Annotated in this window: 43 protein-coding genes (2 of these 43 running past the window's edge); 25 read left to right on the top strand and 18 right to left on the bottom strand. The window is 63.4% G+C overall.

Annotated features, from left to right (window positions below; all coding sequences use genetic code 11):
• Positions 1–56, top strand: partial view of a hypothetical protein gene (locus JJ896_02450; GenBank protein ID MBO6778491.1) — the end only. 943 nt of this gene lie to the left of the window's left edge; only the last 56 of its 999 coding nucleotides appear in the window; its start codon lies off the left edge, out of view; the stop codon is at positions 54–56.
• 29 nt (positions 57–85) lie between these two features.
• Here JJ896_02450 and JJ896_02445 read toward each other — a convergent pair whose 3' ends face one another.
• The 8 genes from JJ896_02445 to JJ896_02410 all read right to left on the bottom strand — a co-directional run bounded on the left by JJ896_02445 (position 86) and on the right by JJ896_02410 (position 12,206).
• Entirely contained in the window at positions 86–3,748 is a 3,663-nt protein-coding gene (locus JJ896_02445; protein ID MBO6778490.1) for a multifunctional oxoglutarate decarboxylase/oxoglutarate dehydrogenase thiamine pyrophosphate-binding subunit/dihydrolipoyllysine-residue succinyltransferase subunit, read from the bottom strand.
• Positions 3,749–3,869: 121 nt separating this feature from the next.
• Positions 3,870–4,856 carry an NAD-dependent epimerase/dehydratase family protein gene (locus JJ896_02440; GenBank protein ID MBO6778489.1) on the bottom strand — a complete coding sequence of 329 codons (987 nt, stop codon included), beginning with the start codon at positions 4,854–4,856 and terminating at the stop codon, positions 3,870–3,872.
• Entirely contained in the window at positions 4,849–6,249 is a 1,401-nt protein-coding gene (rlmD, locus tag JJ896_02435; GenBank protein MBO6778488.1) for a 23S rRNA (uracil(1939)-C(5))-methyltransferase RlmD, read from the bottom strand. The genes JJ896_02440 and rlmD overlap by 8 nt, the downstream gene beginning before the upstream one ends.
• Before the next feature lie 39 nt (positions 6,250–6,288).
• Positions 6,289–6,900 (bottom strand): cyclic nucleotide-binding domain-containing protein, encoded by a 612-nt coding sequence (locus JJ896_02430; GenBank protein ID MBO6778487.1) that lies wholly within the window; start codon positions 6,898–6,900, stop codon positions 6,289–6,291.
• A 2-nt stretch (positions 6,901–6,902) separates the two neighbouring features.
• Positions 6,903–9,344, bottom strand: coding sequence for a BamA/TamA family outer membrane protein (locus JJ896_02425; protein ID MBO6778486.1), 2,442 nt, complete (start codon positions 9,342–9,344; stop codon positions 6,903–6,905).
• Positions 9,316–9,534 (bottom strand): DUF2795 domain-containing protein, encoded by a 219-nt coding sequence (locus JJ896_02420; protein ID MBO6778485.1) that lies wholly within the window; start codon positions 9,532–9,534, stop codon positions 9,316–9,318. The genes JJ896_02425 and JJ896_02420 overlap by 29 nt, the downstream gene beginning before the upstream one ends.
• Positions 9,535–9,692: 158 nt before the next feature.
• Complete coding sequence (locus JJ896_02415; protein MBO6778484.1) at positions 9,693–10,670, bottom strand: M23 family metallopeptidase; 978 nt, start codon at positions 10,668–10,670, stop codon at positions 9,693–9,695.
• A gap of 396 nt (positions 10,671–11,066) precedes the next feature.
• Entirely contained in the window at positions 11,067–12,206 is a 1,140-nt protein-coding gene (locus JJ896_02410; GenBank protein ID MBO6778483.1) for a serine/threonine-protein phosphatase, read from the bottom strand.
• 93 nt (positions 12,207–12,299) lie between these two features.
• Here JJ896_02410 and JJ896_02405 point away from each other — a divergent pair, with 93 nt between their 5' ends.
• The 3 genes from JJ896_02405 to JJ896_02395 are packed head-to-tail and all read left to right on the top strand — an operon-like array spanning position 12,300 to position 14,792.
• Entirely contained in the window at positions 12,300–13,721 is a 1,422-nt protein-coding gene (locus tag JJ896_02405; protein MBO6778482.1) for a hypothetical protein, read from the top strand.
• The gene (locus tag JJ896_02400) at positions 13,718–13,933 is read left to right on the top strand and encodes a hypothetical protein (GenBank protein ID MBO6778481.1); all 216 of its coding nucleotides are present in this window, start codon (positions 13,718–13,720) and stop codon (positions 13,931–13,933) included. The genes JJ896_02405 and JJ896_02400 overlap by 4 nt, the downstream gene beginning before the upstream one ends.
• A gap of 40 nt (positions 13,934–13,973) precedes the next feature.
• Positions 13,974–14,792 (top strand): phenylalanine 4-monooxygenase, encoded by an 819-nt coding sequence (locus JJ896_02395; protein ID MBO6778480.1) that lies wholly within the window; start codon positions 13,974–13,976, stop codon positions 14,790–14,792.
• 33 nt (positions 14,793–14,825) lie between these two features.
• Here the strand turns inward: JJ896_02395 and glgP are convergent, their stop codons facing one another.
• Positions 14,826–16,862, bottom strand: a complete 2,037-nt coding sequence (glgP, locus tag JJ896_02390; protein MBO6778479.1) for an alpha-glucan family phosphorylase — start codon at positions 16,860–16,862, stop codon at positions 14,826–14,828.
• Positions 16,863–17,006: 144 nt separating this feature from the next.
• Here glgP and prmC point away from each other — a divergent pair, with 144 nt between their 5' ends.
• Genes prmC through JJ896_02370 form a run of 4 tightly spaced genes read left to right on the top strand, consistent with a single transcriptional unit; the run spans position 17,007 to position 20,601 of the window.
• On the top strand, positions 17,007–17,879 hold the full coding sequence (prmC, locus tag JJ896_02385) for a peptide chain release factor N(5)-glutamine methyltransferase (protein MBO6778478.1): 873 nt from the start codon (positions 17,007–17,009) through the stop codon (positions 17,877–17,879).
• A 5-nt stretch (positions 17,880–17,884) separates the two neighbouring features.
• Complete coding sequence (locus tag JJ896_02380) at positions 17,885–19,012, top strand: NAD-dependent epimerase/dehydratase family protein (GenBank protein ID MBO6778477.1); 1,128 nt, start codon at positions 17,885–17,887, stop codon at positions 19,010–19,012.
• A gap of 49 nt (positions 19,013–19,061) precedes the next feature.
• Positions 19,062–19,703 (top strand): hypothetical protein, encoded by a 642-nt coding sequence (locus JJ896_02375; protein ID MBO6778476.1) that lies wholly within the window; start codon positions 19,062–19,064, stop codon positions 19,701–19,703.
• Between the two features lie 55 nt (positions 19,704–19,758).
• Positions 19,759–20,601, top strand: a complete 843-nt coding sequence (locus JJ896_02370; protein ID MBO6778475.1) for a hypothetical protein — start codon at positions 19,759–19,761, stop codon at positions 20,599–20,601.
• Positions 20,602–20,730: 129 nt separating this feature from the next.
• Here the strand turns inward: JJ896_02370 and JJ896_02365 are convergent, their stop codons facing one another.
• Positions 20,731–21,252 (bottom strand): thioredoxin fold domain-containing protein, encoded by a 522-nt coding sequence (locus JJ896_02365; GenBank protein MBO6778474.1) that lies wholly within the window; start codon positions 21,250–21,252, stop codon positions 20,731–20,733.
• Entirely contained in the window at positions 21,249–22,385 is a 1,137-nt protein-coding gene (locus JJ896_02360; protein ID MBO6778473.1) for a glycosyltransferase family 4 protein, read from the bottom strand. The genes JJ896_02365 and JJ896_02360 overlap by 4 nt, the downstream gene beginning before the upstream one ends.
• A 712-nt stretch (positions 22,386–23,097) precedes the next feature.
• Between JJ896_02360 and JJ896_02355 the strand changes: the two genes are divergently transcribed.
• The 10 genes from JJ896_02355 (at position 23,098) to JJ896_02310 (ending at position 43,525) form a co-directional block, all read left to right on the top strand.
• Positions 23,098–24,105 carry a LacI family DNA-binding transcriptional regulator gene (locus JJ896_02355; protein MBO6778472.1) on the top strand — a complete coding sequence of 336 codons (1,008 nt, stop codon included), beginning with the start codon at positions 23,098–23,100 and terminating at the stop codon, positions 24,103–24,105.
• A complete protein-coding gene (locus JJ896_02350) occupies positions 24,102–25,742 on the top strand; it encodes a peptidyl-prolyl cis-trans isomerase (GenBank protein MBO6778471.1) in 1,641 nt (546 codons plus the stop codon). Before JJ896_02355 ends, JJ896_02350 begins: the two co-directional genes overlap by 4 nt.
• Complete coding sequence (locus JJ896_02345; GenBank protein ID MBO6778470.1) at positions 25,735–28,581, top strand: TonB-dependent receptor; 2,847 nt, start codon at positions 25,735–25,737, stop codon at positions 28,579–28,581. The genes JJ896_02350 and JJ896_02345 overlap by 8 nt, the downstream gene beginning before the upstream one ends.
• Positions 28,582–28,605: 24 nt before the next feature.
• Positions 28,606–32,436, top strand: coding sequence for a hypothetical protein (locus JJ896_02340; GenBank protein MBO6778469.1), 3,831 nt, complete (start codon positions 28,606–28,608; stop codon positions 32,434–32,436).
• Between the two features lie 8 nt (positions 32,437–32,444).
• The gene (locus JJ896_02335) at positions 32,445–33,494 is read left to right on the top strand and encodes a PorV/PorQ family protein (GenBank protein MBO6778468.1); all 1,050 of its coding nucleotides are present in this window, start codon (positions 32,445–32,447) and stop codon (positions 33,492–33,494) included.
• 110 nt (positions 33,495–33,604) lie between these two features.
• Positions 33,605–35,578 (top strand): T9SS type A sorting domain-containing protein, encoded by a 1,974-nt coding sequence (locus tag JJ896_02330; protein ID MBO6778467.1) that lies wholly within the window; start codon positions 33,605–33,607, stop codon positions 35,576–35,578.
• Between the two features lie 121 nt (positions 35,579–35,699).
• Positions 35,700–38,711, top strand: coding sequence for a T9SS type A sorting domain-containing protein (locus tag JJ896_02325; GenBank protein ID MBO6778466.1), 3,012 nt, complete (start codon positions 35,700–35,702; stop codon positions 38,709–38,711).
• On the top strand, positions 38,708–40,588 hold the full coding sequence (locus JJ896_02320) for a glycoside hydrolase family 13 protein (protein MBO6778465.1): 1,881 nt from the start codon (positions 38,708–38,710) through the stop codon (positions 40,586–40,588). The genes JJ896_02325 and JJ896_02320 overlap by 4 nt, the downstream gene beginning before the upstream one ends.
• A 10-nt stretch (positions 40,589–40,598) precedes the next feature.
• On the top strand, positions 40,599–42,053 hold the full coding sequence (locus JJ896_02315; GenBank protein MBO6778464.1) for an MFS transporter: 1,455 nt from the start codon (positions 40,599–40,601) through the stop codon (positions 42,051–42,053).
• Complete coding sequence (locus JJ896_02310; protein ID MBO6778463.1) at positions 42,053–43,525, top strand: alpha-amylase family protein; 1,473 nt, start codon at positions 42,053–42,055, stop codon at positions 43,523–43,525. Before JJ896_02315 ends, JJ896_02310 begins: the two co-directional genes overlap by 1 nt.
• Positions 43,526–43,581: 56 nt before the next feature.
• On the opposite strand, the gene JJ896_02305 is transcribed toward JJ896_02310, so the two are convergent.
• Positions 43,582–44,022 (bottom strand): hypothetical protein, encoded by a 441-nt coding sequence (locus JJ896_02305; GenBank protein ID MBO6778462.1) that lies wholly within the window; start codon positions 44,020–44,022, stop codon positions 43,582–43,584.
• A 275-nt stretch (positions 44,023–44,297) separates the two neighbouring features.
• Here JJ896_02305 and JJ896_02300 point away from each other — a divergent pair, with 275 nt between their 5' ends.
• Both JJ896_02300 and ftsY read left to right on the top strand, forming a co-directional pair.
• The gene (locus tag JJ896_02300) at positions 44,298–44,900 is read left to right on the top strand and encodes a CDP-alcohol phosphatidyltransferase family protein (protein MBO6778461.1); all 603 of its coding nucleotides are present in this window, start codon (positions 44,298–44,300) and stop codon (positions 44,898–44,900) included.
• Positions 44,901–44,924: 24 nt separating this feature from the next.
• A complete protein-coding gene (gene ftsY, locus JJ896_02295; protein MBO6778460.1) occupies positions 44,925–45,869 on the top strand; it encodes a signal recognition particle-docking protein FtsY in 945 nt (314 codons plus the stop codon).
• Between the two features lie 8 nt (positions 45,870–45,877).
• Here ftsY and JJ896_02290 read toward each other — a convergent pair whose 3' ends face one another.
• Positions 45,878–46,081, bottom strand: coding sequence for a hypothetical protein (locus JJ896_02290; GenBank protein MBO6778459.1), 204 nt, complete (start codon positions 46,079–46,081; stop codon positions 45,878–45,880).
• 59 nt (positions 46,082–46,140) lie between these two features.
• Here JJ896_02290 and JJ896_02285 point away from each other — a divergent pair, with 59 nt between their 5' ends.
• Positions 46,141–47,442 (top strand): GWxTD domain-containing protein, encoded by a 1,302-nt coding sequence (locus tag JJ896_02285; protein ID MBO6778458.1) that lies wholly within the window; start codon positions 46,141–46,143, stop codon positions 47,440–47,442.
• An 884-nt stretch (positions 47,443–48,326) separates the two neighbouring features.
• On the opposite strand, the gene JJ896_02280 is transcribed toward JJ896_02285, so the two are convergent.
• The 4 genes from JJ896_02280 to JJ896_02265 form a co-directional block, all read right to left on the bottom strand.
• A complete protein-coding gene (locus JJ896_02280; protein MBO6778457.1) occupies positions 48,327–48,932 on the bottom strand; it encodes a hypothetical protein in 606 nt (201 codons plus the stop codon).
• Positions 48,933–48,999: 67 nt separating this feature from the next.
• Positions 49,000–50,205: an HD domain-containing protein gene (locus JJ896_02275; protein ID MBO6778456.1), complete on the bottom strand. Its 1,206-nt coding sequence runs from the start codon at positions 50,203–50,205 to the stop codon at positions 49,000–49,002.
• Between the two features lie 91 nt (positions 50,206–50,296).
• A complete protein-coding gene (locus tag JJ896_02270; protein ID MBO6778455.1) occupies positions 50,297–50,926 on the bottom strand; it encodes a response regulator transcription factor in 630 nt (209 codons plus the stop codon).
• A 116-nt stretch (positions 50,927–51,042) separates the two neighbouring features.
• The gene (locus JJ896_02265) at positions 51,043–53,235 is read right to left on the bottom strand and encodes a PAS domain S-box protein (GenBank protein MBO6778454.1); all 2,193 of its coding nucleotides are present in this window, start codon (positions 53,233–53,235) and stop codon (positions 51,043–51,045) included.
• Positions 53,236–53,375: 140 nt separating this feature from the next.
• On the opposite strand from JJ896_02265, the gene JJ896_02260 reads away from it, so the two are divergent.
• From JJ896_02260 to JJ896_02245, 4 genes are all read left to right on the top strand, one after another.
• Positions 53,376–54,299 carry a methionyl-tRNA formyltransferase gene (locus JJ896_02260; GenBank protein ID MBO6778453.1) on the top strand — a complete coding sequence of 308 codons (924 nt, stop codon included), beginning with the start codon at positions 53,376–53,378 and terminating at the stop codon, positions 54,297–54,299.
• Positions 54,300–54,390: 91 nt separating this feature from the next.
• Positions 54,391–55,560 (top strand): hypothetical protein, encoded by a 1,170-nt coding sequence (locus tag JJ896_02255; GenBank protein ID MBO6778452.1) that lies wholly within the window; start codon positions 54,391–54,393, stop codon positions 55,558–55,560.
• 3 nt (positions 55,561–55,563) lie between these two features.
• Positions 55,564–56,559, top strand: coding sequence for a MoxR family ATPase (locus JJ896_02250; protein ID MBO6778451.1), 996 nt, complete (start codon positions 55,564–55,566; stop codon positions 56,557–56,559).
• A gap of 7 nt (positions 56,560–56,566) precedes the next feature.
• Positions 56,567–57,583, top strand: coding sequence for an HPr kinase/phosphorylase (locus JJ896_02245; protein ID MBO6778450.1), 1,017 nt, complete (start codon positions 56,567–56,569; stop codon positions 57,581–57,583).
• Positions 57,584–57,625: 42 nt separating this feature from the next.
• Here JJ896_02245 and JJ896_02240 read toward each other — a convergent pair whose 3' ends face one another.
• Positions 57,626–57,671, bottom strand: partial view of a DEAD/DEAH box helicase gene (locus JJ896_02240; protein ID MBO6778449.1) — the 3' end only. Its footprint extends 1,640 nt past the window's final position; only the last 46 of its 1,686 coding nucleotides appear in the window; its start codon lies beyond the right edge, outside the window; it ends in the stop codon at positions 57,626–57,628.

The raw sequence follows: 57,671 nt of genomic DNA, 5'->3' as shown, positions 1-57,671 counted from the left end.
GCAGGCGACTGTGTGCGGACGATCGTCAGACACGCCTCGTCTGTTTCGCCTTGTAGAGGCTGGCTCGGCCGTTCCCGAAAGACGGCTACTCCGACTCAAGTCCAAGTGCCCGCGCGACAATCCCGTCCTGCTCCACCGCGTGCACGTGATGCGACCCGGTAGCGGGCGATGCGGACATCGGCCGACCGGCGTAGCCGATTCGCTCGCAGTCGTCTCCGCGCACCTCGGCAAGCAGCTCCTCCAGCGGGTACCGGATGAACTGCCAGGCGCCCATGTTGGCGGGTTCCTCCTGGAGCCAGATCACCTTGGCTGAAGGGAACCGCGACAGTTCCTCCCTGATCGCGGCGCGATCGAGCGGATACAACTCCTCGACCCGGGCCAGCGCCACGGGGGCTCCGGTCTCTTTCAGCTTCTGAAGGGCGTCGTAGTACACTTTCCCGCTGCAGAAGACCAGGCGCTCCACGGAGGATGGATCGTCGACATCAGCCGGAATCACCGGCCGGAATGCGCTCTCCGTAAAGTCGGCCGGGTCGGAGACCGCCAGCGGGTGGCGCAGCAGACTCTTGGGCGACATTACTACCAGAGGCAGCTTCTTCTCTGAATGCACCTGCCGACGCAGCGCGTGGAAGATGTTTGCAGGCGTGGTGATGTTGCAGACCTGCATGTTGCCCTCGGCACACAGCTGCAGGAAGCGCTCCAGGCGCGCGGAAGAGTGCTCGGGTCCCTGTCCCTCGTACCCATGCGGCAGCAGTAGGACGAGCGAGCTTTCCTGCCCCCATTTCTCGCCGGCTGCCGACAGGAACTGGTCAAAGATGATCTGGGCACCGTTGGCGAAGTCGCCGAACTGGGCCTCCCAGATTACCAGTGAATCGGGCGAGGCCACGGAATAGCCATACTCGAAACCGGTGACGGCGTACTCCGACAGCAGGCTGTCGTAGATGTACAGCCGGCCCTGTTTCTCCGCCACGTGGTTGAGCGGGATGTACTCGTCGGCGTTCTCCTGGTCGTAGACCACGCCGTGACGGTGCGAAAACGTGCCTCGCCGGGAATCCTGCCCGCTGAGACGCACGTGGCGACCCTCGGCGAGGATGGTGCCGAAGGCCAGTGCCTCCGCAAAACCCCAATCGACCTTGCGCTCGTCGTGGTACAGCTTCTCGCGCCGCTGAAACTGGCGAAGCAGCTTCTTGTGCACGTTGAAGCCCTCCGGAAATGTCATCAGGGACTTGATGACCGCATCGATCAAATCCTGGGAGGCAGCGGTCTCAATCTTGACCGGACCCTCGGGCTCGTTGGACCTTAGCGGTGCTCGCGGCGGCGGTGCAGGCTCTTCTGCCGTGACCTCTTTGGTCCGCGTAAACGCATCGTTCAGGCGATTGCGGTAATCCTCCAGGACCTGCTCTGCCTCTTCGGGGCTCATGTCGCCGCGGCGGAGCAGCAGCTCCGTGTACAGCTTGCGCACCGAGCGCTTGGCCTCAATCTTCTTGTAGAGAAGCGGCTGGGTATAGGTCGGCTCGTCACCCTCGTTGTGCCCGCGCACGCGGTAGCACAGGAGGTCGATGACCACGTCCTTGTTGAACACCTGCCGGAAGTCCAGGGCCAGGCGGGCCACCCGCACGCACGCTTCCGGATCGTCGCCATTGACGTGGAAGATGGGCGCCTGGATCATGCGGGCGATGTCGCTCGCGTATGTGGAAGACCGCGCGGACTCGGGCCCTGTGGTAAATCCGATCTGGTTGTTGATGACGATGTGCACCGTTCCGCCGGTCTCGTAACCGGGGAGCTGCGACAGGTGCAGGGTCTCTCCGACCACGCCCTGGCCGGCGAAGGCCGCATCGCCGTGAATCAGAATCGGCAGCACGGCATCGTGATAGTCGCGGCGCTCGGAGTCACCACGTTCGTCCCGAATGGCCTCCTGCTTGGCGCGCGCCATGCCCTCAACGACAGGATTGACGGCCTCCAGGTGGCTGGGGTTGGAGGCCAGCGTCACCTTCACTTTCGACCCGGAGGGCGACTCGTGCTCGTCCCGCGCGCCGAGGTGGTATTTCACATCGCCCGAGCCCTGCGTCGTATTCGGATCGATGTTGCCCTCGAACTCCGAGAAAATGACCTCGTAGGGCTTGTTCAGGATGTTCGCGAGCACATTCAGGCGCCCGCGGTGGGCCATGCCGATCACCACTTCGGCCGTCTCCTGGTTGGCCGCATCCGACAGGATCATGTCCAGCATGGGAATGACCGTCTCGGAGCCCTCCAGGCTGAATCGTTTGTGACCGATATACTTGGTGTGCAGGAAGTTCTCAAACGCCTCCGCTCCGTTGAGCTTCTCCAGCATGCGCTTCTTCGCCGTCTCCGAGATCGGCTCGACACCACGCACGGGCTCGATGCGTTCAACCAGCCAGCGCTTCTCCTGTGGATCCGAGATGTGCATGAACTCGACACCCACCTTGCGGGTGTAGGTCTGCCGCAGGATTTCCAGGATGTCCCGGAGCGGCAGCATGTCGTGCCCCGCGAGGCCGCCTGTGACGAACTCGCGGTCCAGATCCCAGATGGTCAGTCCGTACTCCTTGGGATCCAGTTCCGGATGGTAGCGCCAGTTGTAGCCCAGCGGATTCACATCCGCCTGCAGGTGCCCCCGTACCCGATAGGCGCGGATCAGCTGCAGCACCTTGGCCTGCTTGCGCACCATGTCCAGCTCGTCGGCGCGTTGTCCACCCACCATGGGAGTGGAGTCCACGGCACCGACATACGGCTGGTACGGGATCCCCAGGCTCTGGAAAATCTCCTCGTAGTAGCTGTGGTGCCCGGTCAGGAGCTCTTCCACGTGCTTCAGGAACGCCCCGCTCTCGGCGCCCTGGATGACGCGGTGGTCGTAGGTCGAGGTGATGCTCATCACCTGGGAGATGCCGGTCCGCGCGATGACCTCTGGCGGGAAGGCGTGGTACTCCGTGGGGTAACCGATTGAGCCGACACCGACAATCAGGCCCTGGCCCTGCATGAGGCGGGGCACCGAGAGCGCCGTACCGATCATGCCCGGGTTCGTGATCGATGCGGTCGTGCCCATGAAATCCGCGATCTCGAGCTTGTTGTCGCGGGCACGGCGCACGAGGTCATTGTAGTGACCCAAAAACTCGCGGAAGCTGAGGCCGTCAGCACCCTTGATGTTGGGCACCAGGAGACTGCGTCGGCCTCGGCGCTCGACATCGATGGCCAGTCCCAGGTTGACCGATCCGGGGATGACATGTTCGGGCGTTCCGTTCTGCTGACGGAACGTGGTATTCATGTTCGGGAAGGCGGCAATGCCCTTGACGATCGCGTACGCGATCAGGTGCGTATAGGACACCTTGTTGCCGCCCACATCGCGCTGGTGGGCATTTATCAGCTGGCGGTTCTCGGCCAGCAGTTTGACCGGAACCGAGCGTACCGAGGTGGCCGTCGGGACCTGGAGGCTGGCCTCCATGTTCTCGACGATTTTGGCGGCCGGGCCACGGATGGCCTTGGCCTCTGCACCTTCCTGCAGGTCGGCTGCCGCCGTGGCACCGTCCCCCCGGCCGGTCGGGGCCTGCGTGGCCGTCGCAGTCGGCGTCTGAGCCGGGGCGGTCGCGGGCTGGGCGGGCGTTGCCGCTACAAACTCTTCTCCTGGGTTGTAGTCCTGGAAGAAGTCTCGCCAGCTTTCGCTGACGCTGTTCGGGTCTTCCAGGTACTGCCGGTACAGGTCTTCAATGTAGCCGGTGTTGAATCCGAGGTTGCTCACTAGTGGCGGAAGTCTGAGCGGGTGAGGTGCAGGAAGGCGCGAGGGTGTGCACGCCTGGGAGTTGGTCAATTCCAGCGTGAACGATGCGGTTTGGGCTTTGATTCCCCCCTTTGGTCGGGCGTCACAGCCAGCCGTGTGCCCGATACCAAGTAACAGTTTCGTCGAAGCCTTCCTGAAGCGGCACCGACGCCTGGTAGGCAAAATCACGGTGTGCCGCCCCGGAGGTGCACATGATGCAGGCGTCCCGTATTTCGAGCGCCTTCTCCCGATTCAGCGGAGGGTATGCGCCGAAGAGGCCCCCGACTTTCTCCACCATCGTGCCGACTGGAACGATGAGCGGGCGAGGAATGCGGAGCGTCGCGACGCGGCGCCCCAGGGCCTGTGCTGCGGCATCCCGGACCTGATCCCAACTGTACGGCGGGTCCGCTCCGAGGAAGTAGGTCTGATTCCGCGTTTCGGCAGTCTCTGCGGCATCGATCATGCCCCGAACCAGATCCCGTACGTGGACCAGGGTCATGGCGGGCCCCTTGGCGCCGCCTACCACGGCGAACAGCCGGCGGGAAGCAGCCTGGAAAACGGTAAAGATGTCGGAGTCGCGTGGCCCGTAGACGGCCGGCGGCCGAACCACGCTGAGGTCCAGTTGCTGCCGCCAGGGCTCGATGGCGACCTCCATCAGGGCCTTGCTGCGCCCGTATTGCGACACGGGATTGAGCGGAGTGGACTCGTCCGCGATGTCCGCCGCCACGTCGCCGACGGCGGCCAGGCTGCTGACGATCTGGATGCGGGGCGGCTGGTCCAGTGTGGCGGCTGCCTCCAACAGATTGGTCGTGCCCGTTATGTTGGCCGCCTCGAATTCCTCCCAGGTTCGCGCCCGCGTGCGGCCGGCCACGTGGAAGACCACGCTGCAACCTTGCATGGCCTGCGCCAGGGTCGGACCGTGCGTCAGGTCTCCGCGCACCGGCGTGTGGGCGATGTGCTCCAGCCAGCCCGGTTTGTTGCGCACCAGGCAACGGATCTCCTCATACCCGCGGGCTCGCAGGGCCTCCACGAGATGGCTTCCGACGAACCCCGTGCCGCCGGTGACGAAAACGGGGCGTCGATCAGCCATTGGCAGTCAGCCGGACCACATTCTCTATGTGGTGGGTGTGGGGGAAGAGATCGACGGGTTGGGACCACTCGGCGCGGTAGGCATCTCCGAGCAGGGCGATGTCCCGGGCCTGCGTGCGGGGGTTGCAACTCACGTACACCAGGCGCTCCGGACGGACCTGAGCAATCTGCTTGACCACCTTGGGGTGGATGCCGGCGCGTGGTGGATCGACAATCATCACATCCGGCTTTCCGTGCTTGCGCACAAACTCGGGCGTGAGCAGCTTGAGCATGTCGCCCGATTCGAACGTGACGTTCTCGATCCCGTTGGCCTTCGCGTTGGCGCGGGCATTCACGACGGCATCCTCGACCAGTTCAACGCCGATCACGTGCTTGACGTGAGGGGCTACAAAGAGGCTGATGGAGCCTGCACCGCAGTACAGGTCATACAGGTGATCCTCCGGCGTCAGGTCGCCGGCCTCCAGGGCCACCTTGTACAGGGTTTCTGCCTGCTTTGTGTTGGTCTGGAAGAAGGCGTTCGGTGCGATCTCGAATGTGAGACCCCCGATCATGTCATGATAGACCCCGGGGCCAAACACGGCGTGGATCTCCTCCCCGAACGCCGTTTGGGCCACGCCAGAATTGACGGCGTTGACGAACGTGGTCACCTGTGGAAACTCCTCCTGCAGCCACGCCCCGAATTCGACCATGCGCTCGGCGTCGTACCGGTTCGTTACGAGGTTGACGAGTAGCTCATCCGTGTTGCCCGCCTGCCGGATGACCAGGTGTCGCAGATAGCCGGTATGCTTTCGAATATGCCAGGGCTTCCAGCCGCGCTCCTGTGCGAAGCCGCGAACTGCATTTACCAGCCGGGCGCTCAGGCCCGACTGCAGGTGGCACTCCTCCAGGTCGATCACCTTGTTGAAATAGCCCGGGGCGTGCAGGCCAAGGGCAAACTGCAGATTGAACGGTTCGCCACTGGCGATCTCCTCCTTGGTCAGCCACCGTTCGGCGCTGAAGGAGAACTCCATCTTGTTGCGGTACTCGTAGATCTGCTCGGAGCCGAGCGTCGGCCGCATGGTGATGCCGGTCAGTCCGCCCTCGTGCTCAAGCGCCTCCCGTACACTCTGGGTCTTGGCCTCGAGCTGCGCCTCGTACTGCACGTGCTGCCATTTGCATCCGCCGCATGTGCCAAAGTATCGGCAGCGTGGATCGGTTCGCAGCGGGCTCGGCGTCAGCACCTCATCGATACGGGCCTCCCCGAAGGATTTGCGCTTTCGGATCAGGGTGCCGCGCACCACATCGCCCGGGACACCCCCTGGGACAAACACCACGTATCCATCCACGCGGGACAGGGATTTACCGCGGTCGGCGAATTTCTCGATGGAGAGCTCCAGTTGGGCTCCTTTCTTCATGCGCGATAGGGGTCGCAACGGACCCGTTGGAAAGAGTGGCTACCAGCCTGGTGGCGGATCGGCGTGTTCGGCCGCGCTGCGTGCAGCCTGTGCCAGCCAGGTGGCCGTCTCGATGGAGCCGCTCTCTTCGATGAGCAGTTTTCGCGTCTCGGTGAGACGCTGGGCAAAGTGCCGGGCCAGCAAGGTGGCGACCGCGGCTCCGGTCTTGGGATGACGGCGCTGCAAGGTGCGGAATTCGGGGCTGAACAGGCCGAGCACCTGGGTGGGCACGGTGGCCTGCGCGCTTTCCGTGCGCTTGATCACGCCGCCTCCCAGCAGACAGGTCGCGCCTAGAATCTCATTCGGCCCCACCTCGCAGATCTCGTGGGTGGTGCCTTCGGGGTCCTCCACAAGCAACCGTACGTTACCGGACTGTACCACATACAGGCCGATGCCGGGGTCGCCCTCGTAGTAGAGAAACTCGTCCTTTCGATACGACCGCTCGTGAAACGCGGCTGCCAGATCCAGCAGCATGCCGCGAGGCAGCGGCCGAAAGAGCGGGATCTCGTCCAGCAGTTCGGCCATCGCGCGTACACGGGCATCCTCCTCGCGCCGAAAGACACGATTTGCAAGGCGCCGGAGCGCATCCAGTATGGTGGAGCCGATGGCCATGCTCAGAAGGTATGGCCGATGCCGAACTGGGGCACAAAATTGGACAGCCCATCGGGCAGGAATTCGCCACTTCTCAAGGGATCGTGCACCTTGAACGCCAGGTCGAGCCGCACGATGAGATAGTCCCAGCCCAGCCGAAGTCCGACGCCGGACCCCACACCGATCTCTTTGTAGAAGCGGTCCAGACGGAAGCGGCCGGCGTCTGGGCCCGGGTTTCGGGGGCCGGACCAGACGTTACCCGCATCCACAAACAGGGCCAGGCTCCAGGCGGCTTCGAAAAGGCTGCGGATGACGACAAGTCTGTGCTCTACGGATGCCTCCAGTTTCACCTCGCCGCCCAGAATGTTCGTGCCACCCACACCGACCGAGTCCGAAAACGAGGCAGAGCCAGGTCCGAGCTCGCGGAGACGCCATGCCCTGACACTCGAGGCACCACCCGAATAGAACCGCCGGTCGAAGGGGACCACGTCCGCCTGTCCGATGGGCCGGGCAACGCCCACAACGGTTTTCCAGGCCAGTACGCGTCCGGGAGCGATCGTGTGATAACGTCTCAGGTCCACAGCGCCCCGCAGGTACTGGCGGTAGATGAGGCGGTCGTCGCTGCTGGACCCTCCGAAGAATGGCAATCCAGGCAGGGTGCCCTGGGCAGGACCGGGATCAAATACAAAGCGGTCCAGGAGGTACGGCAGGTTGCCCCCGATCTCGACCGAACCCTCGTAGGCATGCCCGTCGTCGCGCCGGAAGGGGTCCACACGACCGGACCGCAGGGTGTATCGGAGCGCGTTGTTGATCTGTGGCTGGGTATAGTCCTCCACGATCTGGCCCTGCTGCACCGGGTCGTCAATGCTGGCCAGCACATCGTCCAGAAATATGTCTCCAAAGCCCGCCAGGGTGTCCGGGTTGGATACGCTGACGTCCAGTACATCCACGAAACTGGTCAGCGTTGGCGTGTGGCGCAGTTCGTAGCGATAGCTCAGGTTGCCCCGCCCCCTGAGCACCAGGCGGAGGGCGTCGCGCCGGGCCGCGAGGAAGCTGACCGAGACCCGCGTGCGCGCATCGAACAGTCCCAGCCGACGGTCAAGTCCGCCGACCGGCCACGTCAGATAGGGGAAGGAGAATGTGCCTGAAATGTCCCACTGCGTGCTGGTGAAGCCTTTCTGGAGTCCGAGGTCTGCCGCTATGGTGCCGGTAGAGCGCAACTGGAAGGCCTCTCCCTCGCCGAAGATGTTCAGGTTGGAGTAGCTGACACCAATACCCGTCCCGATCTCGTTGTCACTGTCGGCGAACCCTCCGCTGCGCTGGAGCATGAAGGTCTCAAGCTGAATGCGGTGGCGGTCCCTGGTCTGCAGGTCAAACAGGTGGGGAATGGCGATGGAACCGGAGTCCGGCGGCAGCGGCCGGACATCCGTGAAGGCGAACACGCCGACGGCGTCCAGGCGCCGTTTGGTCGCGTCCACCAGGCTCTGGTCGAACCACTGACCGGGGCGAAACCGCAACGTGCGACGCAGCAGGTCGGGGTCCACCTGGGTGTCGCCCTCGACTGAACCGGGCATTTCGAACGATGTACCGGCCCTGCGCAGAACGAGGGTATCCTGGCGCGTCGCGACTCCGGTCTCCGGACCCGTAACGCGGTAGGCCAGGTCACCGAACCGATAGCGCTGACCCAGGCGAATGTCCATCACCACGTCAAACGAGTCCGGCATTACCGGAATCACGACCGCGTGGATCGAGTCCCGGTTGATGAACGCGTAGCCGGTGTTTCGCAGAAACGTCAGGATACGCCGGCCTTCTTCCAGCAAGAGCGGTTCCGAGTAGCGCTCGTCACCATCCACCTCCGGCCCCGCGGCCCGCGCATCGCCCAGCAGGCTGCCTTCTACCAGCGCCCGACGACGTGCGGTGTCCAGCGGATCCAGCCCTTCGTAGCGGACTTCTCGGATGAACGTCGGCGGACCCGGGTCGATCTGGAACCGGACGTGCACCTTCTCGGCCCCGCGAGTCGAGTCGATGACGGCATCGATGGCAGCGCGGCGAAACCCCTCCTGGTTGTAGAAGAGCTCCAGGCGCTGCACGTCTGCTTCGACGACGTCCAGGTCCAGCTCGCGCGGTGGCTGACCGGTGCTCTGCAGGCCGCGACCGAAGCTGCCTCCAATCCATCCGCCGAACTGGTGCAGCCACAGCCACCAGGTGGCTCCAGGGATGTTCAGAAGTCGACGGTTGCCGCGCGTACGTGTGCGCAGCTCCAACTGCTCGCGCGAAAAGATGAGGTCGCCCTCATAGCGCACATGGGCCACACGGTATTCGGGCGATGCCGTTTGCGCCTGGGAGGCAGAGTGCGGCAGCGCGGCGACCAGAAAGAAGAACCAGGCAGCCCGCCTGAGTAGTCCGCGCGTCCGGTCGGGGGCGGTGTGCCGGCGCCTAGTCTTCCTCGTAGTAGAAGTCGTCATCGCCCGTCGGGTAATCGGGCCAGACTTCCTCAATACTTTCGTACGGCTCTCCGTCATCTTCCATGGCGCGAAGATTGTCCACGACTTCCTGCGGCGCGCCGGTGCGCTCCGCATAGTCCATGAGCTCCACGCGCGAGGCGGGCCAAGGGGCATCCTCCAGGTAGGAGGCCAAGTCAAGAGTCCAGTACATGCTCTATCCGGCAGGAGCAACGTGCTCGCCGGTCACTATAGGATGCTGATTCTTCAAATGCAACGGTCTTCGGGCTCCCGAAAACCGAGGGTTAGAGCCGGAACTACGCGTTCCGTTCCTGCAGATTCTGCGAAGGATGAGGGGCTGTGCGGCCGCCGTCAGTCGAATATGACGGTGGTGTTTTCCGCTTCCTCGAGAATCTTTTTGTAGGCCGCCGGGGTGAGGCTCGGGGCCAGGAAGTAGATCGGATTCAGGGCTCGGCCGTCCAGATCCCGGACCTCATAGTGCAGGTGCGGTGACTTGGAGAGTCCGGTGTTGCCGCTGTAGGCAATCAGGTCTCCACGCTCCACCTTCTGGCCTTTGCGCAGACCGGGCGCGAAGCTGCGCAGGTGCGCGTAGACGGTCACGTACCCTGCCGTCTCATGTCGAATCTTGATGTAGTTGCCGAACCCGTTACCGCGGGTGGCCTCCATGATGACGCCATCGCCAGCGGCGACCACCGGCGTGCCGGTGTTGACGTTGATGTCCACGCCATAATGCATGCGACGCACCTTCAGGATCGGATGGTAGCGCATGCCGAAGCCGGAGATGACCCGGCCTTCCGAGGGGATGATGACCGGCATTTCGTCCAGTTGGCGATCATACTCGCCTGCGAACCGGGTGAGCTCGCGGTAGCTGTCCGTCTGCAGTCCGATCTGGAGTTCCAACCGATCCAGTCCCTGAGCGGTATTGCGCAGAAGCGAAGCCGCATTCGGGCTGAACCGTCCGAACGCTGCGTAGGCGTCGGTACCACCGACACCCACCTGGCGCACGTCGTCAGAGATGGGATCTGCCTGGAAGATGGAGCGATACAGCTCCTGGTCTTTCTCACTCAGCTCCGCCAACTGACCGGTCACGGCGGAGATGCGCGCATCGAAGTCGGCCAACTGCTGCTGCAGCGCTTCATTTTCTGCGCGAAGCGCGAGTTCCTGTGGCGTTTCTACCACATGATCCATACCCCAGGTGAGTCCGAGGGCAAGAAGGAGCGCAACCGACACGACTCCAGCCACCTGCATTTGCAGGCGCTTCCTCCGGCTCTTCAGCTCAACAAAGGAGCAGGACTCGGAGTCGTAATAGTAGTAGCGGTGTTTAGCCATGCGTCGACGGGGAGCGACCTTCGACCGGGTACTTTGGTGGGGAGTATCGGCCGAGAAGAATGTTTCGGAAGCAACCGATCGAATTTGCGACGCATTAACCCGCCCCGCATTTCGTCCTCCCGCGGTGTGGGTGCCGCTGGTACCAGAAGAGGTATGACGAAGATTGTGGGGCAAATCCGGGGGTTGGAGACCTGACTCAGCAGCGTCAGGCGTTCCTGTCAGTCTGCCGGGGGTATGGGGGGTGGAAGCGGGTCGGAGGCGTGCGTTTCGGTTGAGGGGTTAGTCCCGGGGGATAAGGCCCGCGGAACCGGGTGAGTATACCAAGACCGATCGGGGGGGGTCAAGGTGCTCATCACGCCCCAACGCCATCGCAGGTGGTCAGGTTCGCTTGCGCTGCTAAACCCGGGACTTCCCGGGGGGAGGGCCGGACCCCAGCACGCGCGCCGGACGTCTGGCAATCACCGCCACAGAAAGGTCGTCACTTGGTCTGGCGGCTCCTACAAAGGCCTCGACGGCGTCTACGATCTGCTCGCCAACTTCTGCTGCGGAATGGCCATAGGCATACTCCAGCAGTCGATGAAAGCGGTCATCGCCAAAGAACGACCCATACTGGTCGCGGGCTTCGGTGACCCCATCGCTGACCAGCACCAGAACCTCGCCCGGCTCCATGTGGAGGTCCGATTCGGTGTAGCGCGCATTGACCGACAGGCCGATCGCCGGGCCTCCCTTGTCGGTCTCCACCACGCCTTCCCGCTTCACCAGATGCGGTGGCAAATGGCCGGCGTTTACAAAACGAACCTCACCGGCATCCCGGGTCAACTCCGCATAGACAAGACTTGCAAAGCGCCCCGGCAGGCCGTCTCGGCAGAAGATTTCATTCACGCGGGCGCCGAGCTCGGCAAGGGAACGGATGGACGGCGAGATCGCCCGAACGGTCGCCTGCAGCTTGGCCATGAACAGGGCCGCTCCGAGTCCTTTGCCAGAAACGTCTCCGAGGGACACCGCGAACCGCTGTTTGTCCACCTTCTGGCAGTCCACGAGGTCACCGCCGACGTCGTTGGCCGGTGCCGTGTACAGCCATATATCCCAACCCGAAAACTTGGGTCTGCGCTCCGGCATGAGAGCTGACTGGACGACTCGGCCGGCCTCGAGTTCATCGTGCGCCAGGAGCTTGTCTTTCAGTTCCAGCCCGAGGATGAACAGGAGAGCCAAAAAGCCCAGAAGCAGATTGGTGGTGTCACCGCCGGCGCCATCGATGGCCAGCACGACACCCACGAGCAGAATGATGCGGCGGGTCGGGGTGAGCTTCAGGACAAGATTCTTGCACAGATACCAGGTGGAGAAGGCCCAGCGCTTGATGGGGTGCATCTCTGAGAGGCGCTCCCGGGTCTCGCCGTCCAGATAGAAATCGTACGTCTCCTGGAGGTCCTGTCGCAGGGTCTGCGGGATCTCGCCCGAGCTGAAATCGCGGAACACCGACTCCGCGAAGCGGGCCGATTTCTCGTAAACGGTCTCTGTTTCTGGTGCCTGCGACATGGAGGGATGGGCCTTCTACGAACCGGGCATCGATTGGGTGCAGTGCCGGGCCACGAACTGTGCGTAGTTTCCTGATCCCCAACCGGAGCGCCCATGGACTGGATTGTACTGCTTCCCCCAATTGCCGCAATTGTGCTGGCACTCTGGACCAAGGAGGTCTATCTGTCGCTGTTTGCCGGCCTCTGGATCGGCACGACGATTCTCGTCGGTGGCAATCCCATTCACGGAATGCGGGAATTGGTGGAACAGCTGGTTCTGGTTTTTCAGGATGCCGGCAATACCCGCATCGTCTTCTTCTGCCTGCTCGTTGGTGGTTTGATGGCCCTTGTTCAGGCTTCCGGCGGTGTGACGGGCTTTGTGGAGTGGGCTCAACGCAGGGGCTGGGGGCAGACACGTCGTGGCGCCGAACTGCTCGCGTGGGTCGTGGGCCTCATTGTGTTTGTGGAGTCATCCATCACGTGTCTGGTGGTGGGTGCCGTGAGCCGGCCGTTCTTCGACAAGCTCAAGATTCCTCGGGAGAAGCTGGCCTTTTACTGTGACTCGACCAGCGCCCCCGTCTGCATGACGCTTCCGCTCAACGGCTGGGGAGCCTACATCCTGGGACTTCTCGCGGCTCAGGGCATTACGGCCGGCGCGGTAGGCCTGTTGGTCTCCGGCCTGCTGTTCAACTTCTATAGCTGGTTTGCCATTCTCTTCGCACTCGGCGTTGCGCTGTTCGGATGGCGGTTCGGCTCCATGAAAGCAGCAGAGACGCGCGCGCTGGAAACCGGCCAGTTGACCCGGCCCGGCTCAACCCCGCTGGTCGCGGAGGAGATCGCCGAGCTGGAGCCGGTGGAAGGGTCGCCTCGGCAGGCACGGGATCTCCTGATTCCGCTGGGTGCCATGGTCCTGATGATCTTTGTCGGGCTCTACATCACGGGCGATGGTGACATGATGGCGGGGTCCGGCTCAACATCCGTGCTCTGGGCAGTCGGCACGGCCATTTTTGTGGCCTCGATTCTGTACCTGATCCCCCGCAACGGGCGCAGGGTGATGACCCCGATGGAAGCCAGCGCGCTTGTGCTGAAGGGTTCGGCCGGGCTCGTGGGCGTAACGGTTCTGATTGTCTTTGCGTTTGCCCTCGGGCAGGTGTCCCGTGCCCTCGAGATGGGTCCCTACGTGGTGAGTCTCGTGGGCGATGGGGTCCCGACCTGGTGGATCCCGGCGCTGGTGTTTGTGGTCACCTCCTTCATCTCATTCACGCTCGGGTCCTCCTGGACGGCTTTTGCCATCCTGCTGCCCATCGCCCTTCCGCTCGCTACCGGCCTCAATCTGCCGGAGGCGTTGATGCTCGGCGCCGTGCTGTCGGGGGGTGTCTGGGGCGATCACGCTTCGCCGCTGTCCGACACGTCCATCATATCATCCATGTCCGCGGCCTGCGACCACGTGGACCACGTGCGCACCCAAATGCCTTACGCCTTTGCGATTGGCGGGGTAGCATTTGCAGCCTATCTGGTGGCGGGACTGGTGGTGTGACGAACTGGGCGTTTGAGAACTGGGGGCGCATTGTGGCGGGGGCGACGCTTTTGGCCGGGTTGTTCGGCCTCATGCATATGATGGGGCGACTGGTCATCGGCATGCCGACCCTGGCCGACGGTTCGACGCTGGCGCTGTCCGGCCTGGTTTTGGGCGGATATCTGATCATCGGCGGGTGGCTGAACAGGAACCCGCTCCCGGCAGATGAGTAGCGAATAGCGAAATTTCGCTAGGCTGCATTATCCCCTGCTGATGGACGCCGTCCTGAACCTGGAAGACACACGATCCGCGTACGAAAAGGCCGCTGACGAGGGCATTGATCCGCGTTGCGTGCCACAGAACCTGGAGGACAATCCTCCCATCGGTCCGGACATCGTGGCTCCGGAATACTCGGCTCTGGAGCACGACAACTGGCGCTTCCTGTTTGACCGGCAGATGAAGCTTCTGCCCGGCAGGGCCGGTCAGGCCTTCCTTGAAGGCGTCGAGGTGTTGCACATGACGCCGGACCGTATCCCGCGTCTGGCAGACCTGAGCGCCCGCATGGAGGAGGCTACGGGCTGGCGCATCGCCCGCATCCCGGGGCTGTTGCACGAGCGCGACTTCTTCAGACTTCTGTCGGAGCGCACGTTTCCGTCAACGGACTATATCCGCGGTGTCGAAGAACTGGACTACACGCCGGCCCCGGACTGCTTCCACGACATCTTCGGCCACATGCCCATGCTGACCGAGCCGGCCTTTGCCGACTTCTATCAGCTCTTCGGCCAGGCAGCCCTGCACGCGGAGGGTGCCGATCGACCTCGGCTGGAGCGCCTCCACTGGTTCACGGTGGAGTTCGGGCTCATCAAGCAGGAAGAGGGCACTCGTATCTTCGGCGCGGGCGTGATGTCCTCGAAGAACGAGGTCCTGAACGCGCTCTCAGACAAGGTGGAGCGCCTGTCGTTCGATGTCGAGCGCATCGTCGAGCAGGACTACGACGTCTGGCACCTGCAGCCCATTCTGTTCGAGCTCGAAAGCTTCGAACAGCTCGTGGAGAGCTTCCGAGACTGGACGCACGCGAAAGGGCTGCTGTAGGGCAGCTTCCTCTCGCGGCTCACGTCTTTCGGCCTAGGCCTCTACGCCGTCGGCGTAAATGGTGTCGATGTAGTCGCAGATCATGCGATGGGCCGAGAACTCATAGCTGAGTTTGCTCATCGCGCTGCGCATGCGGGCTACCCAGGCTTCTGGCACGCCGCTCTTCCGATCATAGAACTCCGGCACTACGGACTCGGCGAGGGTCTGATACAGGAAGTTGGCGTCTTCCGGGTCCTGAACCGCAGGATCCTTGTATTCGTGCCCCGCATCACTGCCGATGGCCCAGCCGTTGGTCCCGTCATAGCCTTCCGGCCACCAGCCATCCAGAATGGACAGGTTGAGGCCGCCATGGATGGCCACCTTCTGGCCGCTCGTACCGCTGGCCTCGTAGGGGCGCCGCGGGTTGTTGAGCCAGACGTCGGATCCGGAAACCAGCATGCGGCCGACCTCCATGTTGTAGTTCTCCAGAAAGACCAGGCGACCGTTGAAGCGCGGGTCCTGCGTCAGCTCAAAGATCTGGTGGATGAACCGCTGGCCCTCCTTGTCGGCGGGATGGGCCTTGCCGGCGTAGATGACCTGGATCGGACGTTTGGGGTCATTGAACAGCGCGGCCGCACGATCGAGGTCCGAGAAGAGGAGCGGCGCACGCTTGTAGGTCGCGAACCGGCGCGCGAAGCCGATGGTCAATACGTCCGGATCCAGATTGGCCGTCTGCGGCATGGTCTGGTACCGGATGTGGTGCTTCACGTAGTCGATCAGCGCTGTACGCAGTCCCGAGCGGTACGCCCAGAGTTCCCTGTCGGAGGCGCCGCTCAGACGATCCCAAACGGCGGATTCTTCGCGGTTGTCCATCCAGTCCTCGCCCAGCTTGTCGGCCAGGAAGCCTCGCGCTTTCGGCGAAGTCCAGGTGGGAAGGTGGATACCGTTCGTCACATGGCCGATGGGCACGTTCTCCACTGCGCGGTCGGCGTACAGGTGGTGCCACTGCCGGCGGGCGACCTCGCCGTTGAGCCGGGACACGCCGTTGGACGAGCGGGCCAGCTTGAGCCCGAGCACCGTCATCGTAAACTGCTCGGAGATGTCGTGCGGATTCACCCGACCCCAGCCGAGTAGTTCGTGCTCGGAGAAGCCGATCTGCTCGCGGAACTGCGCCATCTGCTCCAGGAAGAGCGCAGGGTCGAAACGGTCATGACCGGCCGCCACGGGCGTATGCGTGGTGAACACACAGTGCTGGCGCACCCAATCCTCGGCCTGGTGATCCCAGCCGCGACGCTCGCGCAGGAGCTCCAGCGCCATGAGGGCACAGTGCCCCTCGTTCATGTGGTACACGTCGGCTTGCTCGCCAAGCGCACGCAGCATGCGCAGACCACCGATACCCAGGATGATTTCCTGCTGCAGACGCGTGGTACGGTTGCCCTGATACAGGCGGCGCGTCAGGAAACGGAGTTCGTAGGGGTTCTCGTCAAAGTCGGTGTCCAGCAGGTACAGCGTAGAACGGCCGACCTTCAGACGCCATGCGCGAAGGTGTACCGTCTGCCATCCAGAATGCACGGTGACCACGACCTCGGAGCCGTCAGGACCACGCACCAGTTCGACCGGGTGGCGGGTGGCGTCTATTGACGGATACTCGTCCTGCTGCCAGCCCTTGGGGTCGAAATACTGCTTGAAATAGCCGTCACGCAGGAAAAGGCCGACCGCCACAAACGGAAGGCCGACATCAGACGCCGCCTTGACGTGATCGCCGGCCAGGATGCCCAAACCGCCGGAATAGAGGGGCAGGCTCTCATGAAGGCCGAACTCCATGCAGAAGTAGGCCGTGCGGGGCGCATCGGCGTGCTTTCCGCGCGAGGTCATGTAGCCGTCGAAGTCTGCAAAGACCTCATCGACCTCCGCCTGATACGACTTCTGCGCCAGAACGGCCGGGTCCGCCTGCCGCAGGGCGGCGACCGGGCTGTTGCCGGCGGCGCGGAACGCTCCGGGATTCAGCTGACGAAAGAGCTCTATAGCTTCCGGGTGCCAGCTCCACCACAGGTTGCGGGAGAGCGTTTCCAGTTTCTGCAGGGTGTCCATATCTCTGGGCCAGGTGGGTCGACGGGTCGCCGTATGCGCACGGCGGCCGGAAACGGCAGGCGCGCCATTTCGTGCAACGAACGCGGGAAATACGGGCGGTTCCGGTCCGGCCCGGATCGCAACAAAACATTCAAATCACGTCCTGTGGCCCCAAAATCGCTGGAAGCGCTGCCAACGACCGTAGAAGAGGCGAGAACCCGCATCCGGGCGTTGATCGAACCTGCAGCCCCGGAAACGGCTGCGAGAGAGACCGACTGGATCCTTGAATGGGTCACGGGCCTGGACCGGGCCCGACTGCTTGTTGCCGGGAATTCGCCGCTCGATTCCGATCAGGCGAATCGGGCGATGGGAGCTGCGATGCGCCGGGCGACTCGCGAGCCCCTGCAGTACATCCTTGGGCGGGCTGATTTCTTCGGTCGCACGTTCGAGGTCGGTCCCGGAGCGCTGATTCCCAGGCCGGAGACCGAGCACCTGGTGGAAGAGGCCCTGCAGGGGCTGCCCGGGAATGCGCGCGTACTTGACGCAGGCGCCGGCAGCGGCTGCATCGCCTGTACGATCTCGCTGGAACGGCCCGATGTCAGTGTCTTTGCCCTGGACATCAGTCCGGTGGCGCTGGACTGGTCGCGGCGAAATACGCAGAAGCTGGACGCGCGTGTGACCCACATCCAGGGAGACATGCTGAATCCGGAGCAGGTGCTCCCGCGGGGGCTGGACCTCATCGCCAGTAACCCCCCGTACGTACCGCGCGAGGACGCCCCGGATCTGCAACCCGAACTCGCACATGAGCCGGAGACGGCGCTCTTTGTGGACGGCGATCGTGAGGCGTATGTCCGTGCGCTTGTCCGGTGGGCCGGCCGTCTCCTGGTGCCCGGTGGCCGACTGCTTGTTGAGACCCATGCGCCGGATGCGGCGCGTCTTCTGGAGTTGCTTCGGAGTACTCACTTGGGTGCCCAGCGCATCGTCAGGGACCTCTCCGGCAGGCCGCGCGTCTTGTGCGCCACCCGACAACCGTTCTGACCGCCATGACCACCCGCCGCCAGTTCCTGCAATCAGCCGCGCTTGTCGGCGCGGGCCTCTCCGCGTTTCCGTCTCGTGCGATGGGCTCATTCACAAAGCCGCGGAGACTGCTGATTCTGGGCGGCACAGGTTTCATCGGCCCCCACATGGTGCGATACGCGCTTGAGCGCGGACATGACGTGACCATTTTCAATCGTGGTCGCACGAACACCCACCTGTTTCCTGACGTGGAGAAGCTGGTCGGAGACCGTGCCGGAGACCTTTCGGCGTTGGAAGGCAGGCGTTGGGATGTGGTCATCGACAACCATGCGACCTTGCCCGGTTGGGTGCGTCGGTCTGCAGGGATGCTCAAAGACGCGGCGGATCAGTACGTGCATGTGTCCACGATCTCGGTCTACGCGCCGGCCTCGTTCGACGGGGCAGAGCCCGGCTCCGACGCGGAGCAGGCTGCGCGCATCCATGAGGACTCGCCGCTTTCGCAGCTTCCGGCCGATCACGATGGCGGGGAGGAGGTTACGGGCGCCACATATGGGCCGTTCAAGTGGATGGCCGAGGGTGAGGCTCGCCAGGCCTTCGGTGACGAGCGTACAACCATTGTGCGGCCGGGACTGATTGTGGGCCCGGGAGACCCGACAGATCGCTTCACCTACTGGCCTGCCCGTCTGGATCGCGGCGGTCGAGTGCTGGCTCCCGGAGATGGTCGGGACCCGGTTCAGTTCATCGATGCTCGAGACCTCACCGCCTGGATTGTGAGGCTGGCCGAGGGAGGAACCGCGGGTGTATTCAACGGCACCGGCCCGGCGGGTCGACTGAGCATGCGCGGGATGCTGGAGGCCGGGCAGGAGGCCGTCGGCAAGGATGCCACTCTTGAGTGGGTGCCCGCGGATTTCCTGTCCGAACATGGTGTGCGTCCATGGGGAGACATGCCGGTCTGGATTCCGTCCAATCCGCTGACCTTTGTGCAGGTGGAGCGCGCCGTGCAGGCAGGACTCACTTTCCGGCCGATTGGAGAGACGTTTCGAGACACCCTGGCGTGGCACAAGGCCCGCCCGGAGGCGGAGCGTGCCGAACCGCGCGCCGGACTCCCCGCCGATCGGGAGGCGGAGGTGCTGACCGCCTGGGACGACGCTTAAGCCACGCTCCGTAGGGACGATCCCTCACGTGTTAACCAGCCGTAGTCCCGTGAAAGCAGCCCTTACCGCACTGACAGTTCTCTCGGTCTTCGTGGCCGGATGCTCGTCGGCCGCGCGCGTTGCCGTACCACGAGATGCCGGAGTGGAGACGGTAGCCTTCACCACAGACGCCGAGCAGATCGATGTCGTCGATGTGGCGACCGCCGTGCTGGTGGCCCATGACTTCACCATCACGCTCGCCAACGAGCGCCTGGGGCTGCTGCAGACCGACTATACGTCCGTGGCGGGAATTGAGGCCATGCGGGCCGATTCAGGACTCGCCCATCCGGCGCTGAATGAGCTGTACATGCGCCTCACCGTCAACGCGGACGATCGGGGCGATGTGCGCTTTGTGCAGATCAAGGGCAACTTCCAGCGCATGCAGGACGGACAGGCCCCGGATGGGCTCATGGGCCTGTACTGGATGGAGCGCCTCGCGGACGACATGGCTCGCGAACTGGGCTCCGACTATCTGCAGCGCGTTTCGGCGGAGACCTACAATCAGGCGCTGGCGAACGCAGACCTGCCCGGGCAGTCCGCCGGCCGCCAGGATCAACTGGGCAGCGGGCTCCGCGCCGTCGGCATTGTCGGCGCCATTCTCTTCGCCGCGACGCTCGCCGCGGGAGTGCTCAGCCCGTCCAGTAGCCGCTAGCGGGGATCGCCCGGCCGACTGAGGAGTTTTTCGGGGGCCACAAACGCCTCAGTCCATGCGTATTGCCCTGGTTCAGTATGCGGTGAGTGACCGCATCGACGAGAATGTTGCCCGCGGTGTTGAAGCCGTCCGGGAGGCGGCCCGCGGTGGAGCAGACCTGGTGGTATTCCCAGAGCTGGCCTTCACGCCGTTTTTTCCGCAGCACAGGCGGACCGGGGATCGCCTGGAGCACGCGGAGAGCCTGCGCGGCGACACCGTGCGTCAATTTCAGGACGTAGCACGGGAATGCGCCGTTGTCGTGGTGCTGAACCTGTTTGAGCAGGACGGCGACCAGGCCTTCGACAGCAGCCCCGTCATCGATGCCGACGGCACGCTCCTCGGCACGACCCGCATGATGCACATCACGCAATACGACGGGTTCTGGGAGCAGGACTACTACGACCCGGGCGATACGGGGGCTCCCGTTTTCGAGACGGCAGCCGGGCGCATCGGCATAGCCATCTGTTACGACCGGCATTACCCGGAGTACATGCGTGCCATAGCGCTGGACGGGGCCGATCTGGTGCTCATCCCGCAGGCCGGGGCGTTGGGCGAGTGGCCGGAAGGGCTGTTTGAGGCCGAGGTGCGTGTGGCCTCATTTCACAACGGCTATTTCTGCGCGCTGGCCAACCGGGTGGGCAAAGAGGACGTGCTTACGTTTGGCGGTGGATCTTTCGTGACTGACCCGGACGGTCGTGTGGTCGCTCGGGCGCCGGAGATGGAGGAGCACATTCTGTACGCTGACCTTGACCTCAGCCGTTGCGACGCTTCTCACGCCCGACAGTTGTTCCTGCAACACCGCCGGGAGGACCAGTATGCCGGGGGCGCCGTGGCTCGGGGCGTGGTCTCCGAGGGCTGAGGCCCTGGGGCTGAACCTTGGTGCTGAGGCCCTGGTGCTGAGGCCCTGGCGCTGAGGCCCTGGCGCTGAAGCCGTGGGGTTGCGGCCCTGGCGCTGCGGCCCTAGCGCTGAGGCCCTGGCGCTGAAGCCCTAGCGCTGGCCCTCGGCCTGCTTCAGCGGCGTTCCGCGTTTCTCCATGAACTCCTGGAAGCTCATGTCCCGGAACGATTCGGACCCGATGAACTGCAGCACCGGCCAGTAGGAATCGTAGTCGTGATACCCGGGTAGGCGGGTGATGTAGCCTCCGTCAGGTGTCAGGAAAACGGTGGTCGGCGTTCCACGCGCCCCGAATCCGACCGACAAGTCCGCAGACGAAAGCTCGTAACCCAGGTACGACAGCGTGTCGTCACGCACGTCGATGTTGAGGCGGCCGGTGATGAAGTGCTCGTCCAGGTAGTCCAGTACGTCATCGCGCGTATAGACTTCTTCCTGCATCTTGCGGCACCAGCCACATCGCGGCGACCAGATGTCTACCAGGACCATCTTTTCCGCCTTCTTGCCCATCTCGAGGGCCTCCTCAAACGGAATCCACACCGCAGCACGCGGCGACTGCGCCAGGGCGGTGCCGGCCATGGCGAGCAGAAGTACTACGGTAGAGAAAAGTCGTGTCATGGGATGAGGCTGCGCATCTGCCGCGCGAATCGGTCTGAAACCGCGTTCCAGTCTAATGTTTCGCCAGCAACGCGCGCGTTACGCTTCCAACGAAGGGTATCGGCGCTTCGGGTGCATGCCTTGAGCAGGGCGTCGCGAACCGCGTCCGGGCGGTTCGGCTCCACCGTCAGGCCGCAATCGAATCGCCGCACCATCGCCCCCGTTTCCTCGAGATCCGAAGCAACCACCGGCAGGCCGGCCGCGAGATAGTCGAAGAGCTTGTTCGGCAGCGCATACCGGTGATTCAGGCAAGTCGGCTGCAGCAGCGTCACGCCCAGGTCTGCCCCTGCAGTAACCGGCAACACCCGATTCGGCGGCACCGGGTCCAGGAAGTGCACGCGTGCGAGCCCATTCGCCAAACGTTCCAGCGTCTTGCGATGGGGTCCGTAGCCGAGAAATACCAGCTGAGCATCCGGGGCGGTGGTCGGCCACTCTGCCATCGCTTGGATCAACACCTCCGCTCCACGATCCCTTCTCAACTGTCCCAGATGGAGCAGGATGGGCTGATCCGGCATCAGACCGAGCGTGTTTCTGAGGAACGGGTCCGGCGTTATTTCCCGGAATGCGGGCGCATTGAGCTGGACGTCCGGGCGAGTGATCCCGTACCGCTCGGCCAGGAAGTCTGCGATATGGTTGCTGACCGTCCACACGCGAGCGGCTTGACGGATGGCACCACGCTGGACCACATCCCAGAAAAATCGCACGTGGGGTCTCCCGGCCGTCGCCGCGACGTGCGTGTAGAGCTCGCGCGCGTCGAAGGTGTAGGGGACGCCGCGGGCTCTTGCGGTTTGGCGCGCGGCGCGAAGTACGTAAAGGTCGGAGGCGTGGACCAGCTTCGCGGCGTGCGCGGCTGCGGCCTCCGCAAACTGCCGATGCAGGCGCCGGAAGAAGCCCGGCCCGCCGCTGCCCTGCACGGCTATTGGCTCTACGGAGACGCCATCCGGGAGCGGAGAAGTGGCCTGCCCGGGTAGGCAGAGAACCCGCACCGACATGCCATCTGCAGCCAGTGCTCCCAACTGGCGAAGCGCACGTGCATTTCGGTGCACGTCGCCAGCCATCATGAAGAGGAGATCAGTCGGGGCGGAAGTGGTCATGCCGGGGCGAGAACCCCCGCGCGGCGCCCGGGGTCCGCGTGCGAATGCAGGGTCGGACCCCGCGTCGGCGGGCCCTGGCCCTCAGGTCACGGTTCCACGGCGCGCATTGAAATCGGCGCTGATTGAACCTCTTGGGCGCCTTTGGGGAGGCAAAGGTTCCATATCGGCCCCGATTGAACCTAATGGGCGTCTTTGGCCGGGCAAAGGTTCCATTATCGGCCGTGATTGAACCTAATGGGCGTCTTTGGGGAGGCGAAGGTTCCATATCGGCCGTGATTGAACCTAATGGGCGTCTTTGGGGAGGCAAAGGTTCCATATCGGCCGTGATTGAACCTAATGGGCGTCTTTGGGGAGGCAAAGGTTCCATATCGGCCGTGATTGAACCTAATGGGCGTCTTTGGCGGCGCCGAGGTCGAGAATTCGCCCCTTTCGAACGTTCGGGGGCGTCGCACGGTCGGCGGGCGATCGCCCCCGGCACCCCGACGACGCCCACAGCCCGGCGGGCGATCGCCCCCCGCGCCCCGCCGGAATCCCCCGGCCCGACCCCACGCGCAATTGCCCTTGCGCTTGCCGGTTATCGAAGAATCCCCGTGAAGATTATCGATTCTTTGTGATTGCCTTGCGAAACCGGCGTGTAAGCGCTTACACTCGGGACGCGCAGGATCACCCACCATCCATCTGCCGAACTCCCACTGTCGGCGGTTTCCTGTCCGTGCCCACCATCTACGACATCGCTAGCCGAGCGGGCGTGTCCATAGCCACGGTGTCTCGTGTATTCAACGGGTCGCCGCGGGTATCGGACCGCACCAAGCGCAATGTGCTTGCGGTGGCTGAGGACCTTGGGTACTCGCCGCACGCCACGGCCCGGTCGCTCGCCAGGCGCCGATCCAGCGTGGTGGCAGCGGTGATCCCGATGCTGACCAACTACTTCTTTGTCGAGATCCTGCGCGGCCTGCAGGATCGCATGGCCCAGAGCGAATACGATCTTCTGGTGTTCGCGGCTCGCACCCTCGACGAGGTGGACATGCAGATGGACCGGGCCCTGCAGCGCGGCCAATCCGCCGGCATCCTGGTGTTCTCGAGCCCGATGCCTGAGGCGCGCGTCAAGCGGCTGCAGCGAAGCGGACGAAGTATCGTGCTTGTCGACTGCTTCCACGCAGACATGGATGCGGTCAGTATCAACAACGAGCATGGAGGACGACTGGCCACGGAACACCTGATTACCTGCGGCTGCAAGCGCGTGGGCCTGATCATGGCCAATCCCGAGTCCGAGCCGGCCAGGGACCGGCACACGGGATACCTGCACGCACTGGCCGAGGCAGGCATCGATGTGGATCCTTCGCTGATCGAAACCAGCAACGAACCGGTACTCCACGGCTACTCGGAGCAGTCTGGCTATCAGGCCATGCGCTCACTGCTGAATCGCCCGCAGCCGCCCGACGGGGTATTCGCCACGTCCGACATTCAGGCGATCGGCGCTCTCCGTGCATTGCGGGAGGCCGGCCGGTCCGTGCCAAGCGACACGCGGCTGGTTGGATTTGACGACATCCTGATCTCACGCCACGTGGGGCTGACCACCGTGCGGCAACCGATGTATGAGATGGGTGTGATTGCAGCGGAGCGTCTGATTGCGAGAATCGAGAACCCGGACCAGGTTCAGGCGCAGACGGTGCTGTCTCCGCGCCTGGTTGTGCGACAGACCACGGAGGTGCCGGCATGAGATCGCTGCTCGTCCTCTTGCTCTGCGTGCTTGTCGGCTGCACGCCCGCTACGGACCGCCCGGAGCCTGTCGCAGTGGTGAACGGGCGCACCATCAGCGTCGATCAGTACCAGCGGAGCTACCGCGACTATCTGTTCTCAGGCGGCCTGGAGGACGAGCCGACGCGCCGTTCGGCATTCCTCAATCGCATGATCGCGGTCGAACTGATTTCGGCCGAGGCCCGCGACAACGGAATCGAAGAGACCGAAGCGTTCGGTGAGGCTCGCGAGCGCGCCCGGCAGAAGCTGCTGATCGAGGCCTGGCTGGCCGATGTGGTCTACGCTGACATTGAAGCCACGGAAGCCGATCTGGTGGATCAGTTCGTGCGTGTCAATACGCAGACCACCGCGCGACACCTGTTTGCTCCGACGCAGCAGGCAGCACAGGCCCTCAAGGCCCGGCTGGACGGCGGAGAGTCCTTCGAGTCCATCGCCCGGGAAACCTTCGCGGACCCGGTGCTGGCCGAGAACGGAGGATTGCTCGGCACCTTCGGGTTTGACGAGATGGACCCGGACTTTGAAAACGCCGCCTTCGAACAGCGTGTGGGGGAGGTGGGCGATCCCGTGCGCACGTCCCAGGGCTGGTCTGTCATCAAGGTGGAGGACCGGTTCACCAAGCCCATCATGACGGAGACCGAGTTCGCCGAGAAGCGGCCGCAACTCGAGGGCTATGTGCTCGAGCGCAAGCAGAATCTTGCCCGCCGCGCATATCTCGACGCCGTCGTTTCTGATGCCGATGTGGAGCTGAATGAAGAGGTCGCCGCGGGCATCCTCGGCGCGAGCCTGGAACAGACCGGTGACGGTGAAGGCCGTACGCTGGTCACGTTCCGAAACGGAGATTCCACGGTTGAGTGGACCCCGGATCAGCTGCGGGAAGCGGCGCGGTTCACATCAGAGCGCCAGCGCCGATCCGTGGACAACCTGCTTGACCTGCAGGCCTTTGTGGAAGGGCTGGTGACCCGGAGCATCATCCTCGAGCGCGCTGTAGACGCAGGACTCGGCCGCGACGACCGGGTCCGGCAGGGTCTGGACGCAGCCATGTCCGAATGGATCTACGAGCACGCGTTCGACGATCTGGTCAAGGGCATGGAACTCTCCGAAGCGGACCTGCGCACCTACTTCGAGACCTACCAGGATGAATTCCAGCAGCCCCGCCGAGCCCGAGTCAGCGAAATCGTAACGGCCTCCAGGGAGGAGGGCGATGCGCTCCGCGCCAGACTCAACGGGTCCAACTTCGCTGAGCTGGCCCGCGCGCATTCACTTCGCCCCGAGTCCGCCGCCGACGGTGGCAGACTTGGACTCTTCAGCGCCGACGAACTCGGTCCTTGGGCGGACGATGTGTTTGCTGCCCGGCCTGGAGCAATCCTCGGCCCACTTCCCGCGGCCGGCAAGTACATCACGCTTCAGGTCGAGGGCTTCGAAGCCCCTCGGCCGGCCACCTTTGAAGAGGCTCGGGACCAGGTGGAAGCCATGCTGCGCCGCGAGCGCCAGCAGGACTTCCTCCGGAGCCATGTACAGGAGCTGCGCGCCCGGTACCCGGTCCGCATTGTCATCGAATCACTGGACAGCCTCCCGCTAACTGGAAGCGCCCATGCCTGAGATCGTTACGAGATCCACATTCGCGATCCCCCTGGGGATCCTGTTGGTTCTGTTCCTTGCTGCACCGGCTTCGGCCCAGACGGGCAAGATTGCCGGAACGGTTGTGGACGACACCGGCCTGCCCTTGCCCGGTGTGAACGTGCTGATCGCCGGGACCCAGCAGGGCACGGTGACCGATCTGGACGGTGAGTATGTGATCATCGGGGTGCGTCCCGGGACATACTCAATCCAGGCCTCGTTCATCGGCTTCTCCACACAGGTGCGAGAGGGCGTGCGGGTGAACGTTGATCTGACCACCACGATCGACTTCACGATGGCCGAGGAGGTCTTCCAGGGCGAGGAAATCGTGGTGACCGCCACCCAGGACGCGGTGCGCAAGGACGTGACCAGCTCCGAGGCGCGGGTGACCTCCGAGACCCTCGACCGCCTGCCGGTCACAGAACTGGGCCAGGTGCTTGAGGTACAGGCCGGTATCACCAACCGGAACGGGCTGCACATTCGTGGTGGCCGTTCCAGTGAGGTGGTCTTCATGGTGGACGGCGTGCCCGTGACCGATTCCTATGACGGATCGAGCTCCGTGCAGCTGGAGAACGACGGGATCGAGGAGCTTCAGGTCATCTCCGGTACCTTCAACGCGGAGTACGGCAATGCCATGTCCGGCGTCATCAACGTGGTGACCAAGGAAGGGGGCAGCGAATACCGCGGCAGCTTCTCCAGTTACGTGGGCAGCTATGCGGTCGGCGGCGACGGCGGCGAAGACTTCCTGCGCGGCACCAACGTGGAAGAGTTCAGGCGCGCCGGCATCGAGTATCGCGACGTGGACCCCTACTCCTACCTGCCGTTCAGCCCGGGGCAGTTCTACAACGCCCAGCTGGCGGTCGAGGGCCCGGTGCTTGGCGACAAGCTGACCTTCTTCGCACTGGGGCGCTACTTCAACAACGACGGCTGGTTGTACGGCGCCAATATCTACGACCGAAATGGGCAGGCCGGTGATTCGTCGCTGGTCCCGATGAACAACTTCTCACGCCTCTCCTGGCAGGGCAACCTGCGCTACCGGGCGTCCGGCAAGATCATCTTCAACCTCATCGGTCAGGGACAGAATTCGGAGAGCCGCGGCTACAACCTGTTCCGTCGCTGGTCACCGGAGGGACGCTCGTTCGGGTTCAACAACGGGTACAACGTGATGCTGAAGATGACCCATCTGGTCAGCGCCACCACGTTCTACACGCTCAACGTCTCCACCTTCCGCGCCGACAACGAGTCCTACCTGTACGAAGACCCGTTTGACGAGCGCTACAACGGGTTCAACATCACGCCGCCGGATTCGGTTGAGTATTCCCCGGGCGTCTTCGTCCCGGTCGTCACTGGATTCGGGCGATATGGTCGCGGCGGAACGGACCTGGGTCGCTTCGAGCGTTCCACGGACACCATCCTGCTCAAGGGCGATATCTCCAGCCAGCTGGGTCGTGTGCACCTGACCAAAGCCGGCTTCCAGGTCAAGGTAGACAGGATGAACCTGGGCGGGTTCGGGCTGCAGCCTGCCGTGGACCAGAGCGGAGGGTTCGTCGAACCGTTCGCGCCGGCCATTCCGGACTCGGCTTCCTCTCGCTATACCTGGTTTGAGGATTTCAGCCCGATCTCGATCAGCGCCTATGCCCAGGACAAGATCGAGTTTGAGAACTTCATCGTGAACGCGGGCCTTCGATTCGACTACTTCGACGCCAGAGCCGAGGTACCGGTCGACCCCACCGATCCGAACATTTACAGCCCGCTGAAAAAGATCAACCGGTTCCGGGACACCAACGGGGACGGCGTGATCACCGTAGATGAGGAGCGCCTGGACAACCGCCTCACCGTCGCAGACAGGGAATCCTACTGGTGGGAGCCCTCGAAGAGCAACTGGCAGCTGTCGCCACGCCTCGGCGTTGCCTATCCGATCACCGAGCAGGGCGTCATCCACTTCTCCTATGGCATCTTCTTCCAGGTGCCGACCGTGGACCAGATGTCGGCCAACTTCGGATTCAAGATTCCGAACTCGTCCGGCAGCTACGGTCCGTTTGGCAACCCGAACCTGGATGCCCAGAAGACCACGATGTACGAGATCGGCTTCAAGCAGGGCTTTGGGGACTTCGTGCTCGACATCACCGGGTATTACCGCGACGTGCGCAGCTGGGTATCGACGTCACGCCCGATTCTGGCCGCGCTGCCGGGCATCAACTACGTGGTGTTCACCAACCGCGACTACGCCAACACACGCGGACTCACTGCAAGCCTCAAGAAGAACTTCAGTGGGGGGTACGGCTTCGACCTCAACTACACCTTCCAGGTTGCCGAGGGCTCCAATTCGAACCCGGCGGACGAATTCTTCAGTCTGCTGGGCAACAACCAGCCCACTCTGGCCCTGCTGCCGCTCGATTGGGACCAGCGACACAAGATCGCCGGTGCGGTCTACGGCGGCGGCTCTGACTGGGGCGGATCCATTCGCTTCCGCGCCGAGTCCGGCTTCCCGTACACGCCTTCGTTCGCGCAGGCCGCGCTTGTCGGAAATGACGTTCAGCCCGAGTTCCCCCGCAACTCCCGCAGGATCGCTCCGACCTTCGAGGCAGACATCAATCTCTACAAGCAGTTTGACCTGGGTCGCATCCAGCCCCGGGTCACCCTGGACGTCTTCAACGTGCTGGACACACGCAATGTCAACGGCGTGTTTGCAGACACCGGTGAGCCCGACGTCACCCTCGATCAGTTGCGCACAGGCCAGGTCGACCCCGGCTATTTCGTGCGACCCGAACACTTCCGAGAGCCGCGCCGCATCCAGCTCGGCATCGACTTTCGCTTCTAGCAGGACATGACAACCATGCATACCATGCGAGGACTTCTGGCTGCCGCCCTGCTGCTGATCTTCAGCGCCGACCTGGCGCTGGCTCAGGGGGTCATTGACCGGAATCACGTGCCTTCCGATGAGCGCGTGGATCCGTTCGAGCGCCGTCGGGACAACATCGACGGCAACAACATTCGTGCGTCGATCACCAACTATGCCCAGACGGCGCAGACCGGCGACCCGGGCGACTTCTGGTACGAGTGGCCCAAGAACACGGGGCGCCGCTACATCGCGCTGACCCAGCTGTTCGTAGGCGCGCGCGTCCAGGACTCCCAGGGCGATTCCCTGTTCATCGTGGACGTGCCCAACTTCCGCACGAACCCGGTCGATGAGAACATCTCCTGGACGTTCGAGCCCATCAAGGGATACGTTAACCCGGCGGGCGCCGAGCTGGGCATCGCCCAGTCTGACGAGTTCGAGTCGTGGCCTCCCTTCTGGCCCGACAAGCTCGGCGATGCCGGCGACCCCGGCTGGTCCGGATCCTGGAACGGCTTCTTCGGCAAGAACGTGTTCAACGCCGATCAGGAGTTCTTCTACAAGGTCGGCGACGACCAGTACAACCGGTACCCGAACTACTTCCCTGACGCTTCCGACCCGACCCGGAAGGGCATGGGCATCGTCGCGGAGGTGCGCACGATGGCCTGGAGCCAGATTCTGATCGACGATGTGGTCTTCCACATCCACGGCATCAAGAACGACGGCACCGAGGACCTGGGGCAGGTCGGCCTTTCGATGTGGCTGGCAGACCTGGTCGGCGGTGACAGCCAGGACGATATCCCGTTTTTTGACCTGCTCGAGGACGTCGCCTTCATGACGGACGCCGATGGGGTCGGGGATGAGTTCTTCGGTTCGGATCCTGTCGGGCAGGCCGTATTCGCCTTTCTGGAGACGCCGGGCAATGCCACGGACCGCATCGACAATGATGCCGACGGCTCCACCGAAGACGACTGTGATCCGGCTATCGGCGAGTGCAACAGCCCGGTGGTACCGGAGAGCTTCCTGGCCGGTGAGAATCCCATCAACGGCATCGACGACAACGGCAATGGTCTGGTCGACGAGAACCGCACGCACACGCCGTTCATCGGTGAGCAGGCCTCCAACGTTGGTGTGGGATACGCGGACCGCATCGACAATGACAGCGATGGAGAAAGCGACGGTCCGGTGGTGACCCAGGAAATGGTCTCGCAAGCCCTCTCCAATGCGTTCCTGCGCTGGCCGCCCAATCCCGGCATGGATGCGATCTCCACCGACTCCAACGGACGTCCGCTGGTTGGCCTGCTGGGCGTGGACGATGGGGATGTCGGACTCCCATTCGCCGACGGCATCGACAACGATCGCTCCAACGAGACGCCCACCGCCAACTACCCGCTGCTCTCCGAGCCTGGTTCACCCGTTGTGACGCAGGAGATGGTCAATCAGGCCGCGTCCGATCCATATGGCCGCTATCGCGTGCCCGGCACGGACATCATCCTGTACCAGGTGGGCGCCGAGGACCTCGGCAAGGCCTATGCCGACGGCGTGGACAACGATGAGGATGGCGCGGTTGATGAAGGCATCGACGAGGGCATCGACGAGATGATCGATGAGTCCCGCGCGGATGGCATCGACAATGATGGCGACTGGAATTTCCTTCAGGACGACGTGGGCCTGGACGGTGTCGGCTTCTCCGGAGACCCTGGTGACGGCGACGGCGTGCCGACCACCGGTGCCGGCACCAGCTTCCCGGGCGAGAAGAACATCGACATCACGGACATCTCCGAGTCCGACCAGATCGGTATTACCAACGTTCAGATCATTCCGGCTTTCTTCCTGAATCTGAACTCCCAGACCGACCGGTTCCTGTTCAACTCGTTCATGATTCCGGGTGAGTTCGACGAGAACATTCCGGAGCCGGGCGAGAACGACATCGTGGTCTCCAGTTCGCTCTTCCCGCTGAAGGCCGGCCAGACGGAGCGCATCTCCCTGGCCATCATCCTGGGAATCACCGATGACGAAGTGCTGGGCTCCCGCGACAAGGCGCTGCAGGCCTATCAGGAGGACTACCAGTTTGCCCAGGCACCGATCACGCCGGAACTGAGCGCGGTTCCGGGAGACGGCCGGGTGACGCTCTATTGGGATTCTGACGCGGAAGACTCCTTTGACAACTTCCTGGCTGGACTCGGGCGCAACCCGAACGACTTCGAGGGCTATCGCATCTACCGCTCCACCGACCCGGCTTTCCTGGATGCCCTGACCATTACGGACGGCTTCGGCAACGCGCTGCTTCGCAAACCGATTGCCCAGTTCGACAAGATCAACGGCTTCGCTGACTTCCACCCGGTGGATGTCAACGGCGTCAAGTTCTTCCTGGGCACCAACAGGCGGGACGAAGGCGAAGACGCGACAGGTCTGGCGCACTCGTATGTGGATACCGATGTCACCAACGGCATTCAGTATTTCTATGCCGTGACGGCCTACGACTTCGGCTCCACCATCGACAACATCCCGCCGACGGAAACGCCGATCCGCATCCAGAGGCTGGCCGACGGTACCATCCGCACCGGTCGCAACGTGGTCGCGATCACGCCAACGGCCCCGGTTTCCGGGTTCGTAGGAGCCGACATCGTGGATCTGGCGAGGGTGGAAGGCGCCACCTCCAGCCGCATCGGGTACAGCATCATTGACCCGACGGTGATTGACGACGGCGCGCGCTACCGAGTGACCTTCGAGGACACGCTGCGACTTGGCGGCCGCAACTTCCCGGATACGCTGACCACGCGCAGCTATTCGCTGACCAATGTCACGAGCGGCGAGGTGCTCATCGACCGTTCCAACTCGTTCCTGGGCGGCAAGGAGTTTCCGATCTTCGACCAGGAGGGGGATCCGATTGGCTTCAAGCTGGACTTCTTCCTGGAGCCCTTCATTGTGCTCAACAAGTCTGCTTCGGGATGGAACAGGGAGGGCATCTATCCTCCCACCCTCGAGCCGTACCTGTCTGCCGGCTTCCTGAAGGGCTTGCGCAACCCCGCGGACTACCGGGTGCGCATCATCGGTGATGGGCAGGGTCAGTCCATCGAGCTACAGGTAGCTCGCCGCCTGACCCTACCGGCACGGCCTACCAACGTCGAGGTGGTGCGGGTGAATCCGGACGGAACGGAGACCCCGGTGGACTATGCCTTCTGGGATCTCACGGGTCCGGACTTCGTGTCCTCCACGTCGACAGCGCCCGCCACGTTCTCCACCGATCCCTCGGTCGGCGAATCCGATCTGATCATTCTGTACGAGCGGCAGGTCGGCAAGGAGGATGCGGACAAGCTCGTCACGTGGCGCATCGGCATGAACTTCGTCTTCCAGGACAACGACAATCCCCAGCAGGGAGACGTCATGGAGGTCATCACCCGCAAGCCGTTCCTGGCGAGTGATGCGTTCGAATTCACCACGAAGGCACCCGGCGTCGACGCGGTGAATCCGGACTCGTTGCTGGAGCAGATCCGGGTCGTGCCCAACCCCTACGTGGTGACCAACTCGTTCGAGCCCCTCAACCCGTTTGCCACAGGACGTGGGCCGAGGGTCATCAAGTTCATCAATCTGCCCCCGGATGCCACGGTGCGCATCTTCACCCTCAGCGGGAAGCAAATCACTACGCTGCGCAGGGACGAAGGCACCAATGACGGCGTGATGGCGGACCCGATGTCCGCTGCGGCCCTGCTGGACGGCACGCTGGATTGGGATCTGGAATCGGACGATGGGCTGACGGTGGCCTATGGGGTGTACCTCTACCACGTGGAGGCGCCCGGAATTGGAGAACGCACCGGCACCTTTGCCATCATCAAGTAAGCGAAGCCATGTCAAAGACACACACGATCGCACGGGCGGGCCTGCTGACGCTGATGATGGGGCTGCTGGCCGTTGATGCCCAGGCACAGTTCGAAACCACTACCAGATCGGTAACCAAGCGCGGAACCACCGCGGCCGACTTCCTCAACATCCCGGTCGGCGCGCGGGCGACGGCTATGGGCAACGCGGTGACCGCGACGATAGACGACGCGACGTCCGTGTATTGGAACCCTGCCGGTCTGACAGGACTCACTGGCGGCGGCTTCGTGGGCGAGTACGCCCAGTGGCTGGCCGGCGTCGAGTTCAACTTTGTTTCGGTGGTTCTCCCCATGGCGGGCGGCAAGGTGGCGTTCGGCGTCACCAGCATGCGCACGCCGGAGATGGAGGTGACCACCGTGTCCAGTCCCAACGGGACGGGCGAGAAGTTCGACGCCGCTTCCTATGCCGTGGCGGTCTCCTATGCGCGGGCGCTGACGGATCGATTCTCGATCGGTGGCACGGTCAAGCGCATCAACGAGCGGATCTGGAATTCCGGGGCCTCCGGCACAGCCGTGGACATCGGGACCCAGTTCGTGACGCCGTTCCGCGGAATCCGCCTCGGGGCATCCATATCCAACTTCGGCTCCAAGCTGCAGCTGGACGGGGACGACCTGCTGGTTCGCGTGGACATCGATCCCGTCAACGCCGGCAACAACGAGTCCAACCGCGCCTTCCTGCGCACCGACACGTACGACCTGCCGCTGACCATGCGCATCGGGCTTGCGGGCGAAATCTATCAAGCGGGCAGCACTCGACTCACCATGGCCGTTGAGGCCCTCAACCCCAACAGCAGCGAGCAGTACGTCAACCTGGGGGCCGAACTCGGCCTGCTGAATGACCTGGTCATGCTGCGGGGTGGCTACTCCGAGCTCCTGCTGGACGATGCGGTGCGCGCGCTCACATTGGGTGCCGGCCTGCGGTACCGCTTTGCCCCCCTGAACTTCGCGTTCGACTATGCCTGGGAGCAGCAGGAATTCTTCCAGGACGTAAACAGGCTTACCCTCTCGATTCTATTTTGACACCCGTCAAAACCGTACTCCCCTGACGATCACACCTGATCATAGAAACGGTCTTTTCCCCCCGAACAGACCCGATATTCCCAATCACACAACCACCTGAGGAGCACCACATGCACACCTCTACAAAGCTGGCGCGAGGGCTGTTTGCCGCGTTCCTGATGCTGGCGTTCACAAGCGATGCCCTGGCGCAGCGCAATGTGACGCTGACGCTGAACACGGCGACCGCTGCGGACACCCTCAATGCGCTTGACGAGATCCAGATTCGCGGCCAGCTCGGCAGCGGTACCGCCCTCCCCGGCGGTGGCGTCATCGACTGGAACGACGCGACTACGCTGAAGCCGACCAACGTGGGCGGCGACTACTGGGAGATCAACTTCCAGATTCCGGAGAACGACGATCTCCAGTTCAAATTCTACTCCCAGTTGCTCGAGGACGATGGCCTCGGTGGATGGGAAGACGGTGACAACCACATGATTGCCGGCGGGACCGGTGACGTGGTGATGCCGCTTCACTACTTCCGCAAAGGGAGTGGCGCCGCCTATGACTGGCGTCCGTTCGAGGCCCCCGCCGGCCAGGTTGCGGTACACTACCGCGTTTTCGCCTGTACGGAAGACGGCTCCAATGACGGCTACGTGCCCAGCAACCCGAGCATGTTCGTCGGTGTGCGTGGTGCACCGGAGCCAGGCGTGCTGGACTGGGGTGCCACCAATGTGGTGCTTTCGCAGGAGAGCGATGTAGACGGCTCTCCGGGATGGGACATCTGGTCCGGTACGGCCTTCTACGATGAGGCTCAGGCGGGCAATGCCCAGGAGTACAAGTTCGTCGTGGAAACGGACGTGACCGGTTGGGAAGACTCCAACAACCGGACCTTCACCATTCCGTCCAGCGACACCACGCTCGCGTGGGTGTACTACGGCGACTCCAATCCGACTTCCTGTTCGGCGCAGCCGGAGACCTCAACGGTCATCTTCTCGGTAGACCTGACGCCGCTGCAGGACATCGGCCTGTTCGACAAGGCCCGTGGTGATACCCTGCAGGTTCGTGGTGGCTTCAACGGTTGGAGCGGCGACAACCCGGATCGCAGCCTGCTGCTGCCGTTCCCGGGCACGAACATCTTCGAGGCGGCCATTCCGCTGACGGCGCTTCCCGGCTCGGAGCAGTCGTACAAGTTCTTTATTGATTTCAACAATGAGAACTTCATAGCCGACTTCGGCGCCGACCCTCCGAGTGGATGGGAGGAGCCCCTGTCTACGACCGGTGCCAACCGTGTGCTGACGTTCGAGGGCGACCCGAATAACGAGCAGTTCCTCGGCGACGTGCGCTTCAACGACGTGCTTGAGGACAACGTGATTCCGGCCGGTACCAGCATCGACGTCACGTTCAACGTGGACATGAGCGGCGCGGCCTCCGCGGCAGATCCCTTCGATCCAGCCACGCACGTGCCGTTCCCGCTGTTCGGTGACCCGATCTTCAGCTTCACGCAGGGCTGGACCGGCGTGCCGACCGAGCACTTCATGAGTGATCCGGACGGAGACGGCGTCTACTCCGTGACGATCACCATCAACGGCCCGACCTACTCGGCCATCCAGTACACCTACGCCTACGGCGTCGACGGCGACACTCGCGCCGGTGAGGAAGCAGGTGGTGGTTTCGACGGCCTTGGTCGTCGTCGCTCGCGCTTCGTCGTGCCGAACTCCGACGGTTCCTGGCCCGCCGCCCAGCAGCTGGAAGTCGAGACCTACCAGCCCGACGGCGCCCTTCCGTTTGAGACCAATCCTGCCGTGGGTACGTCCATCGAGACCATCGGTGACGAGCTCCCGCAGCGGGTCGAGCTGAGCCAAAACTTCCCGAACCCGTTCAACCCGACCACTTCGTTCGAGTACTCCCTCACGAAGACGGCCGACGTGCAGGTTCAGGTGTTCGACGTGCTTGGTCGTGTAGTGGCCACGCTGGTGGACGGTGTCCAACAGCCGGCTACCTACCGGCTCTCGTTTGACGCGTCCAGCCTGGCAAGCGGTACCTACATCTACCGCCTGACCACACCGACGCAGACGCTTACCCGCACCATGGTGCTGCTCAAGTAAGCGAACCTGGCTCTGACCAGAGCGGAGGGGCCGGCCCGCGCATGTCGTGAGTCGGCCCCTCCGTGTCTGGGGCCATTTTAATCCCGCGGGCCGGCGGCTCCGGGCAGCAATTCCAGACTGAATGCGTGCACTCCTGATCGCACTCGCCCTGTTGGCCGCACCGGCGGCCGCCCAGCAAACCAATGTGACCTTCCGCTACGTCCCTTCGGGCGTCGTGGAGGCGGCATTTGTCCCGGGGAGCTTCAATTCCTGGGGGCAACCGTATGCCAGCGGCAACTGCATTGGCGACACGCACGAGTCGGCCATGGAATTCGTGCGCTTCCAGAACTACTGGCGCAAGACCATGACGCTCAATGTCGGCGAGCGTTATGAGTACAAGATTCAGGTGCATCGCAACATTGCCGGGACCAGTTGCGACTGGCTGACAGACCCCCTGAACCCGGAGGTCAATACCGGCGACAACAACAATTCCGTGCTGGTGGTCTCGGACCCCATGGTCTTCCAGACGGCTGAGGAGCTGTCGGCCGACGGCACGGTGCAATATTTCTCCGCGTCACTGGTGTCGACGGCCGCCATCACGGACATCTCCTTTGTGGTGAATGGCGTGACGCGCACCGACGGTCTGGATTTCTTCGATGCCGCAGCCGGCGTATTCCGGTTCCAGCTGGACCGCGAGGTGCGCAGCGGGGCGCAGTTTCGCATCGATGCCACCGATGGGCAGGGACGCCAGCTCTCGGCCGAGATTGGTGAACTTCAGCCGCCGGTGGAATGGACGGTTCCGGCCTTCCGAACGGTCACTGAGACCGCGCGCCTTACCGGCGTAATCACGCGCCTTGACGGATCCATCGACCCGGCAGTCACCGGAGCGACTGTTCTGCGGGAGGGAGGCGGAGAAGCATTTGCTCCGGTCACCAATGGCGATGTGGACGTCACGGCCACCCTCGAGTTGGGCGCGAACACGTTCCGCCTCGAAGCCGAGGTGGACGGCCAGACGTTTACATCCGACCCCATCACCATTACCCGCCGACTGCACCCCCAGGAAGCCTACGCAGTGACCGGCACGGTGCGTGGAAGCGCCTTCGGCATCATCTTCGATCTGCAGGGTACGGCGCTGCTCCCCGCTGATTATACCGTCAACTGGAGCCTGGACGAGACCTTGAGCACCACGGACGTCGCCGGGTTTTCGGGCTCCGGACTCTCTGCCACCGGCACGGCGACAGGACCCGGGGAGGTGTACGCAAACGTCGAGGTGGTCGCCGATGGCGATGTTATCGACCGCCTGCGACTTGCGGCCGTGGTCCAACTGGACGGTGGCGTGCGAGCGCTCGACTACGCCGAGACCGCGTCATGGATCGACGGAGCGGTTGTCTACGAAATCTTCCCGCTGCAATTCGGACCGACGGCCACTGGCAGCACGGCCAACCCCGGCAACCGGCTGAACGAGATCACCGCCGAGCTGGACTACATCGCCGAGATGGGCTTCAATACCATCTGGTTCATGCCCATCATGCGCAATCGCAACGGCATGACGCCCATCGGGGCCGGCTACAACATCATCGATTTCTATACGGTCGATGAGCGCCTTGGCACCAATGAAGATCTGCGTGCACTGGTGGACCGGGCCCACGAATTGGGCATTCGGGTGGTGCTGGACATCACCCAGAGCCACGTGTCTCCCGACCATCCGTGGGTGAATAGCCTGCGCAATGACGGGCCTTACTCCAGCTACATCCAGACCACCCCCAACTCCCACAACAGTGGCCAGGACGGACGTGGCGCCAATCTGGCGGAGATCTGGCAGGTCGAGAACGGCGAGAACCTGTATCGCAAGTATGATGGCTTCGGCGATCTGGCGAACCTGAACTGGGACGACGACGATCTGCAGGCAGAGATGCTGGACGTCTTCGCGTACTGGCTCGACGAGTACAACATAGACGGCTTCCGCATGGACGTCTGGTGGGGCCCGGTTCGCCGCTACGGTGCCGAGCGGTTTGCCCGGCCGACCCGCGACGTGATCAGGCGCCAGCGGCCGGACGCCTGGATCCTGGGCGAGATAGCCGGGACCGGCGGAGGCACGGAGGTCTACTATGCGGATGATGATCGCGGCACGGCCCTGGTCGGTGGACTTGACGCCGCGTACGACTGGAATTTCTACCACAACGCCATCCGAGGGGCCACCTTCGGCAATATCTCGGTCTACGACTCGGCCATCCGCAACGGCGGTTTCTGGCCAGGACCGAACGCCCGGTACTTCCGCTTCCTGGAGAACCATGATGAGGAACGTGTGGCCAAGCGCGTGACCACGGGCCAGCAGAAGGCGCTGGCGGGCATGTTGCTGACCACGACCGGTATTCCGATGGTATACGCAGGCGAAGAGGTCGGCTACGGAGGTGGAAGCGGGGACACCCGCCGCACGGTGGTCAACTGGAATACCACGGACAACGGAGACCTCGCGCGCCACTACCAGGAGCTGGCCCAGGCGCGCTCCCAGTTCGAGGCGTTCTGGTCGCAGCGTTACGATGTGATTTTCTCCGGCCGACGCCTTGCTGGCGAGCCCATCGTCTACAGCTACGTGCGCCCGCTGCAGGACGCCAACGCGGTTGTGGCGATCAACTTCGAGGACACCCCGTCAACGGTCACTCTGGATCCGTCCGCTGCCGTAGAAATGTCCACCGACGGCCCGTGGCCCTACTACGACATCTTCGCGGACACGTCGGCATCCTACCTGGGCGAGTTCACGGTGACTATTCCGCCGTATGAAACGGTGGTTTACATCACACAGGACAATCCGGGTTTTCAGATCTCGGCCCGGCCGCCGGACCTGCCGTTCGGTGCCATCTACACGAGCGCCGAGGCCGCTGAGGTGCCGAGCAGGCTGGAGGTCTCCCCACCCTGGCCCAACCCTGCCACACGCCAGGCCACGCTGGGCATTCAGTTGCCTGAGGCCGGTGAGGTTCGCGTGAGCCTGTTCGACGTGCTGGGGCGCCAGGTCGGCCAGGTGCCCGCCCGCACCCTGCAGGCCGGCAGTCATCACCTCCAGATCGACACCTCGGCCCTGCCGGCCGGCATGTACCTGTACCGACTGGAAGCACCGCGCGGCCAGAAAACCGGAACCCTGATCGTAGTCCGATGAAACGCATCGCCCTTGCTGCTCTGTTTGCCATCGGTTGTGCCGGGGCCGCCCAGCCGGGCGACCAGGCTCTGGGGCCGGCCGGCTCCTCCAACACGGTGCCCGCATGGGCGGCCGACGTGATCTGGTATCAGATCTTCCCGGAGCGTTTCCGCAACGGTGATCCCACGAACGATCCGCCGCGCACGTCCCTGCCGTCTCCCGAGCGCATCCCGGAATCCTGGGAGCTGAGTCGCTGGACCTCCGACTGGTATGAGCGCATGCCCTGGGAGGAGGAACGGCACCCCGACCATTTTCGCACCGTGCGGGACCGTCGCTACGGAGGGGACCTGCAGGGCGTGATCGACGGCCTGGATTATCTGCGGGATCTCGGTGTCACCGGCATCTACTTCAATCCCCTGTTTCAGGCTCGCTCCGAGCACAAGTACGACGGCAATACCTACCACCACATCGACCCGTACTTCGGTCCTGACCCTGAGGGCGACTTTGCCCTGATGGCCACCGAGACCTCGGACCCGGCCACCTGGCACATGACGGCCGCGGACTCGTTGTTCTTCGCCATGGTGGATGCCGCCCACCAGCGCGGCATGCGCGTCATCATCGACGGGGTATTCAACCACACCGGCCGCGACTTCTTTGCCTTCACGGATCTCCGGGAGAAGCAGCAGGAGTCGGCGTACGTGGATTGGTACAAGATCCTGGCGTGGGACGACCCGGCTTCCGAGGAAGAAGAATTCGACTGGGAAGGATGGTGGGGCGCCAAGTCCCTTCCGGAGTTTGCCGACAACGAGGCGGGTACCAACCTGCATCCCGGCCCCAAGGAATACGTCTTTGATGCCACCCGGCGGTGGATGGACCCCAACGGAGACGGGGATACGAGCGATGGGGTGGACGGCTGGCGCCTGGACGTTGTCGCAGACGTGCCGGTAGGCTTCTGGGCCGAATGGAACGCTTTTCTGCGCACGCTGAGGCCCGACGCGTACACCGTAGCGGAGCTCTGGGAGGATGCGAGCGAGACCATTGAGGCAGGCGGCTTCTCGGCCAGCATGAACTACTACGGCTTCGCGTTCCCGACCAAGGGGTACCTCATAGACGGGCGCATGGCGCCAAGTGATTTTGTCGCGGCGCTGACGGAGCGCCTGGGAGCCCATCGCCCGGAAGTGGCCCATGCCGTGCAGAATCTCATCGATTCGCATGACACCGACAGGGTGGCCTCCATGATTGTCAATGCCCGGCGGGACCTGCCGTACGCGCGGGAGGACTGGGATGTGTGGTTCGACTACGACTGGGGTGCGCGGAATTCGGCGTCCGACGAGGCGTATCCGGTGGAGGCGCCGTCCGCCGAGGATCGGGCGATCCAGCGCATGGTGGCCCTCTTCCAGATGACCTTTCCCGGGTCGCCCATGGTCTACTACGGCACGGAGGCGGGCATGTGGGGTGCGGACGATCCCGACGACAGACAGCCCATGTGGTGGCCGGAGATGGAGTTTGATCCGGTTTCGTTCCATCCCCGGCGGGGACCGATCGATCCGATTCCGGTGGGGTTCGATGGGGACGTGTTTGAGCACTACCAGCGAGCGATCGCGCTTCGGCGCTCGCATCCGTCGCTCCGCCGCGGGTCCTTCGAGATCGTGCACGCGGACGATGCGTCCGGCACGGCAGGCTTTGAGCGCGCACTGGACGATGAGCGTGTCATTGTGTTGTTGAACCGTTCGGACTCCCCGCAGACCATCGGCCTGGAGGCCCTGGCTGCCACCCTGGCCCCGAATGAGGGCCTGTATGTCGTGCACACCACTGGTACTGCGCCCACCGTGACCGAAGTCGGTGTGACCCTGGAGCCGCTCACCGGAGCGGCCTTCCTGGTCACCGGAACCGAATAACCCCCCTCCGATGCTTGATATCCAGAAGCGGCTCACCAACACGTTCTATGCGCTGCTGAGCCTTCCCGCAACGGCCATGGGCTTCGCCCTGTCCGTACAGATTTCCGCTCTCAGCTGGATTCTCAGCACCAAATATGGGCTGGCCATTGACGAGATCGGGCTGGTGTGGGCCGCAGGTCCCATCGCCGGTATCCTGGGTCAGGTGGTGGTCGGCATCATCAGCGACAATGTCTGGTTCTGGGGCGGTCGTCGGCGACCGTTCATGCTGATTGGCGGCGTGCTGGCCACGCTCATGCTGCTGGCCCTGCCCAGCATTGACGTGATATCGACCGCGATGGGCATCGAGGGTATTCTGGGTGTCGCGATCGCTGTGGCGCTCACGCTGGATCTGGCCATCAATGTGAGCTTCAATCCTACCCGCTCGGTCATCGCCGACGTCACTCCGGAGGGTGTGGCGCGTACCAAGGGGTATACCTGGATGCAGACGGTGTCAGGCACGTTCGGCGTGCTGGCCTATGCCATCGGTGCTGTCTGGGGCAACTACGTCCTGATCTACTTCGGCGCGGGGCTTGTGCTGGTGTTCTCCGTCATCCCGCCCTTTTTCATCGACGAGCCTCGTGAGCTGGGGGACATGGAGAGCGAGGACGACACGCCCGGATTCTCCGCCATGGAGACCCTGCAGGCCATCCGGCCGCTCTGGGGTTTCCTGATCTACGCCGTGTACGGCATGACGGCCCGTGTGCTGGAAGTCGAGAGCGAGGGCTACTGGGTGGAGCTGATCTGCCTCATCATTACGGTGGCCCTGATTCTGCAGGCCTTGCTGAAATCAGAGGACGGCAAGAGCGAGGACGAGGCTGGCATGATCGGATTCAAGAAAGTGCTCGCTGCCCACTCGTTTACGTGGATCGGGGTGCAGGCCATGTTCATCTACATGTTCGCCTTCATCCAGTACCGTATTCCGGGTCTGTCGGACGATGAGATGGGGCGTGTCGTATCGATCAGCTTCCTGATTCTGAACGCTGTCGGGGCGCTGGTGCCGGTGCTGCTGCTTGAGCCCATTACGGAGCGCATCGGCCGTGTGCGCACGCACCTGATTTCGATGTTCATCATGGCGGGGGCCTACGCGGGTATTGCGCTCTTCGGTAGTTCGGCGTTCACCATCTATCTCTTCATGGCGCTGGCCGGAATCGGCTGGGGAGCAACGGTCAGCCTGCCCTTCGCCATCATGTCGGTCAAGGTGAACCAGTCCCGCATGGGGCTATACATGGGCCTCTTCAATCTCTCGGTAGTGCTGCCACAGCTGGTGGCCAGCCTGGGGGTTGGCGCCGCCGTGGCCGCCGCCACCAACAAGAACCTGATCTTCTTCATCTGCGCGGGCACCCTGCTGTTCTCCGGTTTCGCCTGGCTGCTCGTCAAGGACGATGCGGACAGCGCCGCACCCGCCGCACCAGCCTCGAGTCACTGATGAAACGATTTCTGCCCCTACTGCTCCTGGTGGCTGCCTGTGCGCAGCCCGAATCTGTGCCGGACGCTTCCGAGCCGGTGGCCGTTTCCGACTGGTCTCAGGGAGAAGGTGTCGTCGTGCACCTGTTTGAATGGCGATGGGATGACATCGCGGACGAGTGCGAAGACGTTCTCGGGCCCGCCGGGTACAGCGCCGTGCAGGTGTCGCCTCCCAGCGAGAATCACGTGGTCGGCACGCGGCCCTGGTGGGAGCGATACCAGCCGGTGTCGTACCAGTTGGAGACCCGCAGCGGTAGCCGGGAGGACTTTGCGGACATGGTGCGCCGCTGTGACGATGCCGGGGTAGACATCATGGTCGATGCGGTCATCAATCACACGACCGATGGCGATCTGGAGCATCCCAGCATGGAATTCACTGCGCGCGGCACTGCGGGCACCGAGTTCAGCAGCTACAACTTCCCGGGTCTGTACACCCCGGAAGACTTCCACGACTGCGGACTCACCGATAACAACGACATCCACGATTTCAATGACCGGGAGCAGGTCGAGAATTGCGAACTCGTGGATCTCGCTGATCTGGATACGGCCAGTCCGAAGGTGCGCTCGACGCTGGCTGCTTACCTGGCCGACCTCCAGGCCCTTGGCGTGAAGGCGCTACGCGTTGACGCCGCACGACACATGGCGGCCGAGGACCTGCTGGCCATCATCGAGGAGGCGGAATGGGAGGGATACGTGGTGCAGGAAGTCACAGAGTCTGCCCACGCCCGACGCTATGTGCCCTCCGGTGCGGTGACGGACTTCGATTTTGGATTCGCCCTTTCGCGCGGTATTCGGGACCTGAGCCTCTCCGACATCGTGCGTGACCGTTTCTGGGAGACCGACAACATGGATTCGGAGTGGGCGCTCTCCTTTGTCGACAACCACGACACCCAACGCCACGGAGGGGTGCTGTCCTACAAGGACGACCGCTATCCGTTGGCCGTGGGTATGCTCCTGGCCGTGGGTTACGGGCGCCCGCGCGTGATGTCCAGCTACCGATTCGACTTTGGGGACCAGGGACCGCCTGCAGACGCTGATGAGAACATCCTGCGGGTCAATGGGGATGACGGTATCGGCTGTGGCGATGAGCGCGTGTGCGAGCACCGTTGGCCCATGGTGCTCGGCATGGTGGGCTTTGAAGCCGCCACTCGCGGTCAGGACGTGATGCGACTCCAGGAGGGTGGCGCCGACCGGGTTGCGTTCACGCGTGGCGATCGCGGCTGGGTGGCATTCAACCGAAGCGCCGAACCCTGGGAGGTGGTGCATCAGACCGGGCTGCCGGGCACCCGGTATTGTGATGTGGCCCAGGGGCCGCCCACGGACACAGATGGAGGATGTGCCGGTGGCTCGGTGCGGGTCGACGCGGGAATGGTATCGGCGACGGTGCCGCCCGGAGGTCTCGTGGCCATACACGTCAACGCCCAGGCGAACTAACAAAAAAAGGGGCGGCCCGTTTGGAGCCGCCCCTTTCCGTGTGTGTCGGTTCGGGACTAGCGCTTGTAGTAGTCCCTCAGCGCTGCGAGGGCCACGTGACGCACCTGAGGGGTACCCTCAGACCTGAAGCTCCGGAAGAGCGCGTTCATGGAGCGCTCATCTCCGATGGCGTGCAGGCCGGCAACAGCCAGAAGCCGGTAACGTGCGTCGTCATGGGTCCGGTAGACCTGAACCAGCGCGTCGGCTGCCGGGGTGAGGTTGATGCGGTCGCTGTGGTTGTTCGCGAAGTACACGATGTTCTGCAGCGTTGCTGCTGAGATGTTTTCTGCGCGAGACTGAGAGACCAGCTGGCTCTCAAGTGCACTCCAGAATTCCGAGGTGCGGCTGGCGTAGGACGCGGCGACAGCCGGGTCCTGCAGCACATCCTCGGCGGTCTGCGCCTTCATTTCGGGGACAGAAAGACCAATCAGGGCAACAATGATGAACAGTCGTTTCATAGGATTACCTCCTTCTATATAGCATGCCGCCAGGCGGTGCCGGCGGCGGTATTGTTACGCGGATTGCGCTTCCGGAAACTTACCGGTCGCGCTTAATCGCACATTTACTACGTTTCATTCGCGCCAAAGTGTTGCACATCGGAAGCGGTTCCTGCGACGAAAGCGCTGTCAGGAAGCGCTTTCTTCACGCTCGGTTCTTTCGGGGCGCCGCTGCCGGAGTGCGTGAGGCGGTACAGGAGGTCCGGCGTTAGGCGGCGCGCCGTATCTTCGCTGCCATGACGGATGCCCCTCCCCCCTCGGAAACTCCCTCAGGCTGGCCGGATCTGGGTGATTTATGGACCGTGCCGAACGTACTGTCCATGGTTCGGCTGGTGCTGGTGCTTCCGCTGGCGTACCTGATCATGGCAGACGGTCGGCTGCTATGGATCATGGTATTGACCCTGCTCATTGTGGCCACGGACTACTTCGACGGCCGCATCGCGCGCTGGTCCAAGACCGTTTCGGAGTGGGGCAAGGTGCTGGATCCGCTGGCCGACAAGTTGGCCGGAGGACTCGTTGTCATGGCCCTGGTGGTGCGCGGAGCGTTGCCGGCATGGCTTCTTGCGGTTGTCGCCGCGCGAGATCTGGCGATCCTGGCCGGGGGTGCCGTAATCACCAAGCGGGACGGAGTTGTGCTGTCCTCCATGTTCTCCGGCAAGATTGCTGTTACGGCGCTGGCGATCACCGTGCTCGCCGCGCTGTTGCGCGCCGACCCGGAAGTGATGCAAGTGTGTATCTGGGGCACGACCGCGCTTCTCGTCTGGTCCTTCATCCGCTACATGATCCGCTTCGTGAAAGTCTATAGACACGGCACCGAAGCCATCGCCGCCCGTTCATAGCGGCCACCAACCAGCCGCTGGCGCATGGCCCTGTTCGGATCGAAGACTGAGGACAAGACCCTGGAAGCGGGTCTCGAGAAGACAAAAAGCAGCCTGTTCGGAAAGATCAACAGGCTGGTCCGTGGCAAGGACACGGTGGACGAAACCGTGCTCGACGACCTGGAGGAGGCGCTGGTCACGAGTGATGTCGGTGTGCAGACGACCGTCGATATCATCGGAAAGGTGGAGGAGCGGGTGGCCAGGGACAAGTACGTCTCAACCAGGGAGCTGCAGCAGTTGATCCGCGACGAGATCTCCAGCCTGCTGCTGGACAACGCACCCGAGGCACCCGCCGACTTTGACGCGCCGTTGCCGAACAAGCCGCATGTGGTGATGGTCGTCGGCGTCAACGGGGTCGGTAAGACTACAAGCATTGGCAAGATCGCCCATCGCTACAAGCAGGCCGGCAAGTCGGTGCTTCTGGGGGCCGGAGACACCTTTCGCGCTGCGGCCACCGAGCAGCTGGACATCTGGGCCGAGCGCGTGGGGGTGCCGATCATCAAGCAGGGTCACGGCGCAGATCCCGCCGCAGTGGCCTTCGACACGATTGCGGCGGCCAAGAGCCGAATGGCAGACGTCGTCCTGCTGGACACCGCCGGTCGGCTGCACACCAAGGGTGGGCTGATGGACGAGCTGTCCAAGGTCAAGCGCGTGATGTCCCGGCAGATCGAGGATGCGCCGCACGAGGTGCTCCTGGTACTGGACGCATCGACAGGTCAGAACGCGATCCGGCAAGCGGAGGAGTTCACCAAGTCCGTTGATGTCACCGGCCTCATTCTTACCAAGCTCGACGGCACCGCAAAGGGAGGCATCGTGATTGGCATTTCCAACGAGTTCCGGATTCCGGTAAAGTATATCGGCGTCGGAGAGGGCATCGACGATCTCCAGGTCTTTGACCGCCGTCGGTTTGTCTCCGCGCTTTTCGCTTGATTCGGCGCTCAGACCCCGATTTTCCAGTAGTTCGCTTTTGAGCAGCAACCGTTCACGTTGGCAATCCGACCATCGGTCTGCCGGCGTGCTTGCCGCTCGCCTTTCATACCGATATTCGGATCAACGGCATCCCGTCCCACCACCAGCCGGGATTGCTTCTTCGTGACCCACTCCCTCGAGTCATCCACCATCGCCTGAGCGACAGCTACCACCCGTGAAAAGGCCTCATGGTTATAGCCAGCACCAGAGACGCTGTCTCGGCTGTCTAACCGTGCTGATACTGCTCCTGGTTGCGGCCCGCACGCCCGCTCACGCCCAGGAGGTCATTCCCGAATTCTATGTCGACGCCATGACCGTGTGGTCGGGCGACGACTCCGGGTACAACACCGTTGACCTGTACACTCGTATCCCGTTTCGCCGGCTTACGTTTGTGCGTTCGTCGAACGGGTTTCGAGCGGACTACGTGGTCACGGTCGATGCGCTGCTGCGCAATGGTGACGAACTGACCTCGACTCCGGTTCAGACCCGCATCTGGGAGGGTACCGCACGAGCCGATTTGTATCTGGCAACCGAATCTGAGGACCTGTCGGCCTATACCACGCAGTCGCTGCAGCTGCCCGCCGGCGTATACCAACTGGCCATGCAGGTGGAGGACCGCAACTCCAATCAGGTGTTCGTGCGGGAGATGGATGTGCAGGTGCGCGACTTCTCCGCCTCGCAGTCCCTCAGCGACATCGCGATCCTCGACAACTATGATCAGGCGACGCTGCAGTTCATTCCCCGCGTAACCGGCAACGTCGGGACGGACGAACTGGGCGTGCAGATCCTGTACGAGACCTACTCGGATCGCTCAGCAGCCATGCGCTTGCGCCACGAAGTCGTGCGTTTGGTGCGAGAAACGGATGGCAGTTTGCTGCCGGCTCCAGAGGGCTCCGAGCCGGATGTGGACCGCCACGTGGTGCACGAAGAGTCTCAGGAAGTCCGGCTGGAGTCAGGCCGCAATCAGCACGTCATCAACATCCCGCTTCGTGACATGGAGGCCGGGCCGCACATCATCCGCGTGATCCTCGAGGATCAGGACGGCGTGCCGGTGGACTTCGCTACCAAGGACTTCACCGCTCGGTGGATGGGTCTTCAGCAGCACATCTCCAATGTCGAAGAGGCCATCGAGCAGCTCGAGTACACCGCCAAGAAAAAGGACATCGCCTTCATTCGTGAGGGTGCCACCGAGGCCGACCGCTACCGCCGCTTTTTGGCGTTCTGGGACAAGCGTGATCCAACTCCCGGCACGGCCCGCAACGAGGTCATGGAGGAGTACTACTACCGGGTCTCCTTCGCAAATCGGCGCTACACCAGCCTGATCGAAGGCTGGAAGACCGACCGCGGCTTTGTGCTCGTGCGCTACGGCGAGCCCGACTTTGTACGCAAGAAGCCGCACACCTTCAACTACGAGCCCTACGAAGTGTGGATCTATGAGCGCATCGGGCGCCAGTTCATCTTCGTGGACAAGACCGGGTTCGGGGATTATGAGTTGTTGGTGCCGATATGGGATGAGCGCACCCGCCTGTACTAGTCGGCGGGCCTGATTCCCGCGACTCTGCGTTCCCCTTCGGACTCGGGTCACTGCGGCGTACCGGGGTACGCCTCATTCCCCTCGCCTCGGGCGCCTTGATTCGCGAAAATCATGCTCCGCCTTGGCGGGGCTCGCCCTTTGCGGCCAGCTCTGCGTTCCCCTTCGGACTCAGTCGGTGCGGCGTACTTGAGTACGCCTCCCTCCCTCGCCTCGGGCGCCTTGATTCGCGAAAATCATGCTCCGCCTTGGCGGGGCTCGCCCTTTGCGGCCGGTTCGGCGTTCCCCTTCGTCGGTGCGGGTAGCCTGGGTGATGGCAGCGTACCGGGGCGGTGAACGCGGGCTCGGCGAAGAGCGTGTCGCGGCCCAAGGTGGAATGCGACGCCCTTATTCCGCATCCGGGCCCAGCAAGGCCGGGGTCGGAGTGGAAAATGGCCCCTATTTCCCACTTCGGGAAGTTTGGCGGAGCGGCGACTTGTGGACTGGCCCCCGCGGATTCCACTTGCGGCGGTCGCCGGACCTTCCGCGCCCGCCGGCCAGCGCCACTTGCGGCGGTCGCCGGACCGCTCGCGCCTGCCGGCCAGCGCCATCGCCGGCACTCCCGAGCGGCCCGCCCGCGTTTGCCGGCCAGCGCCACTTGCGGCGACCGCGAGACCTTCCGCGCCCGCCGGCCAGCGCCACTTGCGGCGGTTGCCGGGCCTCCCGCGCCCGCCGGCCAGCGCCATCTGAGGCAGTCTCCCAGGCGGACCGCTCGCGCTTGCCGGCCAGCGCCATCGCCGGCACTCCCGAGCGGCCCGCCCGCGCCGCCTGCGGCGGTCTCTGAGCGGACCTGCCGGCCAGCGCCGTGCCGCCCCCCCCCCCGAGCGGGACCACACGCCCCGCGCCACCTACCGGCTCTCCGGCAGCACCTCCAGCAATTGCCGCGATAGCTCCGCGATGTTGGCAGAGATGGTACGTCTGCTTTCGAGCAGCCGGTAATAGCGCTGGGCAAGTTGCATCTGCCGGGCGTAATGAGGATCGCCCGCGCTCGCGGGCACATACTGTTCGGCAATCCGGGTCAGGGATTCCTCCACGTACATCACCTGCCGGAAGCGATTGGCATATTGCGAAAGCGGGACGTACACCTCGAGGTCCAGGACATCGAAGCTCTCGTCTGTAAGCACGTAGTCGATGGTCTCGATGGGGTACTGCGGTGCGACATACAGCTGGTCGCCGAAGTAGGGCACCTCACCCGACCGGAGTTGCGCCAGGACTTGTGGATTGGTGGTCCCGTGAAACTGGGCGTACCCTTCGAACGCGGATTCGAACCTGACAAGGCCCTCCCGGAGCAACTCCAGCACGACCTGTCGGCGCTCCTCCATGAGCCGATTCTCTCGGGCTTCTGTCAGCGCGAAGGCCAGATACACGCCGACAAAAACAATGAGCAGTTCGACCACGATCGCAACCGGATTGAGGGCCTTCAGGTGCTCTTTGATGCGAAGAAGTCTCGACATGGATGTGCGCTGGATGGATGCCAAATCTAGGAGGCGACCGTGCGCGCGGAAAGTCCAGGTGGAAGGTTCAGGAAGCCTCTGGCCGTTGCCCTGGGCTTTCATCATTCGGCTGCTCGATCCGGATTCGATCAATCACCGGGTCATTAACGTGCACCCGACACAGGCGACCGAGAATGGTCTCCGTCACCTGGGTACGGCCGCTGCAGAGCAAGCGTCCGGACACCGTGCGCACCGGCCCCGTCAGCGTCATTCCGACCTTCAGATCGCGCAGGCTTACCAGGAATCCCTCCTCGCTGAGTGCGTCCGTTTCTATCACCACGCGCAGGGCCTCGAAGGCCACCGGATCCAGCCGGATGCCGACGGTGCGACGCAGTGCTTCGAGAATCTGCTCGACCGGAGCGGGCCGTAGCGAATTCAGCCGGTCGTACGCGTTGGCAGCCGCGACCAGCCGGGCGCCAACCGGAATATGCCCTCCTGATAGGCGATCCGGAAAACCGCTTCCGTCAATGTGCTCATGGTGGTGGCGGACGATAGCCGCCACCGCATCGACACCGGGAATCGGCGAGAGCAACTGCGCGCCCAGGCTGGCGTGCAGGTATCGCTGCGGACCCTCCGGACATTGCTTCCCGTGGTAGTAGGCCTCGACGGTCTTCCCGATGTCGTGGAGCAACGCTCCGTCGCGCACGGTGCGGACATCCTCAGAACTCAGTTCCAGATGGCGGGCCATGCTGACGGCCAGGGATGCTACCCGATGGGCGTGCTTGCCGAAGGTGCTCGAGTGGTGGTCCGCAAGATTGGCCAGGACTTCGACGCCACCGCTGAGTGTATCCTGAACCCGGCCGATCGCCACCGTCAATTGCCGGCGCAGGCTTTCCTGCGTGCGCTTCTGCTTCAGTTCATCTCCGATGTCGCGTCTGACACTTACAAAATGGTTCGGACCACCGGGCTCGTCCTCCCCAACCGGAAAGGCCGTCAACTCCTCACAGCGCAGCGAGCCGTCAGCATGCCGATTGAGCAACTTGCCCCTCCAGGCGCGTCCGGCAAGTACGGTTTCCCAGATTTCCTGATACAGATGCGGCCGATGGGCTCCGGAGCGAAAGACGCTGAGATTCCGTCCGATGAGCTCCTCGCAGGGGTAGCCTGTCAATGCACCCGCGGCCTCGTTGCACCAGACCACAACCCCGGAGCGGTCGGAGATCAATAGGGCGTTGGGGGTGCCGGCGCAGGCCGCAGCCAGAAGCACGTGGAGATTCGCGGGAAGGGTACCGGGCATAGTCCGTCACTGCTTTTGTGAAGGATCGCCCGCTCCCGATCCGGCCTCCATAGGACGGTTTCCCGGTCAGGGGCGGGAATGCTTCCCAGGCTTACCGTCCCGGTGACCCCGCCCAGTCCCGGGCCATCTGATAGAAGGCCTGGCGATTGGGACTGCCCATTTTTTCCTGCGCCGATCGGATGTGGTTTTGCACGGTCTTGGGACTCAGGTTCAGCGTCCCGGCAATCTCATCCACCGAAAGGCCTTCCCCGATCAGGTGCAGCATTTCAAACTCCCGGTCCGACAACTGCTCAGGGCCCAGTCGAAGGCCGGGCGCATCGAGCGCCTGAAGCTTGACCCGGTCGCTGGCGTACTTGTCGCCGCGCAGCACCGTTCGAATCGCCGTCAGAAGGACCTCAGGCTCGGCGTCCTTCATCACGTATCCGGCGGCTCCCAGCTTGAATAGCCGCGTTGCGTACTGCAGTTCATCAAACATGCTGACTACCAGCACCCGCTGATGCGGCCATCGGTCGAGGATGCTCCGAAGCAGGGAAAGCCCGGAAGAGTCTCTGAGCTTCAGATCCAGCAGCACAAGGTGAGGGTGGCAGTCGGAGAGCAGCTCCATGGCTTTGGGAGCCGATTCGGCCATTCCGCACACGGTGAGGTCAGCGGTCTCAAGAATGAACTTCGCCAATCCCTCCCGGAAGATCGGGTGGTCGTCAACCAGAAAGAGTCTCTGCATCGTTCACCAGACGTCTTGACAGGGCAGCGACACAGAGTATGGCGCAATCCGCCATCGCTCCCCCGGCATTTATCCCAACTAAGGTCGGGAAAGATTCCCGGCCACCTCGACTGGGCTCAAGGCAGTACACAGGAGACGGTGACCCCACCCTGTTCGTTGCTGGTGACCGACAGGGTCCCCCCAAGCACGGCGGCTCTATGGCGCATCATGGCGATGCCAAGTCCGCTGGATGTGGTCTCCGGCATCCCTGATCCGTTGTCCGCAATGTCCAGGCAAACGCGACCACCGTCATTAAGGAGCCGAACCTCGATCTGCCCCGCCCTGCCATGGCGCACAGCATTGGTCATGGCCTCCTGTGCGATGCGCAGCAGCTGGCCCGGAATGGGGGGCTGCAGAGGAGGGAACTGGCCGATGCGTACCTCGACGGTCAGTCCGTCATCAGCATGGATCTTTTCGTAGTCCGCAGCCAGCTCCCGTAGTGCCTGGGGAAGAAGGTCGCTGCCCAGCTCTGAGGTCGCCTCGGAAATGCCTATGCGGCGGATTTCGGTTAGCACATGCCCGAACAGCCGCTCCACTTCACGCGCGTCGTCAGTCGTGCCTGACCCTTCCTTCTCCAAGGCCTTTATCAGGCCGGCCAGGCGGAATCGAATGCCGGACATCGTCGGTCCCAGCCCGTCGTGCAGGTCGCCAGCCACCAGCTTGCGTTCACGGTCCGCGGCATCAACCGCCATTCTGGCTGCAGCCACCTGGTCCGTGGTTGGCGAAAGGGTGAGCACCACATGCGGGTCTTCGTTTATTCCGAAGGGCTCCACCGACAGGCGTGTCCGGATGGTGCGACCGGGTGGCACCGTGATGTGGAAGGACTTCACTTCGCGCAGTGGGCTCCTCTGCGCGGACTCTACAGACAGGCCCAACGCGTCCCTGCTCCAAAGTCCGAGGCTCACCGCATCGTTTCCGAGCAGCTCCGTGCGGCCTAGCCCGGTCAGCCGCTCGAAGGCCTGGTTGCAGTCGATGATCTGGCCGTCTGAGAGACGAACGATGACCAGAGCAGAGGGCCCCACCTTGAGCACGGCAGACAACATGCTTTCGCATGCCTGAAGACGATGGCGATCCCGCAGGTGCTCTCCGATTTCGACAGACACGACCACTGACTGGCCAATCGACCCGTCGCTCTTTCGCCTGGATCGGGCCGAAAGCAACACATCCACTTCCATCCCATCGCGGGTCTGGAACTGCAGCGGCTCCGCATCGAGCCGGCCGTCCGAGAGGTATCGTGGCATGCAAACACGGTCCGCGAAGCGTCGAGAACTCTCCGTCAGAAAATCCGTCGCCAGGTGGCCCACGACCTCCGCGCGTGAATAGCCGAGGCGGGCCAGCCAATACGGTGAAACCTCGGCAATGCGGCCGTCGGAGTCCGTTGCATGAGCCATCACCGGCAGGCTGTCAAACAGGAAGCGATAGCGCTCCTGGCTCCTGACCAGACCCTCGAGCGTGCGCATTTGACGCAGCTCCGCGGCGCACCGGTCAGCAAGCAGGGAAAGGAGAGACAGGTGAGGAGGCAGGGCAGGTAGCGAGCGGCTGTCACCCACCACCAGATGCCCGATGACGCGATCATCATCGGACGTGATCGGCACGCCGAGATAGGATTCGCGCGGAAAGGCGTAGGAAAACAGCGTACGCAGACGACTGGGGTAGTAGCACGTGCCACCGGTCAGGACATGGCTGCACGGTCCGCCTTCCGTGTCGTAGGTCACCGGGGGCTGCCAATCGCCCTGATCCCAGAACGCCAGCATCTCAGCCTGCCTGCCCCGCCGGCAGCGAGCGACAAAGGCCGTCTCCATTCCGAGGCCCTCCGCCAGTGAGCGAACCAGCTGGCGAAAAAAATGGTCTCCGGAAGAGCGCGCCGTGGCCCTAACAACATGCTGGGCGACGTCGCTTTCTGTGGACTGTCCGCGTTGGTCCCGAATCTCGGAGAGCACACAGTCACGCTGCCCAACTCGCACCCGGTGCAGAGCGAGGACCACGGGGATGCGCTCGCCGTCCGCCGTCTGGCAGTGCAGTTGGTTGGAGAGTACGGAGGCTCCGACGTTCAGTTGGTCCCAGGTAGAGGCCAGCAGTTCGCCTTCGTCAGGGTGCATTTCATCAACCTGCCGCCCGACAAGGTCTTCTATGGAGTACCCGAGCAGGCGCGAAGCCTCAGGGTTCGCGTCCAGGACCTCTTTGGAGTCCGGGTCGAGCAGTAGGGCAGGGGTTCCGTCGGAGACAAATGGGGGCGCCTCCACGCGGTTGTCCGGGTCAGGGGTGGACATGGTGCGGTCGGATTGAACCCATATTCTTACCCACCAGGCCGATGGTGTGCAAATTGCAGGCGTTCCCGGCCGCTGGTCCAAACCCGGGAACCGGGGGGAGTACCAGTCCTTGATGCTACCCAGCACCTGATCTTGCCTGCATGCGCATCATCTTCATGGGCACCCCCGACTTTGCCGTCCCGAGTCTTCGGGCGCTGGCCCGGGCAGGCTACACGCCAATCGCGGTCGTAACGAGTCCCGACAAGGCCCGCGGTCGAGGCCGAAAGGTGAGTCCCACGCCGGTCAAGTTGGCCGCACAGGAGCTCGGAATTGAGACGATTCTGCAGCCCGAGTCGGTCAAGGCACTGTCCTTCGCGGAGCAGATCGAGGCCCTTGACGCGGACCTGCAGGTGGTCGTCGCCTTCCGCATCCTGCCCCCGGCGGTCTTTGAGGCTGCGCGCCTGGGAGCGTTCAACCTGCACGGCTCGCTCCTGCCCCGGTATCGCGGGGCGGCGCCGATCCATCGCGCGGTCATAGCGGGCGATACGGTCACCGGCGTGACGACCTTCTTCCTCAAGAAGAAGGTGGACACCGGCAACATGATTCTCCAGCGCGCCATGCCCATCGGCACCGATGACACGACTGGGGATGTGCATGACCGCATGATGCTGCTGGGGGCCTCGGCGGTGGTGGAGACGGTCCGGCTGATCGGCGCGGGCAAGGCGGAACCCCTTCCCCAGGATGATGCCCAGGCCACGCCGGCGCCCAAGGTGTTTCGCGATCAGGCTGAGATCGATTGGTCGCTCACCGACGCGGAGGTGCACAATCACATCCGAGGGCACTCGCCAGTACCGGGCGCGTGGACGGTGTTCGGTGGGAAGGCGTTCAAGGTGTACCGGTCGCGGATTGCGGAGGGCTCAGGACTCCCCGGTGAGATTCTTGAAGCAAGGGACAGACTGGTGGTGGCCTGTGGGACAAGTGCGGTGCAGTTGACGGAGGTTCAGCCGCAGGGCCGCCGACGCATGGGAGCCGAGGCATTCCTGAACGGCACGCAGGTTGACGTGGGCACGATTCTGCCGGCTTGAAGAATCCGAGAGGCGGCCCACACCGTTTGCAATGGACCCGTCGCTGAGGTAGCGTCCGAATCCCCTTTCTGCACCGTTCTGGCCGCCTTTTATGGACCCGCGTCGCATCAGGCCGGGCCGCGGGAACGCGTCCCAGTTTGTTCAGCCCCTGCTCAACACGCTCAATACGATGCGTGGTGCGGAGCGCCTGCGGCCGGACCAGTTGAACGCGCGTGCAGAGCAGTTGCTCTGGGACCAGCTGGGGACCGAAGGCGGTGCCGCAGAAACGGCCTATGCACACGGGGCCGTGGATCTGGTGGCGGAGCATACCCGCTATTTCGACGGGTTCGCCCTCCTCGTGCCGGTGCACGAGGGGTGCTCGGTAGCCGTTCGGGCCGGCACCCACGCATCACATCGCGTCGCTCTCGAAGTCACCGATCCAGCCCTTGAGGCTCTCCTGCTGGAGTTGATCGGCCTGGTTGCGGGAGAGTCGAGAGTAGACCTGGCGGTCTCATGCAATCTGCCTGGATTTCTGCCAGAGGCCCGGCGGGCACCCGCTTTGGTGGCGGCCGCGCGGGCGCTCTCGGCCTTGTTCTCCCGTGAAACAGACGGCATGGATTGGCTGGCGGACCTCAAGGGCCCGGACCGCTTCACGCGTTCGGCTCGCATCATGGCATGCAGCCGTACGGCCGTGTCGAGTTTCGTGCTGGCCGATACCAGGGAGAAAGAGTCCATCGCCCTGGAGGTGCCCCCCATGGAGCGACCGGCCCTGGCGCTGCTGGCACCGCCGGAAGCAGGGGCGATGGTCAGAGGAGACAACCGAAAGCTGACCCGGGAAGCTACGCGTGCGCTTCAGGAGGCGGCGATGCCAGGCATCCAGTCCATCCGCGATGTCGAGCATCGGGATCTCAGGCGGGCTCTGGAGTCCATCGACCGTAAGCTCAGGCCCCTGGTCACCTACCTCGTCACGGAGAACGGCAGGGTCCAGAGGCTTGTGGCAGCCATTCAGCGTCGGGACTGGCAGATGTTTGGAGCGCTTCTCCTGATGTCGCACAGTTCCAAGCGGCAGGACCTCGGCCTGGAAGATGCGGAGGTGGATGCGATCGTCGAGGATGTGGAGAACATGAGCCTCGACGGGATGTACGGGGCCACGCGACTCAACGCAGACAGCCGAGCAATATTGGTGGCCGGCCAGCAGTTCTCCGTTCCTCCTGCGCTGGAGAAACTCACGGCTTCGTTCGCCGAACGCACGGACTCGACTCTATCGACTATCTATCTCTGAGGCATGACCCAGTTTGATCTGGCGGCGGTCAACGACCGCATTTCCAGCGAAAGCTCTTTCGTAGACGACCTGCTCGGCGAAATCGGCCGCGTGGTCGTCGGCCAGCGCTACATGATCGAGCGGCTTCTGATCGGTCTCCTGGGCGATGGGCATGTGCTGCTCGAAGGCGTACCCGGGCTGGCCAAGACGCTGACCGTGAGTTCGCTCGCGGCCGCCATCGGCACGCGCTTCCAGCGCATCCAGTTCACGCCGGACCTGCTGCCCGCTGACCTGCTCGGCACGCTGGTGTACAACCAGAAGGAGGCCAACTTCTTCATCAAGAAGGGCCCCATCTTTGCCAACATCATCCTTGCCGACGAGATCAACCGAAGCCCCGCCAAGGTGCAGAGTGCGCTGCTGGAGGCCATGCAGGAGCGGCAGGTGACCATCGGTGAAAAGACCTTCCCGCTGGAGGCGCCGTTCCTGGTGCTGGCCACGCAGAACCCCATCGAACAGGAGGGCACATACCCGCTTCCGGAGGCGCAGGTTGATCGCTTCATGATGAAGATCAAGGTGGGCTATCCGACCCGCGAAGAGGAGCTGGAGATCATGCGGCGCATGGCCCGCACGGGCACGAAGGAAGAGGTGAAGCCCGTCGTGACGCCGGAGCAGATCTTGTCAGCGCGCAAGGTGCTGAACGAGTTGTACATCGACGAGCGCGTCGAGCAGTACATCGTGGATCTGGTAGTGGCTTCCCGCAACCCGGGCGAATATCGCATGCAGGACCTGAACAATCTCATCGAGTACGGAGCCTCACCGCGCGCTACAATCAACCTGAATCTTGCGGCGCGTGCGCACGCGTTTCTCAAGCATCGGGCCTACGTAACGCCCGAGGACGTGCGCTCCATTGCGATGGATGTGCTGCGACATCGAGTGGCCGTGACGTACGAGGCCGAGGCGGAGGAAATCACCCGCGAGGATCTGGTGCAGCGTATACTCGACCACGTCGAGGTGCCATAGGCCCGTCATGCCGCACAACAAGCCGTTCAAGAAGGACTCGATCACGGTTGCGTTCCTGATCGAGCAGCTCACGGGGACCGTGGGCATGGATGTGACTTCGGTCAACGGGCTTGATGGGAAGGGTCGGCTCATCACCGAGTCCAACCTGCACCGGCCGGGACTTGCCCTGGCTGGATACCTGGAGCTCTTCACGCACCAGCGCATCCAGATCCTGGGCAACACGGAAAACCGCTACCTGGCGCACTTGAAGCCAGCCGCGCGGAAGCAGGCTTTCGAGAACCTGCTGGGCTTCGACATCCCTTGCCTTTTCCTGACGGAAAGCAACCGGCTGGACGATGCGCTGGTGAAAATGGCCACCAAGGCGGGCGTGCCTGTCTACATGACGCCGCTGCCCAGCACGGACTTCATGGCGGTGCTGCGGGACTTTCTCAGCGACCAGTTTGCGCTGCAGCAGTCGATGCACGGCGCGCTGGTGGATGTCTACGGCATCGGTCTGCTCATCACGGGCGCAGCCGGCATCGGCAAGAGTGAAGTGGCCCTGGATCTTGTCGAGCGCGGCCACCGGCTGGTGGCGGACGATGTGGTCATGGTGACCCGCAAGGAGGAGCAGGTTCTGATCGGGGCCGGCACCGACCTGGTGCAGCACTTCATGGAGATCCGCGGCCTGGGCCTGATCGACGTGCGGGCCATGTTCGGCGTGCGCGCGATCCGCTTCCAGAAGCGCGTCGAGGTGGTCGTGAATCTGCATCCCTGGGACCCCGACACGGAATACACCCGGCTGGGCATGGTGGAGGAGACCTACAACCTCATGGGCGTGGAGCTGCCGCTGGTCAAACTGCCCATCACTCCGGGCAAGAACGTGACGGTTCTGTGCGAGGTGATCGCCATGAACCACCTGCTCCGGCACTACGGATACGATGCAGCCGAGGTGTTCGCCGCGCGGTTGGCGCAGCGCATAAAGGAAAAGTCAGCAGGGGCGGAGCCGAACCGCGGGATCGAGTACTTCGAGCACGACTACGAGTAGGGGGCGCTCACCCAGCAAGGCGACCAGCAGCCGCGACCCGCGCTACCCCAGCGAAACATCCAGCCGCAGCTTGCCAACCCGCAGCTCC

This window comes from Rhodothermales bacterium (genome assembly GCA_017643395.1).
Lineage (GTDB): Bacteria > Bacteroidota > Rhodothermia > Rhodothermales > UBA10348 > JABDJZ01.
This window is presented reverse-complemented; position numbering and strand designations above follow the sequence as displayed.

Excerpts from the sequence above, each read along its gene's own strand:
- JJ896_02395 (MBO6778480.1), top strand. The coding sequence starts at position 13,974 with ATGGACGCCGTCCTGAACCTGGAAGACACACGATCCGCGTACGAAAAG.
- JJ896_02260 (MBO6778453.1), top strand. The coding sequence starts at position 53,376 with ATGCGCATCATCTTCATGGGCACCCCCGACTTTGCCGTCCCGAGTCTT.
- JJ896_02430 (MBO6778487.1), bottom strand. The coding sequence starts at position 6,900 with ATGGCCATCGGCTCCACCATACTGGATGCGCTCCGGCGCCTTGCAAAT.
- JJ896_02280 (MBO6778457.1), bottom strand. The coding sequence starts at position 48,932 with ATGTCGAGACTTCTTCGCATCAAAGAGCACCTGAAGGCCCTCAATCCG.
- JJ896_02330 (MBO6778467.1), top strand. The coding sequence starts at position 33,605 with ATGCACACCTCTACAAAGCTGGCGCGAGGGCTGTTTGCCGCGTTCCTG.
- JJ896_02345 (MBO6778470.1), top strand. The coding sequence starts at position 25,735 with ATGCCTGAGATCGTTACGAGATCCACATTCGCGATCCCCCTGGGGATC.
- JJ896_02300 (MBO6778461.1), top strand. The coding sequence starts at position 44,298 with ATGACGGATGCCCCTCCCCCCTCGGAAACTCCCTCAGGCTGGCCGGAT.
- JJ896_02320 (MBO6778465.1), top strand. The coding sequence starts at position 38,708 with ATGAAACGCATCGCCCTTGCTGCTCTGTTTGCCATCGGTTGTGCCGGG.
- JJ896_02420 (MBO6778485.1), bottom strand. The coding sequence starts at position 9,534 with ATGTACTGGACTCTTGACTTGGCCTCCTACCTGGAGGATGCCCCTTGG.
- JJ896_02315 (MBO6778464.1), top strand. The coding sequence starts at position 40,599 with ATGCTTGATATCCAGAAGCGGCTCACCAACACGTTCTATGCGCTGCTG.
- glgP (MBO6778479.1), bottom strand. The coding sequence starts at position 16,862 with ATGGACACCCTGCAGAAACTGGAAACGCTCTCCCGCAACCTGTGGTGG.
- JJ896_02425 (MBO6778486.1), bottom strand. The coding sequence starts at position 9,344 with ATGACGACTTCTACTACGAGGAAGACTAGGCGCCGGCACACCGCCCCC.
- JJ896_02335 (MBO6778468.1), top strand. The coding sequence starts at position 32,445 with ATGTCAAAGACACACACGATCGCACGGGCGGGCCTGCTGACGCTGATG.
- JJ896_02305 (MBO6778462.1), bottom strand. The coding sequence starts at position 44,022 with ATGAAACGACTGTTCATCATTGTTGCCCTGATTGGTCTTTCTGTCCCC.
- JJ896_02360 (MBO6778473.1), bottom strand. The coding sequence starts at position 22,385 with ATGACCACTTCCGCCCCGACTGATCTCCTCTTCATGATGGCTGGCGAC.
- JJ896_02270 (MBO6778455.1), bottom strand. The coding sequence starts at position 50,926 with ATGCAGAGACTCTTTCTGGTTGACGACCACCCGATCTTCCGGGAGGGA.
- rlmD (MBO6778488.1), bottom strand. The coding sequence starts at position 6,249 with ATGAAGAAAGGAGCCCAACTGGAGCTCTCCATCGAGAAATTCGCCGAC.
- JJ896_02325 (MBO6778466.1), top strand. The coding sequence starts at position 35,700 with ATGCGTGCACTCCTGATCGCACTCGCCCTGTTGGCCGCACCGGCGGCC.
- JJ896_02255 (MBO6778452.1), top strand. The coding sequence starts at position 54,391 with ATGGACCCGCGTCGCATCAGGCCGGGCCGCGGGAACGCGTCCCAGTTT.
- JJ896_02440 (MBO6778489.1), bottom strand. The coding sequence starts at position 4,856 with ATGGCTGATCGACGCCCCGTTTTCGTCACCGGCGGCACGGGGTTCGTC.
- JJ896_02250 (MBO6778451.1), top strand. The coding sequence starts at position 55,564 with ATGACCCAGTTTGATCTGGCGGCGGTCAACGACCGCATTTCCAGCGAA.
- JJ896_02310 (MBO6778463.1), top strand. The coding sequence starts at position 42,053 with ATGAAACGATTTCTGCCCCTACTGCTCCTGGTGGCTGCCTGTGCGCAG.
- JJ896_02380 (MBO6778477.1), top strand. The coding sequence starts at position 17,885 with ATGACCACCCGCCGCCAGTTCCTGCAATCAGCCGCGCTTGTCGGCGCG.
- JJ896_02245 (MBO6778450.1), top strand. The coding sequence starts at position 56,567 with ATGCCGCACAACAAGCCGTTCAAGAAGGACTCGATCACGGTTGCGTTC.
- JJ896_02415 (MBO6778484.1), bottom strand. The coding sequence starts at position 10,670 with ATGGCTAAACACCGCTACTACTATTACGACTCCGAGTCCTGCTCCTTT.
- ftsY (MBO6778460.1), top strand. The coding sequence starts at position 44,925 with ATGGCCCTGTTCGGATCGAAGACTGAGGACAAGACCCTGGAAGCGGGT.
- JJ896_02350 (MBO6778471.1), top strand. The coding sequence starts at position 24,102 with ATGAGATCGCTGCTCGTCCTCTTGCTCTGCGTGCTTGTCGGCTGCACG.
- JJ896_02365 (MBO6778474.1), bottom strand. The coding sequence starts at position 21,252 with ATGACACGACTTTTCTCTACCGTAGTACTTCTGCTCGCCATGGCCGGC.
- JJ896_02340 (MBO6778469.1), top strand. The coding sequence starts at position 28,606 with ATGCGAGGACTTCTGGCTGCCGCCCTGCTGCTGATCTTCAGCGCCGAC.
- JJ896_02265 (MBO6778454.1), bottom strand. The coding sequence starts at position 53,235 with ATGTCCACCCCTGACCCGGACAACCGCGTGGAGGCGCCCCCATTTGTC.
- JJ896_02275 (MBO6778456.1), bottom strand. The coding sequence starts at position 50,205 with ATGCCCGGTACCCTTCCCGCGAATCTCCACGTGCTTCTGGCTGCGGCC.
- JJ896_02405 (MBO6778482.1), top strand. The coding sequence starts at position 12,300 with ATGGACTGGATTGTACTGCTTCCCCCAATTGCCGCAATTGTGCTGGCA.
- JJ896_02370 (MBO6778475.1), top strand. The coding sequence starts at position 19,759 with ATGCGTATTGCCCTGGTTCAGTATGCGGTGAGTGACCGCATCGACGAG.
- JJ896_02410 (MBO6778483.1), bottom strand. The coding sequence starts at position 12,206 with ATGTCGCAGGCACCAGAAACAGAGACCGTTTACGAGAAATCGGCCCGC.